This is a genomic window from Pseudomonas sp. KH_046_1 (assembly GCF_057839025.1).
In genome coordinates, this window is the sequence record NZ_CM174481.1 from 2,085,671 (window position 1) to 2,140,904 (window position 55,234).

56 protein-coding genes, 1 tRNA gene and 2 pseudogenes (1 of these 59 only partly in view) are annotated in these 55,234 nt (G+C 58.4%); 14 read left to right on the plus strand and 45 right to left on the minus strand.

Annotated features, from left to right (window positions below; all coding sequences use genetic code 11):
* Window positions 1-189: 189 nt before the first annotated feature.
* The 4 genes from AC3IT9_RS09525 to AC3IT9_RS09540 form a co-directional block, all read right to left on the minus strand.
* A complete protein-coding gene (locus AC3IT9_RS09525) occupies window positions 190-1,584 on the minus strand; it encodes an undecaprenyl-phosphate glucose phosphotransferase (RefSeq protein WP_458371245.1) in 1,395 nt (464 codons plus the stop codon).
* Between the two features lie 352 nt (window positions 1,585-1,936).
* Window positions 1,937-2,623 carry a winged helix-turn-helix domain-containing protein gene (locus AC3IT9_RS09530; protein WP_489272774.1) on the minus strand — a complete coding sequence of 229 codons (687 nt, stop codon included), beginning with the start codon at window positions 2,621-2,623 and terminating at the stop codon, window positions 1,937-1,939.
* Between the two features lie 34 nt (window positions 2,624-2,657).
* Window positions 2,658-3,401: an EAL domain-containing protein gene (locus AC3IT9_RS09535; protein ID WP_489272775.1), complete on the minus strand. Its 744-nt coding sequence runs from the start codon at window positions 3,399-3,401 to the stop codon at window positions 2,658-2,660.
* A 29-nt stretch (window positions 3,402-3,430) separates the two neighbouring features.
* The gene (locus AC3IT9_RS09540; protein WP_489272777.1) at window positions 3,431-4,171 is read right to left on the minus strand and encodes a winged helix-turn-helix domain-containing protein; all 741 of its coding nucleotides are present in this window, start codon (window positions 4,169-4,171) and stop codon (window positions 3,431-3,433) included.
* A gap of 524 nt (window positions 4,172-4,695) precedes the next feature.
* Between AC3IT9_RS09540 and AC3IT9_RS09545 the strand changes: the two genes are divergently transcribed.
* Window positions 4,696-5,529 carry an undecaprenyl-diphosphate phosphatase gene (locus AC3IT9_RS09545; protein ID WP_353743033.1) on the plus strand — a complete coding sequence of 278 codons (834 nt, stop codon included), beginning with the start codon at window positions 4,696-4,698 and terminating at the stop codon, window positions 5,527-5,529.
* Window positions 5,530-5,583: 54 nt separating this feature from the next.
* Here AC3IT9_RS09545 and dusA read toward each other — a convergent pair whose 3' ends face one another.
* Window positions 5,584-6,588: a tRNA dihydrouridine(20/20a) synthase DusA gene (gene dusA / locus AC3IT9_RS09550; RefSeq protein ID WP_489273496.1), complete on the minus strand. Its 1,005-nt coding sequence runs from the start codon at window positions 6,586-6,588 to the stop codon at window positions 5,584-5,586.
* 106 nt (window positions 6,589-6,694) lie between these two features.
* Here dusA and AC3IT9_RS09555 point away from each other — a divergent pair.
* Window positions 6,695-6,916, plus strand: a pseudogene (locus tag AC3IT9_RS09555) (site-specific integrase); the annotation flags it as partial.
* A 55-nt stretch (window positions 6,917-6,971) separates the two neighbouring features.
* Here the strand turns inward: AC3IT9_RS09555 and AC3IT9_RS09560 are convergent.
* From AC3IT9_RS09560 to AC3IT9_RS09595, 8 genes are all read right to left on the minus strand, one after another.
* Window positions 6,972-8,615 (minus strand): hypothetical protein, encoded by a 1,644-nt coding sequence (locus AC3IT9_RS09560; protein WP_489272779.1) that lies wholly within the window; start codon window positions 8,613-8,615, stop codon window positions 6,972-6,974.
* A 266-nt stretch (window positions 8,616-8,881) separates the two neighbouring features.
* Complete coding sequence (gene rffA, locus AC3IT9_RS09565) at window positions 8,882-10,021, minus strand: dTDP-4-amino-4,6-dideoxygalactose transaminase (RefSeq protein ID WP_489272780.1); 1,140 nt, start codon at window positions 10,019-10,021, stop codon at window positions 8,882-8,884.
* Between the two features lie 14 nt (window positions 10,022-10,035).
* Window positions 10,036-10,788 carry a class I SAM-dependent methyltransferase gene (locus AC3IT9_RS09570; RefSeq protein ID WP_489272782.1) on the minus strand — a complete coding sequence of 251 codons (753 nt, stop codon included), beginning with the start codon at window positions 10,786-10,788 and terminating at the stop codon, window positions 10,036-10,038.
* Between the two features lie 17 nt (window positions 10,789-10,805).
* On the minus strand, window positions 10,806-11,768 hold the full coding sequence (locus tag AC3IT9_RS09575) for a lysylphosphatidylglycerol synthase transmembrane domain-containing protein (protein WP_489272784.1): 963 nt from the start codon (window positions 11,766-11,768) through the stop codon (window positions 10,806-10,808).
* Between the two features lie 133 nt (window positions 11,769-11,901).
* Window positions 11,902-12,138, minus strand: a complete 237-nt coding sequence (locus tag AC3IT9_RS09580) for an acyl carrier protein (RefSeq protein ID WP_489272786.1) — start codon at window positions 12,136-12,138, stop codon at window positions 11,902-11,904.
* 223 nt (window positions 12,139-12,361) lie between these two features.
* Window positions 12,362-12,988: a hypothetical protein gene (locus AC3IT9_RS09585; protein ID WP_489272788.1), complete on the minus strand. Its 627-nt coding sequence runs from the start codon at window positions 12,986-12,988 to the stop codon at window positions 12,362-12,364.
* On the minus strand, window positions 12,988-13,884 hold the full coding sequence (locus tag AC3IT9_RS09590) for a DapH/DapD/GlmU-related protein (RefSeq protein ID WP_489272790.1): 897 nt from the start codon (window positions 13,882-13,884) through the stop codon (window positions 12,988-12,990). Before AC3IT9_RS09590 ends, AC3IT9_RS09585 begins: the two co-directional genes overlap by 1 nt.
* Window positions 13,885-13,886: 2 nt before the next feature.
* Window positions 13,887-14,837: a glycosyltransferase family 2 protein gene (locus AC3IT9_RS09595; protein WP_489272792.1), complete on the minus strand. Its 951-nt coding sequence runs from the start codon at window positions 14,835-14,837 to the stop codon at window positions 13,887-13,889.
* A gap of 285 nt (window positions 14,838-15,122) precedes the next feature.
* Here AC3IT9_RS09595 and AC3IT9_RS09600 point away from each other — a divergent pair.
* From AC3IT9_RS09600 to AC3IT9_RS09610, 3 genes and pseudogenes are all read left to right on the plus strand, one after another.
* Window positions 15,123-15,224 (plus strand): annotated as a pseudogene (locus AC3IT9_RS09600) (DUF6124 family protein); the annotation flags it as partial.
* A gap of 387 nt (window positions 15,225-15,611) precedes the next feature.
* On the plus strand, window positions 15,612-15,992 hold the full coding sequence (locus AC3IT9_RS09605; RefSeq protein WP_489272794.1) for a DUF6124 family protein: 381 nt from the start codon (window positions 15,612-15,614) through the stop codon (window positions 15,990-15,992).
* A gap of 105 nt (window positions 15,993-16,097) precedes the next feature.
* Window positions 16,098-16,319 (plus strand): hypothetical protein, encoded by a 222-nt coding sequence (locus AC3IT9_RS09610; protein WP_150759122.1) that lies wholly within the window; start codon window positions 16,098-16,100, stop codon window positions 16,317-16,319.
* A 67-nt stretch (window positions 16,320-16,386) separates the two neighbouring features.
* Here the strand turns inward: AC3IT9_RS09610 and AC3IT9_RS09615 are convergent, their stop codons facing one another.
* From AC3IT9_RS09615 to AC3IT9_RS09650, 8 genes are all read right to left on the minus strand, one after another.
* Complete coding sequence (locus AC3IT9_RS09615; RefSeq protein WP_439958451.1) at window positions 16,387-17,148, minus strand: transporter substrate-binding domain-containing protein; 762 nt, start codon at window positions 17,146-17,148, stop codon at window positions 16,387-16,389.
* Between the two features lie 130 nt (window positions 17,149-17,278).
* Window positions 17,279-17,566, minus strand: a complete 288-nt coding sequence (locus AC3IT9_RS09620) for a type II toxin-antitoxin system RelE family toxin (RefSeq protein ID WP_150672807.1) — start codon at window positions 17,564-17,566, stop codon at window positions 17,279-17,281.
* On the minus strand, window positions 17,556-17,795 hold the full coding sequence (locus AC3IT9_RS09625) for a type II toxin-antitoxin system RelB/DinJ family antitoxin (protein WP_150672806.1): 240 nt from the start codon (window positions 17,793-17,795) through the stop codon (window positions 17,556-17,558). The genes AC3IT9_RS09620 and AC3IT9_RS09625 overlap by 11 nt, the downstream gene beginning before the upstream one ends.
* Before the next feature lie 219 nt (window positions 17,796-18,014).
* On the minus strand, window positions 18,015-18,938 hold the full coding sequence (gene copD, locus AC3IT9_RS09630; RefSeq protein WP_489272796.1) for a copper homeostasis membrane protein CopD: 924 nt from the start codon (window positions 18,936-18,938) through the stop codon (window positions 18,015-18,017).
* 3 nt (window positions 18,939-18,941) lie between these two features.
* Window positions 18,942-19,325 carry a copper homeostasis periplasmic binding protein CopC gene (gene copC, locus AC3IT9_RS09635; RefSeq protein ID WP_489272797.1) on the minus strand — a complete coding sequence of 128 codons (384 nt, stop codon included), beginning with the start codon at window positions 19,323-19,325 and terminating at the stop codon, window positions 18,942-18,944.
* Between the two features lie 52 nt (window positions 19,326-19,377).
* The gene (locus AC3IT9_RS09640; RefSeq protein ID WP_150728338.1) at window positions 19,378-20,280 is read right to left on the minus strand and encodes a copper resistance protein B; all 903 of its coding nucleotides are present in this window, start codon (window positions 20,278-20,280) and stop codon (window positions 19,378-19,380) included.
* A 10-nt stretch (window positions 20,281-20,290) separates the two neighbouring features.
* Window positions 20,291-21,997 carry a copper resistance system multicopper oxidase gene (locus AC3IT9_RS09645; protein ID WP_489272799.1) on the minus strand — a complete coding sequence of 569 codons (1,707 nt, stop codon included), beginning with the start codon at window positions 21,995-21,997 and terminating at the stop codon, window positions 20,291-20,293.
* A 79-nt stretch (window positions 21,998-22,076) separates the two neighbouring features.
* Window positions 22,077-22,805: a murein L,D-transpeptidase catalytic domain family protein gene (locus tag AC3IT9_RS09650; protein ID WP_489272801.1), complete on the minus strand. Its 729-nt coding sequence runs from the start codon at window positions 22,803-22,805 to the stop codon at window positions 22,077-22,079.
* 85 nt (window positions 22,806-22,890) lie between these two features.
* Between AC3IT9_RS09650 and AC3IT9_RS09655 the strand changes: the two genes are divergently transcribed.
* Window positions 22,891-24,648: a L,D-transpeptidase family protein gene (locus AC3IT9_RS09655; RefSeq protein ID WP_489272802.1), complete on the plus strand. Its 1,758-nt coding sequence runs from the start codon at window positions 22,891-22,893 to the stop codon at window positions 24,646-24,648.
* 187 nt (window positions 24,649-24,835) lie between these two features.
* Here AC3IT9_RS09655 and AC3IT9_RS09660 read toward each other — a convergent pair whose 3' ends face one another.
* A complete protein-coding gene (locus tag AC3IT9_RS09660; protein WP_489272803.1) occupies window positions 24,836-25,303 on the minus strand; it encodes a hypothetical protein in 468 nt (155 codons plus the stop codon).
* Window positions 25,304-25,546: 243 nt separating this feature from the next.
* Here AC3IT9_RS09660 and AC3IT9_RS09665 point away from each other — a divergent pair, with 243 nt between their 5' ends.
* The gene (locus AC3IT9_RS09665) at window positions 25,547-27,118 is read left to right on the plus strand and encodes a sensor domain-containing diguanylate cyclase (protein WP_489272804.1); all 1,572 of its coding nucleotides are present in this window, start codon (window positions 25,547-25,549) and stop codon (window positions 27,116-27,118) included.
* Between the two features lie 161 nt (window positions 27,119-27,279).
* On the opposite strand, the gene AC3IT9_RS09670 is transcribed toward AC3IT9_RS09665, so the two are convergent.
* The gene (locus tag AC3IT9_RS09670) at window positions 27,280-27,606 is read right to left on the minus strand and encodes a hypothetical protein (RefSeq protein ID WP_489272805.1); all 327 of its coding nucleotides are present in this window, start codon (window positions 27,604-27,606) and stop codon (window positions 27,280-27,282) included.
* Between the two features lie 307 nt (window positions 27,607-27,913).
* Between AC3IT9_RS09670 and AC3IT9_RS09675 the strand changes: the two genes are divergently transcribed.
* Complete coding sequence (locus AC3IT9_RS09675) at window positions 27,914-28,744, plus strand: arylamine N-acetyltransferase family protein (protein ID WP_150728332.1); 831 nt, start codon at window positions 27,914-27,916, stop codon at window positions 28,742-28,744.
* 55 nt (window positions 28,745-28,799) lie between these two features.
* Here AC3IT9_RS09675 and AC3IT9_RS09680 read toward each other — a convergent pair whose 3' ends face one another.
* Together AC3IT9_RS09680 and AC3IT9_RS09685 are read right to left on the minus strand one after the other, a co-directional pair.
* Entirely contained in the window at window positions 28,800-29,105 is a 306-nt protein-coding gene (locus AC3IT9_RS09680; RefSeq protein ID WP_223457037.1) for a BrnA antitoxin family protein, read from the minus strand.
* Between the two features lie 3 nt (window positions 29,106-29,108).
* Window positions 29,109-29,390 carry a BrnT family toxin gene (locus AC3IT9_RS09685; RefSeq protein WP_489273497.1) on the minus strand — a complete coding sequence of 94 codons (282 nt, stop codon included), beginning with the start codon at window positions 29,388-29,390 and terminating at the stop codon, window positions 29,109-29,111.
* A 255-nt stretch (window positions 29,391-29,645) separates the two neighbouring features.
* Between AC3IT9_RS09685 and AC3IT9_RS09690 the strand changes: the two genes are divergently transcribed.
* Entirely contained in the window at window positions 29,646-31,163 is a 1,518-nt protein-coding gene (locus AC3IT9_RS09690) for a nucleobase:cation symporter-2 family protein (RefSeq protein WP_489272806.1), read from the plus strand.
* A 68-nt stretch (window positions 31,164-31,231) separates the two neighbouring features.
* On the opposite strand, the gene AC3IT9_RS09695 is transcribed toward AC3IT9_RS09690, so the two are convergent.
* The 16 genes from AC3IT9_RS09695 to AC3IT9_RS09770 form a co-directional block, all read right to left on the minus strand.
* Window positions 31,232-32,464, minus strand: a complete 1,233-nt coding sequence (locus AC3IT9_RS09695; RefSeq protein WP_489272807.1) for a dienelactone hydrolase family protein — start codon at window positions 32,462-32,464, stop codon at window positions 31,232-31,234.
* Window positions 32,465-32,491: 27 nt separating this feature from the next.
* On the minus strand, window positions 32,492-33,280 hold the full coding sequence (locus tag AC3IT9_RS09700; RefSeq protein ID WP_150755161.1) for an SDR family oxidoreductase: 789 nt from the start codon (window positions 33,278-33,280) through the stop codon (window positions 32,492-32,494).
* On the minus strand, window positions 33,277-33,870 hold the full coding sequence (locus AC3IT9_RS09705; RefSeq protein WP_489272808.1) for a cysteine hydrolase family protein: 594 nt from the start codon (window positions 33,868-33,870) through the stop codon (window positions 33,277-33,279). Before AC3IT9_RS09705 ends, AC3IT9_RS09700 begins: the two co-directional genes overlap by 4 nt.
* The gene (locus AC3IT9_RS09710; RefSeq protein ID WP_150759137.1) at window positions 33,870-34,403 is read right to left on the minus strand and encodes an aromatic-ring-hydroxylating dioxygenase subunit beta; all 534 of its coding nucleotides are present in this window, start codon (window positions 34,401-34,403) and stop codon (window positions 33,870-33,872) included. Before AC3IT9_RS09710 ends, AC3IT9_RS09705 begins: the two co-directional genes overlap by 1 nt.
* The gene (locus AC3IT9_RS09715) at window positions 34,393-35,724 is read right to left on the minus strand and encodes an aromatic ring-hydroxylating dioxygenase subunit alpha (protein ID WP_150728326.1); all 1,332 of its coding nucleotides are present in this window, start codon (window positions 35,722-35,724) and stop codon (window positions 34,393-34,395) included. Before AC3IT9_RS09715 ends, AC3IT9_RS09710 begins: the two co-directional genes overlap by 11 nt.
* A gap of 17 nt (window positions 35,725-35,741) precedes the next feature.
* Window positions 35,742-36,686: a PDR/VanB family oxidoreductase gene (locus AC3IT9_RS09720; protein ID WP_150755158.1), complete on the minus strand. Its 945-nt coding sequence runs from the start codon at window positions 36,684-36,686 to the stop codon at window positions 35,742-35,744.
* 236 nt (window positions 36,687-36,922) lie between these two features.
* Window positions 36,923-37,726 carry an alpha/beta hydrolase gene (locus tag AC3IT9_RS09725; RefSeq protein ID WP_489272810.1) on the minus strand — a complete coding sequence of 268 codons (804 nt, stop codon included), beginning with the start codon at window positions 37,724-37,726 and terminating at the stop codon, window positions 36,923-36,925.
* A 6-nt stretch (window positions 37,727-37,732) separates the two neighbouring features.
* A complete protein-coding gene (locus AC3IT9_RS09730) occupies window positions 37,733-38,419 on the minus strand; it encodes an ABC transporter ATP-binding protein (protein WP_150728323.1) in 687 nt (228 codons plus the stop codon).
* Entirely contained in the window at window positions 38,412-39,161 is a 750-nt protein-coding gene (locus AC3IT9_RS09735; protein WP_150728322.1) for an ABC transporter ATP-binding protein, read from the minus strand. The genes AC3IT9_RS09730 and AC3IT9_RS09735 overlap by 8 nt, the downstream gene beginning before the upstream one ends.
* Window positions 39,158-40,174 carry a branched-chain amino acid ABC transporter permease gene (locus tag AC3IT9_RS09740; protein WP_489272811.1) on the minus strand — a complete coding sequence of 339 codons (1,017 nt, stop codon included), beginning with the start codon at window positions 40,172-40,174 and terminating at the stop codon, window positions 39,158-39,160. Before AC3IT9_RS09740 ends, AC3IT9_RS09735 begins: the two co-directional genes overlap by 4 nt.
* Window positions 40,175-40,184: 10 nt before the next feature.
* Window positions 40,185-41,096 (minus strand): branched-chain amino acid ABC transporter permease, encoded by a 912-nt coding sequence (locus AC3IT9_RS09745; RefSeq protein WP_489272812.1) that lies wholly within the window; start codon window positions 41,094-41,096, stop codon window positions 40,185-40,187.
* Between the two features lie 66 nt (window positions 41,097-41,162).
* On the minus strand, window positions 41,163-42,323 hold the full coding sequence (locus tag AC3IT9_RS09750) for an ABC transporter substrate-binding protein (RefSeq protein WP_489272814.1): 1,161 nt from the start codon (window positions 42,321-42,323) through the stop codon (window positions 41,163-41,165).
* A 104-nt stretch (window positions 42,324-42,427) separates the two neighbouring features.
* Window positions 42,428-43,450 (minus strand): anthranilate 1,2-dioxygenase electron transfer component AntC, encoded by a 1,023-nt coding sequence (gene antC, locus AC3IT9_RS09755; RefSeq protein WP_150728393.1) that lies wholly within the window; start codon window positions 43,448-43,450, stop codon window positions 42,428-42,430.
* A gap of 19 nt (window positions 43,451-43,469) precedes the next feature.
* Window positions 43,470-43,961: an anthranilate 1,2-dioxygenase small subunit gene (gene antB / locus AC3IT9_RS09760; protein WP_150728392.1), complete on the minus strand. Its 492-nt coding sequence runs from the start codon at window positions 43,959-43,961 to the stop codon at window positions 43,470-43,472.
* Between the two features lie 2 nt (window positions 43,962-43,963).
* On the minus strand, window positions 43,964-45,367 hold the full coding sequence (gene antA / locus AC3IT9_RS09765) for an anthranilate 1,2-dioxygenase large subunit (RefSeq protein WP_489272816.1): 1,404 nt from the start codon (window positions 45,365-45,367) through the stop codon (window positions 43,964-43,966).
* 75 nt (window positions 45,368-45,442) lie between these two features.
* Complete coding sequence (locus tag AC3IT9_RS09770; RefSeq protein WP_489272818.1) at window positions 45,443-45,649, minus strand: hypothetical protein; 207 nt, start codon at window positions 45,647-45,649, stop codon at window positions 45,443-45,445.
* A gap of 79 nt (window positions 45,650-45,728) precedes the next feature.
* Here AC3IT9_RS09770 and AC3IT9_RS09775 point away from each other — a divergent pair, with 79 nt between their 5' ends.
* The 3 genes from AC3IT9_RS09775 (at window position 45,729) to AC3IT9_RS09785 (ending at window position 49,249) form a co-directional block, all read left to right on the plus strand.
* A complete protein-coding gene (locus tag AC3IT9_RS09775; protein WP_489272819.1) occupies window positions 45,729-46,979 on the plus strand; it encodes an OprD family porin in 1,251 nt (416 codons plus the stop codon).
* Between the two features lie 259 nt (window positions 46,980-47,238).
* Window positions 47,239-48,252, plus strand: a complete 1,014-nt coding sequence (locus AC3IT9_RS09780) for an AraC family transcriptional regulator (protein ID WP_489272820.1) — start codon at window positions 47,239-47,241, stop codon at window positions 48,250-48,252.
* 1 nt (window position 48,253) lies between these two features.
* A complete protein-coding gene (locus AC3IT9_RS09785) occupies window positions 48,254-49,249 on the plus strand; it encodes an AraC family transcriptional regulator (protein WP_489272821.1) in 996 nt (331 codons plus the stop codon).
* Window positions 49,250-49,327: 78 nt separating this feature from the next.
* Here AC3IT9_RS09785 and AC3IT9_RS09790 read toward each other — a convergent pair.
* A tRNA-Asn gene (locus AC3IT9_RS09790) sits at window positions 49,328-49,403 on the minus strand.
* Window positions 49,404-49,630: 227 nt separating this feature from the next.
* On the opposite strand from AC3IT9_RS09790, the gene AC3IT9_RS09795 reads away from it, so the two are divergent.
* Window positions 49,631-49,861: a hypothetical protein gene (locus tag AC3IT9_RS09795; protein WP_489272822.1), complete on the plus strand. Its 231-nt coding sequence runs from the start codon at window positions 49,631-49,633 to the stop codon at window positions 49,859-49,861.
* On the opposite strand, the gene AC3IT9_RS09800 is transcribed toward AC3IT9_RS09795, so the two are convergent.
* Window positions 49,858-50,067, minus strand: coding sequence for a hypothetical protein (locus AC3IT9_RS09800; protein WP_150672795.1), 210 nt, complete (start codon window positions 50,065-50,067; stop codon window positions 49,858-49,860). The genes AC3IT9_RS09795 and AC3IT9_RS09800 overlap by 4 nt on opposite strands.
* A 250-nt stretch (window positions 50,068-50,317) precedes the next feature.
* Window positions 50,318-51,514 (minus strand): amino acid aminotransferase, encoded by a 1,197-nt coding sequence (locus tag AC3IT9_RS09805; RefSeq protein ID WP_008050829.1) that lies wholly within the window; start codon window positions 51,512-51,514, stop codon window positions 50,318-50,320.
* 335 nt (window positions 51,515-51,849) lie between these two features.
* On the opposite strand from AC3IT9_RS09805, the gene uvrB reads away from it, so the two are divergent.
* Window positions 51,850-53,865 carry an excinuclease ABC subunit UvrB gene (gene uvrB, locus AC3IT9_RS09810; RefSeq protein ID WP_489272824.1) on the plus strand — a complete coding sequence of 672 codons (2,016 nt, stop codon included), beginning with the start codon at window positions 51,850-51,852 and terminating at the stop codon, window positions 53,863-53,865.
* 143 nt (window positions 53,866-54,008) lie between these two features.
* On the opposite strand, the gene AC3IT9_RS09815 is transcribed toward uvrB, so the two are convergent.
* Window positions 54,009-55,234 carry the 3' portion of an MDR family MFS transporter gene (locus AC3IT9_RS09815; RefSeq protein WP_489272825.1) on the minus strand. 325 nt of this gene lie beyond the right edge of the window, so the window shows 1,226 of its 1,551 coding nt (coding positions 326-1,551); the start codon falls outside the window, past its right edge; it ends in the stop codon at window positions 54,009-54,011.

Genomic DNA, 55,234 nt, shown 5'->3' on the forward strand with positions numbered 1-55,234 from the left:
AAGCTGTGCGGTATCGAGCGGAGATTTAAGAGAAGTCGGCGATGAACATCGCCACGAAAGTCGGCAGCAGAACAACTTGCCGGTGTTGGTGCGGTTGCAGGCGTGGCTGGTGAAGATCCAGCCACGGGTGACGAGGCTAACGCACTGGGAAAATGGCTTGCTTTCCCTGGTTAGCCTGCAGGCGCACCATCAATAAATGTCTTTTGACAGCAAGGTGAACGGCGTCTTCACCAGGATTTTCACATCCAGCCACAACGACCAGTTATTGATGTACTTGAGGTCGATCTCGACGCGCTTCTGCATCTTGTCGATGGTGTCGGTCTCGCCGCGGCAACCATTGATTTGAGCTAGCCCGGTGATCCCCGGTTTGATTCGGTGGCGGGCCATGTAGGCGAGAATCTTGCCGGAGTAGTAGTTATTGTGTGCAACGGCATGAGGGCGTGGCCCGACCAGCGCCATATGGCCCTGCAAGACGTTGAACAATTGCGGTAGCTCATCGATGGAAGTGCGACGGATAAAGCGCCCGATCGGGGTGATCCGCGAGTCGTTACGACTGGCTTGTTTTACCTCGTGATCGTCATGCACGCGCATCGAGCGAAACTTCCAGACCTTGATGACCTTCCCGTTCCACCCGTGACGGTCCTGTTTGAAAAATACCGGACCATGGGAGGTGAATTTGACGGCCAGGCCAATGATCAACAGCAACGGGCTCAGAGCGACAATGGCCATCAGCGCCACGCTTTTATCGAGCAGGCTTTTACTCAGTGCGGCAGTGGGTTGGCTGGACAGCGGGCATTCAATCAAATGGATTGCCGGCATGCCATCCACATCACTGACCGAGTGATTGAGCAGCGTCAGGCTGTTCAAGTCCGGGACCCAGACAACATCTACGTTGGCATCCAACAAGTCGACATACATTTCTTCGATTTGTACCGCTTCGCTCAGGGGCAGCGTGATGTACAGGCGTCGGATGTCATGAGTCTTGATCAGTTCGAGCAGTTCCTCTTGCGGGCCTACGACAGGTGGCGCACCTGTCTCCAGCAAAGGAGTGGTGTCGGAGCTTACCAGGCCGACCAATGGGAAGTGCTCGAGGGCGCGAAGCTTGTTAGCCAATCCCAGTGCCAGCTCGCCAGTACCAACAATCAGCGTTCTACGCTCAATTTGAAGTGCCCGTTGGTAGTACTTCGAAAAACCATGCAGTGGGACGTACAGCAGCGCCTGCCCGATGTAGCTGCAGAAAGCCCATGTCAGAATGATTTGACGGGAAAACAGTTCGTTGGCCTTGCAGAGGAAGGCGACAATAGCCAGCGCTGCCAGTGTCATTGACCAACCCATCAGGAGTCTTACCAGGCCCTCCAGGTAATTGTCCTTCTTTGCATAGACACCGCACCATGTATAGGCCGGAACCGATGCAAGCACAGTAAGCGTTGCGCAGACTCGATAATAGAACTCTACCGTACCCGTCTGGTAGTAAACCAATATTAATAACAGGGCAACAACAAAGCCTTGGCCAAGTGCCCACTGTCCCCAGAAGGTCAGTCCTTTGAGGGTGGTATTTCGATTGATACGAAGATTGTTAACCATACGGTATCCCCAAAATACGTCCATTCGCGTTTCGACAGACAAGAGCCAAAATACGTGCAGCAAGAGTTATTGTTCATATCAGATGGCGAAGCATTGACGACCGAAACGCCACATGCGCGGCGCTGTCATCAGTGCATAGGTTAAATTATTAGTGCGGGGACTGTCTGACGACTTTTAACGAGGGGGTGGTGTATCTGGTTGATATGTCTGGACAAGAAGCGCGTTATAAATAGTCTGGATTCAACGTTTTTAACGTGGCTTTATAGAGGGGGTGGTGAGGGGGGTGCGGGGGGTAAAATGGCGTGCTTTATTATTGTTGTATAGCACTGCCGGGGCGAACAATTTGAATTGTTCAGGCCAGATTTTTTACGCGTACGATTTTTTGTATCACGCAGTACCCACGATTCCTCACGGCACGAAAAAGGCGTTCGCCGTTACTGGCGTTTTTAAACTTTTCCTGTAACCGGCTCAGGCACATTTCGAGACCCCGATAATGCTCAGGTTCTCTGCCGATGCTACGGATAAGGTCGTCCTTGCTGACCACGCGATCATCATGGTGCAGCATTTTTTTAAGCAGCGTGGCCTCCAGGCCAGTCAAGGCGATCTCCACGTCATCTTTGACCAACGCGCCGCTGACATCGCTCAGTCGCCAGGTTTCAGTCGGCGCAACGTGCGGTTTGGCCGGCTGGGAGACACATTCCCTGGTGTCATCCCTGGAGTCGTTTGCAGTTGATGTGAAATGAGTAAATTTCGTTATGGCTTGCGCAGCTTGCCATTCGGACTTGAAGGTCGAAAGTATGCGCTGCGTATCATGCTTGATAACCGGAGGAGCCATTTTGGCCACATGCGGGGAAATAAATTCCATAAGCTTGGGGGCAGAAGTGGGTGGGGCGACGCCCTCAAAAAACATCTTTGCCTGTGACGTACCGTAAGCGTTATATCGCTTGCTGGACAGCAATGCCTCAAGCTCTAGTTGTAGTGCGGGGTTATGTGTAACCACGACAAAGTATTTTCTGGGGAGGTTTGTGCTGCTATCCATGGCTCTCTCCTGAGTTGCACGTCTGGGTCTTGGTTTAAAGGTTGTCGGCAGGGGAGTAATGACTCCCTTGGAAGTAATCGAAGGGCAGTGCGCGTGCCAGTATATGGCTGGCAGCATGCTCGACTCTGTCCGCTATAAAGGAGACTTTTGTGTTGTGAGTGAGCGTGGTCATGCGTTCGTGGAGACGATTGAATAACTCTGGGTTGCCACTGAGCTTGAGGCTCAAGTCTAGAGAGGAAGTGGAAATCTTTATATAGTCGAATAGATTCAGGGTTGTAAAGATTTCGATACTTTCATCGTCGATGTTGTAGTCGTCGAGCGCGATTTCTATGCCGTGATCTTTCAACAGATATACGTTGTGAAGGATTTTCTTTTTTTCTGCGAAGCTGACTGCCGAGAGGGGGAGCTCATTAAGCACGATAACCAGCGTCTGGCCAAATTCGCGCAGAGCGGCGCCGGACTGAATCAGCTCTTCGGTGAGCGCAGAGTTGGCGAGATCCGACTGTCCTACGCAAACAAATCTACGGCTTAGGTATTTATTTCCGTTGGTGGAGTTGTGATCTTTCAGCGAAAATGCAATCAGCCTGGTTTGCATCAGTACTTCACTGTAGATCCCACTCATCTGATGCGCCTCTGGCGCGTAGGAGGCGGAAGCGGAGTCGTCAAAATGTATTCTGATCTCGCTACCAAACGGGCAGTCGTCCCGAGTGAGGATCAATTGTCGAGACAGGTAATGCTCTGCGTGACCGTAGAGTCGCACGCTCCCTGTTGCGTTCATAAAACAGAAACTCCCTTTTGCATTAAGAATCAGGTTGTCGAGATCAGACCCCTGATTAAACGATATCCATGCCCACGGATACTTTGAATGGCGTTGCTGCCATACATGCCTTTTATTTTGCCGCGAAGGCGACTGATCGACTTTTCCAAGGCTCTTGGGTCATAAAAATTTATATTCAGCCCCATGATCCTGGCGATTTCATCATGGCTCAATATCTGGTTTTTTGTTTGAGAAAAAGCCTCAAGAATTTTCATTTCGGCAAACGATACATCCAGTTTTTTATAGTCGCCAGTCAGGCACATGCGAGTGGGGTCCAAAAGCAGATTATGCTTTTTTTGCCATTCCTGGCTGTCAAAAAACTCGGACATTGCGGCAGTATTTTCGTCTGCGGCAGTGTCGCAATTAATACAGTAGTCGGCCCCGGCCAGATAATATTTCATCTTGTTGTAGGTGCCTCTGCCGGTGATGGCTACAACCATTATTGACGCCAAATTATCGGCGCGAATATTTTCTACCAGGGCAAGGCTTTCAACAAACGCTTGAGGGTTGTCGATAACGATAAAAATGGCACGGTATGAATTGGTACTATTGTTCCTGTTGAATGAGTTGCTATAGCACATCGCATCAACGGCAATATCCTTGCCTACGTGGCTTGCGACTAATTCCCTAAAGCCCTCAGCTAGCGTATGGGTTCGCCCAATGGTGAGAATACCTGTCTCCTCCTTCACGTCGCTGTGGCCTGTAGTCGTTAATTTCCCTGTAAGCATCATGCTTTGACTCGGATGGGTGCGGGCATTTGAATGTTAAAGCAGCAATTCTCGTTTGTGACTGACAATTGGTAACATTTCACTGTTTTTTCTAGCGGTCGTCTCGTTTTTTTAACATCGTCGGTGATTCTGGTGTGATCGTCTGCCCGCCTGTGGTTCGAGGTGCCTAATCATCGATGACAATCTCGCGGGCTGACCAGGCATAGCATTGTGCCATCTATTGCCCCAATGTCCCGTATTTTCGCATCCATATGACCGTGCATCTCGCTAAAGTTTCAGCTGCCTGATTTTTTTTGATTGGGTGCCATGAGACGGCGGGTTTTTGTTGTTTTAAGTGCTAGTTATCGCTCTTGTCTGGCCCGGTACTCTCCAATATTAACTGTTATCTAACGTTCATGTTGGTGAAGACGGTCATGGACATTTCATAACATCGAGTTTTATTAATCGGCCTGATGCGCTTTACTATTGTGTTGGCGTTGAGTTAGAGCGTAGTCGACGCATTGGTATTTGTCGTTGAGGGGGGATTAATGGATCTTTGGACAACCATAACAGTGTTGATTTTGGGGATGGTCGAAGGTCTGACGGAGTTTTTGCCTATATCCAGTACAGGGCACCAGATTGTTGTCGCGGACTTGCTCAGCTTCGGCGGCGAGCGAGCCATGGCCTTTAACATCATCATTCAATTGGGCGCGATCCTGGCGGTTGTCTGGGAGTTCCGTCGCAAGATTCTCGAGATCGTCACGGGCTTACCGACCCAACGCAATGCGCAACGTTTCACCTTGAATCTATTGATCGGTTTTTTTCCGGCAGTGGTCTTGGGAGTGTTGTTCGCCGATAAGATCCATGAGTATCTGTTTAACCCGATCACTGTAGCGGTGGCATTAGTGGCGGGTGGCATCATCATGTTGTGGGCCGAGCAGCGGGAACATGTGGTGTATGTCGAGCATGTTGACGATATGCGCTGGAACGACGCACTCAAGGTCGGTTTCGCGCAATGCCTGGCGATGATTCCGGGTACTTCGCGCTCTGGGTCGACCATTATCGGTGGGTTGCTGTTTGGTCTGTCGCGTAAGGCTGCCACGGAGTTTTCGTTTTTTCTGGCGATGCCGACCATGGTCGGTGCCGCCGTGTATTCAGGCTATAAGTATCGGGATCTGTTCCAGGCCGGTGACCTGCCAGTGTTTGCGCTGGGTTTCGTGACGGCGTTCTTTTTTGCCATGATTGCCGTGCGTGGTTTGCTCAAGTTTATCGCCGCCCACAGTTATGCCGTGTTCGCCTGGTACCGGATCGGATTCGGTTTGCTGATTCTGGCAACGTGGGTATTCGGTTGGGTTGACTGGACCGGGGCTGCAGCGCACTGACACTCGCACCAGGCTGCAGGATATGCAGCCTGGTAGCAGGGAGGCGGCTAACCGTTAACGCCCCTCAAGCAGCTCCGCGGCTTGATCCAGCAACACCAAAGGTTCTTTGGCCTTGTGAATATCCACCGACAGTAACTGCCGAAACTTGCGTGCTCCCGGAAACCCGGTGCCCAGCCCGAGCACATGCCGGGTGATGTGGTGCATCGAACCACCTGCAGCGATGTGCGCCGCTATATAAGGACGCAACTGCGCCAGCGCCTCAGCCCGGCTGATCACCGGCGCCGTGCTGCCGAACAGCTGCTGATCCACCTCGGCCATCACATAGGGGTTGTGATACGCCTCGCGGCCCAACATCACGCCGTCGAACGTCTGCAAATGTTCGTGGCAGGCCTCGAGCGTCTTGATCCCGCCGTTGAGAATAATCTCCAGCTCAGGAAAGTCCGCCTTCAACCGCGCCGCCACGTCATAACGCAGGGGCGGGATGTCACGGTTCTCCTTCGGCGACAACCCCTCCAGAATCGCAATCCGCGCGTGCACGGTAAAGCTGGTGCAGCCGGCATCCCGCACCGTGCCGACGAAATCACACAGTTCTTCGTAACTGTCGCGCCCATTAATGCCGATACGGTGCTTGACCGTCACCGGAATCGACACCGCATCCCGCATCGCCTTCACACAATCGGCCACCAACTGCGGGTGCCCCATCAGGCATGCGCCGATCATATTGTTCTGCACCCGATCACTCGGGCAGCCGACATTCAGGTTCACCTCGTCGTAACCATGCTCCTGAGCCATGCGCGCGCAGGCAGCCAGGTCCAGTGGAACACTGCCGCCGAGTTGCAGGGCGAGCGGGTGTTCGGCTTCGTTGTGACGCAGGAAGCGTTCGTGGTCGCCGTTGAGCAGCGCGCCAGTGGTGACCATTTCGGTGTAGAGCAGGGCGTTTTTCGACAATAGGCGCAGGAAAAAACGGCAGTGTCTATCGGTCCAATCCATCATGGGTGCAACAGAAAACCTCCTGGATACCGAATCTGCTGGATAGGCCAGGTTTTCTGTGGGTTTCATCGGCATTTAGCTACTTCTCATTTGCTACGGTTTACTACGGTTTTGCTTAATATTGAGAGAGCCTTGCTGCTATGTAGCAACGCAAACCACTCGTGTAGCAAAATCCATGGGGTCGATCACCGTTCGCAAGCGCAAGGATGGCTCTGCAGCGTACACCGCACAGATCCGCATCATGCAAAAGGATGTGACAGTTTATCAGGAAAGCCGGACCTTCGATCGCAAGACCACGGCCCAAGCCTGGCTCAAGCGGCACGAAGCTGAGCTGGCCGAACCTGGTGCAATTGCCAAGGCCCATCGCAAGGGCGTGACGGTCAAGGAAATGATCGAGCCCCCTCGGCCTCCCGTTTCCGGGGTGCCGAGGGCACTAATGCCGGTAACGCTAGTCAGATCTTGCCGAAATTGACACAGCAGTAGCCCATATCGTCCTTCTCTTGCGCCTGCCGGAATTCAGACGGCACCCATTCGCAACGCGTGATCAGGCCTGGGCTATTCAGCCCTTTGAGAAATGGCAGCAGCTTGCCGTTGCTCAAGTCGCCACCGTAGCCGAATTCAGACACATAGAGCACGTGGATCGGTTTCTTGTCGCGCAAAAAGGCAAAATATGTCATGTGGTCCACTACGACATTTTCTGCCGACTCCGCGGGAATACCGCATGACGCCCCCAGCTTGCTGATTGAATCCAAGTGAAGCTGAGTCCCCAGCACCGGAATCGAAAGCGGCTGCCCGGGCAAGCTCGATTGAGCGAAGGAGGAGTTGCCTGTGATGCCAGGGGTCACGAGGGCTAACAGTGCCACCATCGACGCCATAGATAGCAGCAACAACAGTGAATAGGCTGCTAGCGTGGGTATGTTGCTTGGCTTCACTGCGCGTCGGGAATGCATCAACAGGGCTGTGATGATGATCGACACAGGCATGAATTGAATGCCTGCATAAAAATTCTGGATGTTGTAAAAAAACGCATTGATCAAATCTGCGCCGACCAACAACAGCGCCAGCACGACAGATGCAGACACTTCGCGGCGAACCACTTGGAACAGAAATACCGGGATGCTTACAACGTGGATTCCGATAATAAACGTGTACAGAAAATAATAAATGGCAAGGTTGAGGTTCGGCAACTCTTCAAAGCTACCGACGATAGGAGGCAGCCAGCCTGATTGAAAAGTGGCATTGAAGGTCAGGTGTATCAACACCCGGTCAGGGAAACTTATTAAATTATTGTATGCGGCGCTGACAAACTCAGCTGGTGCAGAGAACAGCATGCCCGGTAACAATGTGTTGGCCGCCAGCAATTTTTGAATGTTCGGCGCATCCTGACAGCCCGCCAGCGCGCTGAAATCGTGAAAGATCTGAAAGCACAGAACCACGACGAACAGCCACAAGCCATAGCGAATCGCTTTGTGGTACGTTGCCGTCGCCAACCACACGGCCGCTAGCGCGAATGGCGCATAGAACATGCTCTTCGGGTGAGCATAGAAAAATAATGTCAGCAGCAATGCAAGCCCGACAGTCATCGCCACCTGCGCGCGCGCAGACTTCTGCTCCTTGAAGAAGAGTGCCAACAAACAAAGCACCAGGATCAGCAGCATCAGAAGTTGTTCAGGACGCGACAAGACCCACAGATAGGGTAGGACACCCAGTGAAGCCACCGCCACCAATCCAGCGAAACGCTGAAGAGCCCCTCTAACATCACGCGCCTGCTTCAAGCACCAATAAGCGAGCAAGGCAAACCAGATCAGCGATAAAGAAATACCGCTCACTCTCAAGCCTAAAGGACCCAGGTGGGCATAGATCGCCGACAGTAATATACCGGCCGGATAAAATACCCATGAAACTGTCCGCCCTGCAGTTGTTGTGCATTGTGGAAAAAGGGTAACCGCATTTCCGTCCTCCAGAAAGAGCCGCGCAACCCTGAACTTTGTCATGACTTCATCGGAATAAACCGGAAGAAATACCCCGCTCAGTAATACAGCAAAGAACAATGCCAGAACAATTATTGGAATTTTATTTGTTAAAACATCTCTCATTCTTTGGTATCCAGTCGATTTAAAAATCGATTATTCCATATTCGTCAGTAAAGGCTTATTAATCGGCGCCAATGATAGCCCAATCCCGGCATTGAACCTGCATTGTATCCATCGAACCTGAAGGCTCTCCGGAAACTCCGGGTAAGCCCTCAGATGTGCTGAGCGGTTAGTTCATTTATCTACTGGCAACGATATACCGTGCGTCCAATGTCATGGGTGCAGCTACGCAGTGCGAAGATCAGCAATTGCACGCTACGTGTTCCCCTTCAGGAAACGGCGCGCTGTAGCGAGTCGACGACACCTGCCTGTTGTTCCTCTGTCAGCCCCACCCATAGTGGCAAGCGGATCAAGCGGTCCGACAGGCTGTCTGTATTTGTCATCGCGCCATGTTTTCGGCCGTAGCGCAGTCCTGCCGGTGAGGAATGCAGCGGTACGTAATGGAATACCGGGTGGATATTGTCGTGTTTAAGCTTCTCTAGCGTGCGTTGGCGATCGATGCCGGGAGCAAGCAAGACATAGTACATGTGTGCATTGTGTGTGCATTCTGCCGGAATGATCGGGCGGCGTACTGCGCCTGTCGATTCAAGCCCTTCGAGCGCTTGGTGATAGTGGTTCCAGCTATCCAGGCGATTTTGTGTAATCGACTGTGCCTCTTCCAGCTGCGCCCAAAGAAAAGCGGCGGTCAATTCACCTGGCAGGTAGGAAGAGCCGACTTCCTGCCAAGTGTACTTGTCCACTTCACCTCTGAAGAAACGGCTGCGGTCCGTACCTTTCTCCCGAATGACCTCGGCGCGTAATGACAGTGCCGGGTCGTTAACCAATAGCGCGCCGCCTTCGCCGGATATCACGTTCTTGGTTTCATGGAAGCTATATGCGCCCAGATCACCAATACTGCCCAAGGCTCTTCCTTTATAGGAGGCCATGACCCCCTGCGCAGCATCCTCAACCACGCGGAGACCGTGCCGGCGGGCGATCTCCATAATCGTGTCCATTTCGCATGCGACGCCAGCGTAGTGAACCGGAACGATTGCCTTGGTGCGAGGTGTAATCGCAGCCTCAATCAGGCGTTCGTCCAGGTTCAGTGTGTCTTCTCTGATATCGACAAACACCGGTATTCCACCGCGCAATACAAAAGCGTTAGCAGTGGAGACGAAGGTGTAAGAGGGCATGATGATCTCATCCCCAGGTTCAATATTGAGCAATAGGGCTGACATTTCCAGAGCAGCAGTACAAGAGTGCGTCAGCAGTGCCTTTTCGCTGGCGGTGTACTGTTCAAGCCACTGATGGCAACGTCGAGTGAAGGGGCCGTCACCAGCAAGCTTATTAAGGAACTTTGCTTCTGCAATATAGTAAAGTTCCTTTCCCGTCATGAAAGGGCGATTGAAGGGAATTTTAAAGTCGCTCACTGTAGGTCTCCAGATTATGGTTTTTTGGCTAACAGCAAGAGTGAGCCGCCGAGAGGAAAGGTGATGCCTGCCTTCAAAAGGCCAAGCTCTATCTTCATAACGAACTCAAGGAGCCGATTGGTCCGGTCAGAAATATCGAATTCGCTGTTTACTTGCGCATTTTTTTGACCGGGGCGCTGTCGTGCCAGCCACATCAAGGAGACGAGCAGGGTGACAAAGGATGTGACGTATTGAACCTCAAGGCCGGCGCGGCCTACCTTGTCGACAAGCTCTCGGCGCGTGTAGCGGCGCACATGACAGGCGCGTTCATCCGCGGCGGACCACAGCCAGCGGTGCTGGGGAACGGTCAGCAATAGATGACCATCCTTATGCAGTGCGCGGGAAAGATTCGCCAGTACCTGTTCATCTTCATCGATATGTTCGATGACATCAAAAGCGCCAATTACATCAAATCGCTCTGCATCGCTCATGGCGCGCGCGTCCAGCTTTTCAAAGCTTGCGCTGGGCACGCGTCGACGTGCATGCATCAGGCCTTCTTCGAAAAACTCGGTGCCGGAGAGTGTCGTTTCGGGAAATTCCTGGTGAATCCCTTCCAGCACAAAGCCGGTACCGCAACCAATCTCCAGGAAATTCCGGATTTTGCCGATGCGAGATTTCAGCACCCAAATGATCACGCGGTTACGGGCGCGAAACCACCAGTGGCGTGCCTCTGCCTGGGCAAGCGCCTCAAAGGCGGATTTGGGGAACGGGGTGCGATCTGGGGACATCAATCTGGCTCTCTGTTTTAGTTTTTATCTTTCAGGCGATTTTCCTGAATAGTATCCCACAAGTAAATAAAGCCACCGCAAGCGGCAGGAATCAGGACCATTAGAATGTAATTTGCCAGGGAGGCGCCTACGGCTATATTGGCCGGGACGTCAAGTAGACCATAAAAATAAACAAAAAAACCTTCGCGTACCCCAAGCCCACCCACTGTTATTGGAACCATGGTCAGGATGGCGATGACCGGATAGAGAGCAAAGTGCTGAATGAAGGGGATGTCATAGCCATAGGCACGAAATACCAAATACACTACCGATATCAGGGATATTTGATAGCAGCAGATAAAAAGCAGGGATGACGTGAGCGCCTGCCGGTAGGGGAAGTTAATCGTGCTGGCATGAAGTTTCTGAATATACCCCAGCAATAGGGAAAGTAACGGGTTATTGACGGTGCGGCCGCTATAAAGTGTATGGATTTTTTTGCTGGTCAATATTATTTGGGCCACTACGGCTATGCTGCTGACGGCGCCGACGGTCATGATGAGCAGCGCGTAGTTGTCTGATGCCGGCAAGAAGGGCAGGGCAAAAAGGGTAAAGGTACATAACACCAATAGTCCAATCATGCGCTCAATGATTACCGTACTGCCTGCGGTACCCCGCTTTTTCGGGTGGCGTCGTTCGATGTGAAACATACGAAAGGCATCCGCTCCCTGTGACGAGGGCAAAATCAAACCTTGAAATTGAGAAACCAGATTTATTTTCCAGAGGCTTGCTAACGCTTCGTCAATCGAATTGAGCCGCAGGAACACTTGCCAGCGGTTGACAGAAAAAAAAGAACTCAAAGTGATTGGGATAACAGCCGCCAGCGCAAGGTAGTGCCATGCTGTAATGTCGCTGATTAATGCCGTTAGTTTAAGGTCAAATGTGTGTATGAGAAATGCACAGATAAAAAACGCGATCAACAATTTCAAAAACGTCAAAGGCATGCAGGGTGCTCAACGTAGGAGGGTGAGGCTAACGCTGTGTAGATAATAGGTAGGCGAACCCTGTCACGGTCGAGAACGGCATGAGGGAGAGTGGACATGCTGTCTGCCTCCCCTACATGACAAGGGATGTCGGTTATTGCAGTTTTGATTTTATGTAATCGGCCAGGTCATTGATGGTTTTAAGGCCTTCAATATCCTCGTCAGGTATCTCGATGGCGTAGTGATCCTGGATAGACAGAATGATATTGAACATGCCGAGAGAGTCAACACCCTGGTCGCTGAGGCTAATATTGTCGCGTAGCGTTGAGGCATCTGCTACAACATCAGCCTGGGAAATGATGTTGATAAGTTGTTCTTTTGTCTGGGGCATGGTTAGTAATTCATCATAGAGGTGTTGAAGTTACCCCGGCCGGTACGTTTGTACTGCGGAAGGGAGGCTTTGTGGCATTGCTGGCAGTTGACGAGGTTGCCTGCTTCAAAAGATGTCGCACATTAGCAGCTGTCGAGAGAGGCGTGTAGTGTTGATCGTCGAGCCATAAGCTTCGCTGAACTGACACCTCGCCTTGCTGCAAGGTTCGTATGCCAGCGGTAGGCTACTCGACCTTGAGGGCGCTGAAGTAGAGCGTACCGATATGTTCTGCATTGAGCTCAATGCGACTACGGGTCAATCGAGTGCCCAGCGTCTGCTCAAGTGTCAGCCCTACCCCGCTCAAGTCAGAACATGGCGGCCACTTCGGGCTTTCCCAGCGACAGAAAACCCACTGGCTGCCACTGGGTATGCTCAATTCCTTGAGAAGCAGTGCCTTGTTCATGGATATCAGCACTTCGATCGGAGAGAAGTCATCTGGCATGGTCGTCAGGCTCACTGACCGATGGGCGGGTGTGAAAACACATTGTTTTTCAACCAGCGACTCGTCGTAAGCACGTCGTGTATCGGCGCAACCTTCGACTTGAATCAATTTGCCTTCATGATCAATGCCATCGAGTTGAAAGGTGAAGGTAGCGACAGCCTCACCTGGCAATGATCGAGGGGTTGCTCTCGGCCACCAGTGACAGGTGAGTAGGTGGTTGGTCATTCTACTGATTCTGAAGTCCAGCTTTTCGATCCGTGCGTGCGGCGCATGGCGAGTGATGGCCTGCATCGTGGCATTGAGCATGTCGGACCCGTGTATGTAGGTTCGTTCGCCTTTGAATCCCAGTGATAGCTCGGTGAAGTGCATCACTTTTGTTTCCTGAGGTGGGCTGTCATGTTAGCCCTGTGGTTGATTGCGAAGTTTCCAGAAACGACGCTGTTTGGCGCGATGTCGCTGATGACAACCGAGCCCATTTTTATTTGTACCGCGTCGCCAATCACAAGGCCCTGTGCGATGGAGCAAGAGGCGCCAACCCATGCGCCGGTCCCCAGGCGTGTGCGTCCTGCAATAACGGTATTGCCAGAAATCACAGAGTTCTTGCCAATCACGGCGCCATGACCAATGTTGGTCATGATGCCGATCTGGCAATTTTCGCTGATGGTTGTCGGCTGCTGGAACAAGGACCTAGCGATCACTGCGCCAGCAAGTATCTGGCAACCCGATTCAATACGTACACCGCCCTGATGTTTGACCACCATCAGCGTGCCGTTGTCGTTGCGTAGCGTGATCAAGCCCTCGGCGCCTATAACGGCATTTGAACCGATGTAGACATTGTCTCCGATCTCGACAGGGCCTTCGATCACCACATTTGCTGAAATTTCGACATTGTTACCCAGTGTGGCCAGTGGCGAGATAACGGCGCTGGGGTGCAGCGTGCAATTGTCGCCGATGCTCGGTGCTTGCGCAGTTGCGCACTTTGTCTCTTCACTCAAACGGTTGTAGAGGCGGAAAAAAGAGGTACGTGGGTCGGCACAGAATACAATTGATTTTTCAGTCGCTAATTCTTCATTTTTTAAACTTTCGGGGCACAGGACACACGCGACGTTGGGCGTAGCCAAAGCCTTTTGCAAATAGTGCAAGTTCTGACAGTACACCAGTGCGCCTGGTGTTTGCGCATCGATTTCGTCGAGGTGTGCAAAGACCCCATTGTTTAAAATGTGTTCAGCAGGGAAATAATCCACGACGCGGTAAGCGGATGTCATCATTACTCCACATGCTCTTCAATAATGGGGAATTGACTAAGGTGGGTTGCATTTTCGACCAGTCTTCCGAGGTACTCGCCTTGCACGCCTAGTGCCAGAAGGATGTTACCGGCGAGGAATGACAGCAAGATCGCCAGCGACGCCCAGCCGGGCACTATTTGATCGGTCAGGAGGGTGCGCAACAGAACATACATAGCGAATAAAATGCTCGACGCGCTGACCAAAAAGCCCCAGATCGACACGTAGCGAAGTGGCAACAGGGAGTAATTGACGATAAGGAACGAAAGCGTTTTGAACATCTTGCCAAGGGTGTAAGTGCTCGGGCCGCCATCGGCGCGCGGTGCGTGGCGAATGCTCACGTTCGCCATCATGCTGACGGGCACCGAATTAAAAAGCATCGCGGCGATATGTGGGTGTGAACCCTGGTATCTGGCGAGCTGTTTTGCCACCTGTTGACTCATGGCCCTGTAGCTCGAGAGGCTGAAACCGGTCGGTTTGCCCATGACCTTGCTAACCAGTTTCTGGTTGATGCGCGAAGCCATGTTGCGCCAGGCGCTGTGCTGTTTTTCAGCCTTCGGGATCTTTCCGATGACGACATGCTTGCCGGCTTGAAGTTGATCAATAAACAGGGGGAGGTCTTCGGGGAAGCACTGCAGGTCATCGTCGATTGTCACGACATAGCGTTTGCAGGCATAGCCGATGCCGCACAACGTAGCATGTTGTTGCCCCTTGTTCTTCGCGAAGCGAACGACTTTGACTCTGCGGTCTTGTTCGTGCAGTGCCAGAGCGGCAAGCCACGTCTGGTCCGGGCTCGCGTCATCGACAAGAATAATCTCCCAGTCGTCGCAAATCTGATCAAGAGTCGCGCGCGCACGCTCGTAAAATTGCGGGAGCGTACTTGCGCTTTTATAAACGGGTACCACCAAGCTTACTGAGACGGTTTTATCAATCACCTTGAGCCTCATCCTGATCATTCGATTGTGCGATGACGCATGCTGCTAACGCGTCCTGTCTGGATTTTACAGGCTTGTAGAGTTGTTGTTTGCTACTTGGCATCACGTGCAGCGGGGTGGCATGCCATATGCCAACCGATTGGCAGTCCTCAGGGAACCGGCCACCGAACGAAGCAGGTTGATAGGTCGGTTAAAGGCGCGGATTTTAAGCTAAGGGGGGAAAGGTGTCACGGTGCTGGAAACTTTACCTCTCGTTTTCAATCTGGTCGGGGTGTAGTGGTCTTCAGTCTGGCGTTGTCGATTCAGCAAGTGGCTGTGGTGGGGGAGTTGTTGGTGAATCGAGCATTGGACAATGTCGATCCGCAAGGCAAAGGGAGTTTGGGCTAATGGGGCTTGGGCATGCCTCAGGACGATTGGGCAGGTGCTGGGTATTGCGTTGATAACATCACGAAAAAGTAGGAGATTTCCCTCAAGTCGTGTCCCCATTGCCCATATTGCCCTCCCACTGATCACCCGGCTAACCTCCCCTGTCGCTGCAAATTCAGCGACAAGGGTGTGGAAGCCCTTCACAAGATCTGGGCGCACAGGGCGCCACCTAAATTTAAGCAGGCGCTTTTTTCATGTCTGCTGTTAAATTATGGCGGCTGTGCGCGGGGCACTTTCGAGTGCGTCGGGTTCCTAGATCCCCGGTCTTCCACACCCGTGCACAGCTGCCACCCCATCATGTGGAAGTGATGCTGGCAGTTCCTTTGGTTAATTCTAGGAACGAAAACGATGAAAAAGATAACGCCTGACCCTCCGGGAACCGCAATGGCTTCCGATTCTCTCGATCTTGCTCAACTATCCGCTGACTCTCAGCGGGTGGTCAGTAAACGTCTGCGAAACCCGAATCACGCTGATCCCGTCTGCCATGTGTTCACCATTCTTCCCAACGTCGATATTGAAACGCTCCTGTGTCATGCCTGCGAAACCCTTGCATCATTGAACGTCTTGACCACTGACCTGGCTTGCAAGCTCGAAGGTTCAACCCGCAGTCTGGCTCTGTCGATTCAGCAACTGGCGGTGGTGGGGGAGTTGTTGGTGAATCGAGCATTGGACAATGTCGATCCGCAAGGCAGTGGGGGTGAGGTATCGCCAGGTGCGCACGGTTCCTGAACCAACGCTGACTTGGCGAAAAGTTTCATGATGTGTCGTTGAAGTGAGGCATAGGCTGACCGCCAAAGGTCACGTCCCCGCGCCTCAACCCACAGGAATAAAAGAATGATCGCAAACCTCGTCAAAGTCTCGTTGATGGCCGGTGCTTTGTTGCTGAGTGCCTGTTCCGGTGTGAGCTCCCATAGTGATTATTCGACCGACTCGGTGCAGCCGGCCGGCTTTGGCCCGGGGCCGACCAACAGCAACCCCGACAAGATGAGTTTCCATGGCAGTGCGCTCGGCAATAGCTTCGGCGAATACGGTTCAGGTTTGCTGCACGACGACTGATACGCGGTCCGCAATGAAAAAGGGCGCTCCTTTGGGAGCGCCCTTTTTTGTGAGCAAAAACGATCCGTTACTTGGCGTCAGGCACCGCCAGCCACTGGCGCAGAATCTTCTGGTAGTTGCCCGTCGCCTTGGCCAAATGCAGCCACTGATCGACGTACAGCTTCCAGGTGATGTCGTCGCGGGGCAGCAGGTAGGCTTTTTCGCCGTATTGCAGGTAGTGCGTGGGGTTGACCGCGCACAGGCCCGGCTTGAGCTTCTGCTGGTACAGCGCCTCCGATGCGTCGGTGATCATCACGTCGGCTTTTTTATCCAGCAGTTCCTGAAAGATGCTCACGTTGTCGCGCAACTGCAATTGCGCCTTGGGCAGGTGGGCGTGGACGAACGCTTCGTTGGTGCCGCCGGCGGGTTCGACCAGGCGAACCGAGGGTTGGTTGATCTGTTCGACGGTCTGGTACAGCGCCTGGTCTTCGCAACGCACCAACGGGATTTTGCCGTCGACGTCCAGGATGCTGCTGAAGAAGGCTTTTTTCTGCCGTTCCAGGGTGACCGAGATGCCGCCCATGGCGATGTCGCACTTGCCGGCGAGCATGTCGGGCATCAGGGTTTTCCAGGTGGTGGGCACCCACTCGACCTTGACGCCAAGGCTGTCGGCCAAGGCGCGGGCCATGGCGATGTCGATACCGGAATGCTCGCCATCCTCGGCTTTGAGGGTGTAGGGCTTGTAGTCGCCGGTGGTGCAAACGCGCAGTTGTCCCTGTTGCATGACGCTGTCCAGATGCGACGGTTCTGCCTGGGCGCCAAGGGAGAGTGCGAGCAAGCCGCCGAGCATCATTGCTCTTTTGATTTTCTTCATTGTTATCGGGCTTTTGTGCTGGAGTGGTTTTGAAGGGGAGAGTGTAGTGAAACTTTCACCGGTGTGAAAAATCAACGCCCCCATAGATGGCTACCACCTTGCGTCATTACTTCAAACGTTCAGCCGCTTTGCGATAAACCTGCTCACGTTCCCGTTTATCCACGGCTACCACAAACACAGTAATTTCCTGGTCAATCACTTGATAGACCAAGCGGTAACCGCTGCTACGTAGTTTGACTTTGTAGCAGTCGGGAAAACCATGCAGGCGGTTAGCTTCAATACGTGGATTGTTCAGGATCTCCACCAGCTTCTTTTTGAGCTGCTGTCGGACCGTGTCGCCAAGTTTTTGCCATTCCTTCAATGCACGGGCATCAAACTCAAGGCTATAGGTCATCTATGGAAACCTTTACTCGTTGAGGAGATGCAAGCCGTTCCCGCACGGTGGCCAATAAAGCCTCATCGTCTTCAGTCATCAAGACAGGCTTGAAAGGCAACTGACCACGCTCCGCCACATATTGCAGGGCCTGGCGCATCAATTCGGAGGGCGTGACGCCGAGTTTTTCCAGTTCGAGATAGGCGCGAGCTTTGAGGTCGTCATCGATACGGATGTTGATAGATGCCATGGGATAGATTCTCATGTAATGACATTGGTCATTACATTGAATCAAGAGTTCCTCATTGGCAAGTCCGCCGAGACGTACGGCTAATTTAGAGAAAATTCGTACTCGGGAGGATGAAAATGCCAGCCAGCAAAGATCCCACCGCCTGGGCCATTGCCCTGGCCAGGCTGGCCCAAGTTTAAATCAGTACGTAAGTGTCAGAGATTTGCCCCTGAAGATGGCTCATTCCACTTCCGGGCTCAACGTCCCCAACCACGCCACCAACCCCACAATCAATACCGCCGCGGCCATTTCCACCACCACACTGCGCCGAAGTGCATGGGCTGCCGCGCGATACTGGCCCTTTCGCAACGACCGCTCCAGCAAGGGGCCAAGATGAAAGCGGTTCAGCGCCGCCAACATCAGCATCCCGGCAAACAGCAGCACTTTGATCGCCAGCAGAATTCCGTAATAGCCGAGTAAAACCTCATCGAGTTTCGGCCCGACGATGAACAGGTAGTTCACCACGCCCGTCACGGTGATGATCACGACGACCAGCGCACCGACAAGCTCAAATCGCCTAACTGCGCGAGCCAGCAACCGTATCTGTGCTTCGGTTTGCAGGACCCGGGTTTGCGCCATCAAGGCAAACGCCAGCAACGCGCCGAGCCAGGCACCCGCCGTCAACAGGTGCAGGATGTCCGCAGTAAAGTGCCAGAAACGGCGACTGCCTTCGTCCATGGCGCCATGCCCGCTCCAGGCCAGGCTGGCGAGGGCGATGCCACCGGCCGTGGCGGCGATCACCAGGCTGATGCCGGGTGCGCGTGGGTTGAGCATCAACGCCACACCCGCGACCGCTAATGCAATCATCCGTACAGCACAGGCCAATCCGACGTCTGTCTCGAACAGCATCATTTCGAGGTGAGGGCGCAACTCGGCAACGTCTGATTCGCCGCTCATGGCGCGGACCATCAGCACCATGCCCGCGATGGACAGCAGTGCGCCGAGCCCGGCTGTTGCCGTCAACAATCGGCGCAAGGGCAGCACCGTCCCGGATAGCCGTTCCTGTCCTTTGAAGCTGTAAAGCCCGAACAGCGCCACGCCAAACAACAGCATCAAATCCACATACAACACAAACCGCAGCACGACGTTGGCCGAGTCGCTCATCGATCATTTCACTTTGAAGGTGACGTTGCCGGTGATCGGATGGGTGTCCGACGACACCGCCCGCCATTCGACCTTGTAAGTGCCGGCAGTCAAGGGTGTTGTCGGGATAATGAGCATGGTTTTCGGATCACTGCCGCCGCTGACTTTGGCCTTGACCGGCATCGGGGCGTGGGCCATGCCGGACATTTCGGTCATCAGCAGTTTTGCGCCGGAAAACTGGGTGACGAGGTTTTCGGAAAAGTGCAGTTCGATCTTCTCGGGCGGCGCACCTTCTGCGCCTTCCGCTGGGGTGGAGGCGAGCAGTTTGGGGTGCGCTTGAGCGAGGGTGCTCATGAGCAGGCCGCTGAGCAATGCGATTGCGACGGCGGTGGGTTTGATGATGCGCATGCAAGGTCCTTTACCGCTCGAAGCGGTTGTTGTTGGTTTGAGGTGAATCTGTTCAGAACCACAGCCGAACACCGAGCACCAGGCGGGTTTCGCTGCGGTCCTCGCCTTCGTCGTTGGCGTAGTCGGCGGTGTTGCCGTAGGTGCGGTTCCAGGTCACGCCGAGGTAGGGCGCAAATTCCCGGCGGATTTCGTAGCGCAGGCGCAAACCAGCCTCGGTGTTGGACAGGCCCGCACCGATGCCCCGTTGCGGGTCGTTTTTGCCGTAGGCGTTGAGCTCGACGGTCGGCTGCAGGATCAGCCGATTGGTCAGCAGGATGTCGTAGTCGCCCTCCAGCCGCACGGCGCTCTGGCCGCCTTCGCCGATGAAGGCCGTGGCTTCGGCTTCGAAGTTGTACAGCGCCATGCCCTGCACGCCGAACGCGGCCCAGGTTTGCGGGGCGCCGGGTTTGAAGTCCTGGCGCACGCCGCTGACGACGTCCCACCACGGGGAAATGGCGTGGCCCCACAGGGCCTGGATTTCTGCGTCTTCGGTCACGCCGTTGGTGCGTTCACCTTCGGAGCGCAGCCACAGGCGATCAATGTCACCGCCGACCCAACCGGACAAATCCCAGGCCAGGGTGCTGCCGTCATCGGCGTCCTGCCACTCGAGTTTGTCGGCGAGGAAAAATGAATTGAGCGTGCTGTCATGTACGTGGTGACCGGCGGGATCGGCATACACCGCCGCGCGATCGGCATCGGTCAGCACCGGAATCGGCGTACGGCTTTCGCTGGGTGCGGCGGGCTGCATCTGGCCGTCGTCCATGCCTTGCATTTGGCCTTGGTCCATCTGGCTATGATCCATGCCTTGCATCTGGCCGTGGTCCATCTGGCTGTGATCCATGCCTTGCATGTCATCGCTGGCGGCCATCGCCGTTGAGGTCGCGAGTGCTAAAAAAAACGGGGTGAATCGAATCATGGGGTGCGCCTCATTCTTCCACGCGAACTTCACGGAACATGCCCATTTCCATGTGGTACAGGAGATGGCAGTGATAGGCCCAGCGGCCGAGCGCGTCGGCTGTGACCCGATAGCTGCGCCGGAAGCCCGGTGGCATGTCGATGGTGTGTTTGCGCACCATGAACTGGCCGTTCTCGTCTTCAAGGTCGCTCCACATTCCATGCAGGTGGATGGGGTGCATCATCATCGTGTCGTTGACCAGCACGATCCGCAGCCGCTCGCCGTACTTGAGGCGCAGGGGCTCTGCATCAGAGAACTTCACGCCGTTGAACGACCAGGCGAATTTTTCCATGTGGCCGGTCAGGTGCAGCTCGATGGTGCGGCCAGGCTCGCGGCCGTCCGGGTCTTCGAAGGTGCTGCGCAGGTCGGAATAGGTGAGCACGCGGCGCCCGTTATTACGCAGGCCCATGCCGGGATCGTCGAGTTTCGGTGAGGTGGACATGGCTTGCATGTCCACCAGCGGGTTGTCGGTTTCCGAGGCCGGGTGGGACTGCATTCCGGGCATGTCGCCCATGGCCATGTTGCTGTGATCCATGCCCGCCATGCTGCCGTGGTCCATGCCGCCCATGCCCATGTCATCCATGGTCACCAGGGGGCGCGGGTCCAGTGGCGGCAGCGGCGCAACCAGTCCCGCTTTCATCGCCAGGGTGCCGCGTGCGTATCCGGTGCGATCCATCGCCTGGGCGAACAGAGTGTAGGCCGCTTCGGTCGGTTCGACGATAACGTCGAAGGTTTCCGCCACGGCGATGCGAAACTCGTCGACGCTCACCGGTTTGACGTGCAGGCCATCGGCGGCGACCACGGTCATTTTCAGGCCGGGGATACGCACGTCGAAGTAGCTCATGGCCGAGCCGTTGATGAAGCGCAGCCGCAGCTTTTCCCCCGGGCGGAACACCCCGGTCCAGTTCATGTCCGGCGCCTGGCCGTTCAACAGGTAGGTGTAAGTGGCGCCGCCGACGTCCGCCAGGTCGGTGGGATTCATCTTCATCTCGGCCCACATTTTGCGGTCGGCGACGGCCGGCCCCCAGCCCTTTTCGCTGACGTCGTGGATGAAGTCGCCCACGGTGCGTTTGTTGAAGTTGTAGTAATCGGACTGTTTTTTCAGGGTCTTCATCAGGCCGACCGGGTCTTCGTCGGTCCAGTCGCTGAGCATCACCACGTAATCCCGGTCGTACTGGAACGGCTCCGGGTCTTTGGCGTCGATCACCAGCGGGCCGTAGACGCCGGATTGTTCCTGGAACCCCGAATGGCTGTGATACCAGTAGGTACCGTTCTGGCGCACGGTGAACTGGTAGACGTACATGCCGCCCGGCTCGATGCCCTTGAAGCTCAGCCCCGGCACGCCGTCCATGTTGGCCGGCAGCAAGATGCCGTGCCAGTGAATGGACGTGCTGTCCTTGAGTCTGTTGCGCACCCGCAGCGTTACCGTGTCGCCTTCACGCCAGCGCAGCAGCGGGCCGGGGATGCCGCCGTTGATGGTCATCGCGGTGCGCGGATTGCCGCTGAAGTTGACCGCAGATTCGCCAATGAACAGCTCGAAATCATTACCGGTCAACACCTGGGGTTCGCCGGGGCTGCTGATCGCCCAGACCGGCGTGCGCCATAACCCGAGGCCGCCGAAGAGCCCGCCGATGGCCAGGCTTTTGACGAAGGTGCGTCTTGAAGTGTGGGAGTGCATGCCGTGTGTTCCGCCCGTCAGCCTGTTGAACTTGTCGACTAGTCTAGCGGGCGGTGCTTTCAGCAGGCTGAGGCGAAGATTACAGTTTTGACAGGTTGGGCGTCGTTTTCTGGCTTGAAGTGGACTTTTCCCTTGAGGCCACGGTGTCGCCGCCGCAGTTGATGTAGGCAGAGGACTTCAGCCAGCGTTGGTCCGGGTAGTAGGAAAACAACAACTGCCCGTCCTTCATCGAATCAATCAGCCGATGGGCAATCGCCAGTCTGACGGCGGGGCAACCCAGGCTGCGGCCGATACGGCCATTGGCGCGGGCCAGCACCGGGCTGACATAGGGCGCGCCGTGAATGACGATGGCCCGGTCAAAGGCATTATCGTTGAAGCCGGGCTCCAGGCCTTCCATGCGCAGCGAGTAACCGTTCTGGCCGCGGTAGCTTTGCTGGGTGCGGAACAGGCCGAGGCTGGTGGCGTGGCTTTCGTTGCGGTTGGAGAACAGCGTGGCCATGTTTTCACCGCTGTTGCGGCCATGGGCGACCAGTTCGTGAAACAGCAACTTGCGCCGTTTAAGATCGAAGACCCACAGGCGTTGTTCGGTCGAGGGCAGGGAGTAATCGATCACCGCCAGTCTTTGGGCGGGGGCGACACCTTGGGCGCGGCTGCATTGGGTGGCACGAACGGCCAGGGCAATCACTTTGGCGTCGGCGCCGGGTGCTGCTTTGACCAGCGCGTTTTCAAGCGAATCGGCGTAGGCTGACGTTACTGAAAGGCACGTCAGTAAAATGGCAAATAAAAGGCCAAAGCGGTTTAGCGCCATAGTCGGGTCTCATCATGATAATTTCGAGTCTAGCTAGCCGCGAGCGGAAAGCTAGCCGTTTGAAACGGGGGATTAAGGATTATCCATGGTGAAGTTAACAAGGTCATTCGTCATAAGCCGCATTTTTTTTATGGGCTTTCTGATCAGCGGTGCAGCGATTGGGCAAATTTCGCCGATTGAGCCGGTATCTGTGGCGAGCAGCACAATCGATGCCGCAACGCCCGGCGATGCGGTCGGCCATGCGATTCAGGCGACGCTGGAGCCGCTGCGATCGGCCTTTCCGCCGTTGCTCACCTCCAGGCGCCATCAGCGTGTGGATGTCAGCCGGGTGGTGCTGGATTTCTATATGCATCGCAACTATCGCGCCGCGTGGACGGATGATCGTGACGTGGCGCAATTACTCAAAAGCCTGGAAGACACTCGGATCGATGGCCTGAATCCGGCGGATTTCCGCATCACCGAACTGGCGCAAGCCCATGAATCGCTGCTGGCCGCCGTGCCTTCCACGGCGCAACGGGCGATGTTCGACATGGCGGCGACCCGCACGTTCATCACCGCGCTGCTGCAACTGCGACAGGGTAAAGTCGATCCGTCGCGGCTGGACATTCACTGGAATTTCGATCCTGCCGGCGGCGATGCCCACGAGGCCATGAACAATCTGTTTGCCGCCCTCGATGCCCACGACGTGGCGCGTGCATTCGCCGATGCACCGCCTCAGGAAGAGATTTACCGCAATTTGCGTGAAGGCCTGGCCCGGTTGCGCCAAGTGCACGCTGCGGGCGGCTGGCCGAAAGTGACCGAAGGGCAATCGCTCAAGCCCGGCATGGATGGGGTGGCGGTCGCACAATTGCGTGCGCGTCTGGTGGCGGGCGGTTACCTGGATGCGCACCTGTCGAAAAAAGCCGGTTACGACGACAAGGTCATTGCCGCGGTGAAGAAGTATCAGACCGAGCAATACCTGGGGGTCGATGGTGTGGCGGGGGCGGCAACGCTGGCGGCGCTGAACGTGCCGGTCGGGGCGCGGATCGATCAGGTGCGGGTCAACATGGAGCGCGCCCGGTGGCTGTTGTACAAGCTTCAGGGCACGTTCGTGATCGTCGATATCGCCGGCTACAAGGTGGCGATGTACCGCGACGGTCTGCCGATCTGGCGTTCGCGGGTGCAAGTCGGTAAACCGGTGCGCAGTACGCCGGTGTTCCAGGCCGAAATCACCTACATCACGTTCAACCCGACCTGGACCGTGCCGCCGACCATCCTCAAGCAGGACGTGATTCCAAAAGTCCAGAACGATCCGGGCTATCTGGCGGCCAACCGGATTCGCGTGCTTGATCGCGAAGGCAATGTGCTCGATCCGTCGGACGTTGACTGGAGCAATCCACGCGGCATCCACCTGCGTCAGGATGCCGGGCCCGACAGTTCGCTGGGGCAGGTGGTGATCCGTTTCCCCAACGACTATGCGATTTACCTGCATGACACGCCGCACCGCGAACTGTTTGCCAAAACGGTTCGAGCCACCAGTTCAGGCTGCATCCGCGTGGAAAACCCCTTGCAACTGGTCGAGCTGTTGTTCAACGACCCGGTGCGCTGGAACAGCGCCGGCATCCAGAAGCAGTTGGCCAATGGCAGGACCGAGAACGTCCTGCTGCCGGTGAAAGTGCCGGTGTTGTTGGCTTACTGGACCGTGGACCTGAGCAATGACGGGCGGGTGACGTTCAAGCCCGACATTTATGATTACGATGCCAGGGTGTTGCAGGGCTTGAGTCAGCCTACGAAGTTGCCGGCTCTGGACTTGCGTCTCGCAGAGGTACCGCTGGTGGTGACGGGGCAGAACCAACAGCAATGAAATAGCTGAAGTAGGGCGCTCCAGGGGCGTAATGCCTGTCGGTTAAATGTTTGAACACCACAAACCTTGTGGGAGCGAGCTTGCTCGCGATGAGGGAGGCACATTCAAAATCAATGTGTCTGACAGTCCGCCATCGCGAGCAAGCTCGCTCCCACAGGTTTCGTGTGTTAACTGATCGGCTAATCCCCTAAAGCTCCAACCCTTGTTGCACCACTGCCAGCAGATCGCTTTCCGTCAGCGCTATCGCATCCAGCTGCGCGGTGGCCTGCTCGATCGTTTGTAGCCACCAGTGTGTTTCACCGTGCTCGTCCACAGTACGCAACAGGGCGAGTTCGTTGCCTGTGGTGTGGACCTCGACCCGCCCCTCGCCATCGGCGGTGAAGCGTGCAACCGGGTCAAAGGTAATGCTGCGCTCGTTGCCGGTGATCACCAACTGGTCGATGGCGTAGTCGTAAGCGTCACCATCGGGGTGACTCTCGAACACGTGGGTGGGGTTGCGCCGCAGGACCAGGCCCGCTTCGGTCAAGGGCAGCAGCCAAGCCTCTATCCGTTGATACAGTTCGTAGACCTGGCCCGGCCAGCCATCGATCGCCTGATCCGCGCTGGTCAGCCGTGTCTGTTTCAATTTTGCGGCGAGTTCGTCTGCCTTGCTCATGTCGATTCCCTGTATTGAGGTCAGTCTAATCGTAGCTCGTTGACGCGCAGGTAGCACTTGCCCTGGGTCATGATTGCAGCACAGGCAGGGTGTGGACGTTGTGCTCGGCCAGCACCGCCGGGCCAGCGCGACCACTGGGCAAGTGGTCGCCCATTTATCACGGATAACCCCGTAAACTACGGCCCACAAAGACTGAGGGCTTTAGCTCGTTGCCCATGCCTTGCCCCCCGACAGGATGAACTTTTGCCCACTCGCTTTAACGACCCGGACCACGCCCCTGGCGTCGCATTGAAACGCATACCGCTGCGCAAGGCCGCGGTATTGTTCATTGCCACGGTGTGTCTGTGCCTGTGCGGTTTGCTCTACCTGCAACTGGAACAGTCCCGTCGCCACGACCTGAGCCTGGCGCAAGTGGCGTCTTCGAACCTGACGCGCGCCATGGCGCAGCAAGCCGAAGACACCTTCATGAAGGCCGACCTGGTGCTGACCAGTCTGGTGGACTGGATTCAGGTCGACGGTTTCGGCCCGGTCCAACGGCCACGCTTGCAGCAGACTTTCGCCCGGCGGGTGCTGGCGCTGGATCAGTTGCACGGCATCCTGCTGTTCGACCAGAAGGGGCAGTGGGTGGTGACCTCGTTTGAAAACCTGCCCCGGGGTGCCGGGGTCGCGGATCGTGAGTACTTCAAGTATCACCAGCAGAACGTATCGTCGGTGGCACATATCGGCCCGGCCATCCGCAGTCGGGAAAACGGCGAGTGGATCATTCCGATTTCCAAACGGGTCAACGACAGGAACGGGCATTTCCAGGGCGTGTTGCTGGCCGGCATCAAGATGTCGTACTTCGACCAGTTCTTCAAAAGTTTCAGCCTCGACGACAACGGCTCGATGTTTCTCGGCTTGACCGATGGCACGCTGTTGGCGCGTCGACCTTTTGTAGAGGCGCAGATCGGCGTGTCGCTGGCCCAGGGCGAGATTTTCCAGAAGTTCCTGCCACTGGCCACCTCCGGCAATGCGCTGTTCACCTCCACCATCGATGGTGTGACTCGCATGTACGGCTACCGACAGCTGGAGGCGTATCCGCTGGTGGTCGCCGCTGCGTCGTCCACTGATGCCATTCTTGCAGGCTGGTACGACACGGCGTTTCGCTCCAGTCTCATCGTTGCCCTGGTGTTGCTGGGCGTGGGGTTGTTCGGGTGGGGGTTCCTTCATCAAGTACGTGTTGGCGAGCGGGTCGAGTCGGATTTGCGCAGGGCCCAGCAAGCGCTGGAGCTGATCGCCACTCACGACAGCCTGACCGGGCTGGCCAACCGCCGATTGTTCGAGCGGGCACTGGGCATCGAGTTCGGGCGCGGCGCCCGGCAGGCCAGCCCTTTGAGCCTGATCATGCTCGATATCGATTACTTCAAGCGCTACAACGACACCTACGGCCACGTGGTGGGGGATCATTGCCTGGCCGAAGTGGCACGCGCGCTGAAGAGTTGCTGTCAACGCAAGACCGATCTGGCGGTGCGTTACGGCGGTGAGGAGTTTGCGGTGCTGCTGCCGGACACCGACATCCATGGCGCCATGACGATTGCCGAGCAGATCCGCCGCAGCGTCATCGACAAGCACATCAATCACACCGGCTCGCCCAACGGTTACGTGACGGTCAGTCTGGGTTGCTATTCGTTTGTGCCGTCGGGGCGTGACAGCATGGACGTGTTTGTCGAGCGGGCGGATGCGGCGTTGTATCAGGCCAAGCATTCGGGGCGAAACCGCGTGGCAACGTTGTCGATGGCTGGCGGTGTCGAGGCGTTGATGCGTTCCGACCGTTGAAGTTTTTTCCGCCGGTGGTTCGTCTCCCGGGCCTGGCGGCCGTTCAACCTGACCATGCGTCTGTACAGCCCGAAAACCGAGGCGTTGGATGGCAAATGGAACCCGCCGGCGGTCAAGCCGATGTAAGCCTCAGGCGACAAAAAGCGGCCAATGACTGCAGGTCATTGGCGGCTTTTGCCTGTCCAGCTACCCGTTCCGCCGCCAGCTCCGCCGGTTCCGCCACCGGGCGCACCGGTGCCACCGCCCGCGCCACTGCCCGGACCATTGACGCCGGTGCTGCCGCTTGACGTGCTGGGGCCGCGACTGCCGCGGTTGTTGCCCGAGGGATCGCTGGGTCGGTTGTTGTCTGGCAGCAGGGTTGAGTTGCGGGTTGCGCCGGGTGCCGTACCGGGCGCGCCAGGGCTATCGCCGGACGCCGCAAAGGTGGCCAGGGGTGTCGCCGACAACCATCCGGCCAAGAGCAGCGAAGTCATTCTGATGTTCATCATGGTCGTCTCCTGAGATGAGTCGTTACCTGATGTTGGTGTGAAGGGGCACGCGGTGGGTGCCGACCGGATGACGAGTGGCGCGGACTTGACCGTAACCGGCACTGGGCCGCAGTGGGGGAGGCACCTCATCCTTAGGAGTGCCCGTTCAGGAAGAAGTTGCGGATCGCTTCGTTCAACGTCAATAGCCTGCGCGCATTATCCGCACAAGGCGATTGGCTAAATCAATTGTCGGCGACAGTGCTTGATCCCGTATACATAGCGGCCACTGGCGGATTAATCCGCCGCTTGCGTGCAAAAGGATTGAACGATGAGCGAGCCACGCCTGACTGACCGTGCTTTGTATCTGCGACGCCTGGGCTTCGATGCACCTGCGGCACCGACCCTGGAAACCTTGCGCCAACTGCAACTGCGCCATACCGGCGTTTTCCCGTTTGAAAACCTCACCACGTTATCCGGCGAGCCGGTGCTGATCGACTTGCCGTCCATCGAGCAGAAGGTCTTGCACGATGGTCGTGGCGGTTACTGTTACGAACTCAACAACCTGTTCCTGGCCTTGCTTCAGGATTTGGGTTTCGACGCCCGTGCCATCAGCGGCCGGGTGGTGATGGGCCAGCCGGAGGGCGCCTGGACTGCCCGGACCCATCGCCTGAGCCTGGTCATCATCGATGACGTGCGCTACATCACCGACGTCGGCTTCGGCGGCATGGTGCCGACCGCGCCCCTGTTGCTCGATACCCGCGCCGAACAACCCACCCCGCACGAGCCTTATCGCATCGACCTGCACGTCGACGGCTTTACCCTGCGCGCCAATGTTGCGGGCGAATGGCGAGCGATGTACATCTTCGACCTGCAACGCCAGGAAGATATCGATTTTGCGGTGGGCAACTGGTACGTCTCGACCCACCCCGAATCGTCTTTCGTCAAGCAGTTGATGGTGGCGCGCACCGGGGAGGGCTGGCGGCGTACGCTCAACAATGGCAGCTTCGCGATTCACCGGATTGGCCACGACAGCGAGCGGCGGGAGGTGACGGACGTGCAGGAACTGATTGGCCTGCTGGGCAGCGAGTTCGGCATTCGCGTACCGGAACAGGCGCAATTGGCGCGAACTCTGCAACGATTGATCGCAGCGCCGCAGTAGCTGGCTGATCCTGGACATCGCATGGGGCTGATCCGATTGATCGGCCCTTGGTGTTTCAGGGCCGGACACCCGGCTCCATCACCCGTTGGATTTCGCGCAAGGCCTCTGCCAGTTTCTGCTCCAGGCCCTTGAGTTCGGCAGGGGTGAGGGTTTTTTTCAGGTGTGTGGTCTTGCCTTCGTTGAGCAGGGCTCGGCGCAAGGTATTGTTGATCGCCGTCTGGTAGCCGTACCCCTCGTTTTCTGCAAGGGCGCGGGCGGCTTCGATGACGGCGTCATCAAGCATGATGGTAATGCGGGTCTTGCCTTTGGCGGGCACCACGGCCCCGCGCCTGGCGTTGCTGAAATCGTATTCGTCTTTCATCGGTCATGCCTCCAGATACTGACGGCGCTCGCTTTTGGTGGCGATGCGCGCGGAAATGATTCGAACGAAATTCGGATCGCGATGGGTGTACGCGACGACCAGCAATCGGCCTTTGGCATCCAGCCCCAGGGTGATCCAGCGTTGTTCATCATGGTGGTTGTCCTCGATGGTCAGCGCTCGTTCGCCATGGAATACCGGTTCAGTCTCTGCGAGGCTGATGCCTTGGTGCTTGAGTTTGTTGGCTGCGTTCTTGGCCTTGTGGAACTGAATTTCGAATGGCTTTATTATGCATACTTTATATGTATATAGAAGGGGCGGGCCTTACCGATGGTCGCCAGGAATTCAAAAGACTAGCCAGCACCCGGGGGCGGGCAGCGAGGGATGTATTTCAAGGTTTTTTGGCGGGGCCAGGAGAGTGGGTGTCAGGCGGAAATGGCCAGGTATCCATTTTGTGACTGATAAGTTGTATACAACTCTATAGACATTTGTCCTGACTATTGCATACAGTGTGCGCATAACAAAAACCAGGGAACCCCCTCCATGAAAACGCCCCATGTTTCACACCAACGGCCCGAGGACGAAAATCTTGGGATCGGCGCGAATATGGCTTATGGCCTGCAACATGTTCTGACCATGTATGGCGGTATCGTCGCGGTGCCATTGATCATCGGCCAGGCGGCCGGGCTCTCGCCGGCGGACATCGGTTTGTTGATTGCTGCTTCATTGTTTGCGGGGGGGCTGGCAACGTTGCTGCAAACCCTGGGTTTACCGTTTTTTGGTTGTCAATTGCCGCTGGTACAGGGCGTGTCCTTCTCCGGCGTCGCGACCATGGTGGCGATTGTCAGCAGTGGCGGGGAGGGCGGGTTCCAGTCGATTCTGGGGGCGGTGATTGCGGCGTCCCTGATTGGTTTGCTGATTACGCCAGTGTTCTCGCGGATCACAAAATTCTTCCCGCCGCTGGTCACCGGCATCGTAATTACCACGATTGGCCTGACGCTGATGCCGGTGGCAGCACGCTGGGCCATGGGTGGCAACAGTCATGCTCCGGACTTTGGCAGCATGGCAAACATCGGTCTGGCGGCAGTCACGCTGGTGCTGGTTCTGCTGCTGAGCAAGGTCGGCAGTGCGACCATCTCCCGCCTGTCGATTCTGCTGGCCATGGTCGTCGGTACGATCATCGCGGTGTTCCTCGGCATGGCAGATTTCTCGTCCGTCACCCAGGGCCCGATGTTCGGCTTCCCGACGCCGTTCCACTTCGGCATGCCGACCTTCCACTTCGCTGCGATCCTGTCGATGTGCATCGTGGTGATGGTGACGCTGGTGGAGACCTCGGCGGACATTCTGGCCGTCGGCGAGATCATCGGCACCAAGGTTGACTCCAAACGCCTGGGCAACGGCCTGCGCGCCGACATGCTGTCGAGCATGTTCGCGCCGATCTTCGGATCCTTCACCCAAAGCGCCTTCGCCCAGAACGTCGGTCTGGTGGCGGTCACCGGCATCAAGAGCCGCTACGTGGTGGCCACTGGCGGTCTGTTCCTGGTGATCCTCGGCCTGCTGCCATTCATGGGCCGGGTCATCGCCGCCGTACCGACCTCAGTATTGGGTGGCGCCGGCATCGTGCTGTTCGGTACCGTCGCGGCCAGCGGCATTCGGACCTTGTCCAAGGTCGATTACCGCAACAACGTCAACCTGATCATCGTCGCTACCTCGATTGGCTTTGGCATGATCCCGATCGCGGCACCAAGCTTCTACGATCACTTCCCTAGCTGGTTCGCGACCATTTTCCATTCGGGCATCAGTTCTTCGGCGATCATGGCCATCGTGCTGAACCTGACCTTCAACCACCTCACCGCCGGTAACTCCGACCAGCAATCAGTGTTTGCGGCCGGTACCGAGCGAGTGCTGCGTTATCAGGATCTGGCGGCGTTGCGCGAAGGGGATTACTTCAGCGACGGAAAGCTTCACGACTGCGAGGGCAAGGAAATTCCGGTGGTTGAGGTGGACCACGGACATGGCGAGCCACATGCGGTGCATGCGAAAAGCAGTGAGCATGTCTGACGTTTAGACGGATGAAAAAAAGGCCGATCTGTTGAGTGACAGATCGGCCTTTTGCATTCATGCGGTCTCTATTGCTCGCTTTGCGTCCAGCGCCCCATCAACGTATTGGACGGCAGTTGTTCATCCAACAGCTTTCTCGCTGTTTCCACCCCGGCCACCGGGAGCCCTTCAGGGTTCAACAAGCCAATCTGCACCAGCACACTGGCCTGGTCCCAGTAGATATGCTCGTGGTACAGCTTGTCCCCTCGGAACTTGATCACCCCCAGCATCGGAATCTCGACGTACTTCCCGGTCGGTGCCACGTTGGGCAGCATCCAGTCGATTTCGGTGCTGTGGGTGAAGCACATGATGAATTCGTCGACGATCTGCAAGGCGCCGATGGTGCGGGAGATAGGGATGAGCTTCATGTCCGGCGGATTGCCGTGGACAAAATGGTGTTGGTAGAAGCGGCTGAGTTCCCTGGCGCCGACGCCGCCGGTCATGGTGGGAATATGGTTGACGTAGGGCTCGGCGACCATGGTCGCCATGGTGGCAGGTACGTCGCGGGTCTCGAACTCGTGGCGGATGTGGTCTTCCCACAGGGCTGACAGGTTGAAGTGGGGGCCGATCTCGCGCTTGAGGGCGGCGATGCTGCGTTCATGGGCCATCAACGAAGCCGGTTTGTCGTAGTGTGAACTCCCGGCCCGGGCGAAGGCGTGGTCGACGCCTGGGTACACGTAGATTTCGGCTTTGTCGTTGCCGGCCAGGTGTTGGCTGATTCGGGCTCGGGCACTGGCGTCGCAGTAGCCATCGTTTTCGGCAAAATGCAGGACCAAACGGCCCTTGAGGTTTTCCGATTCGTGCAGCAGGTGTTCGATGCCCATGCCGTAGTAGCCGACGGCGCAGGCCACATCGGTGCGCGTGGCGGTCAGCCAGGCCAGCTTGCCACCCATGCAGAAGCCGACATAACCCAGGCCCGCGCCTTCGACTTCAGGCCGTGCACGCAGGGCGCTGAGGCTGGCGTCGATGTCAGTGACGGCCTTGTCCACATCCAGGCGCTGGAACAGGTCGATGGCCAGTGCAAAATCGGCTTCGGTATAGCCCAGGTCAATGCCCGGTTGCAGGCGCCAGAACAGGTCAGGCACCAGCGCCACATAGCCTTCCTCGGCATAGAAATCGGCCACGGCGCGCATGTTGGCGTTGATCCCGAAAATCTCCTGGCCGATCACCACCCCGGGGCCCTTGCCGCTGGCCGGCAGGGCCAGGTAACCGCTGAACGTGGCGCTGCTGTCCGTTGCCTGGATCTCAATCATCTTGCCCATGTCATCTACCTCATTCGGTTATCAGATTTATTGGCTGTCACGGTGTTGTTGGAACCACACGCGCGGCGACACGCCGCGGTCTGGCCCGAGAATCGAAAAGCCGCCGTCCACTGGCACATCGACGCCGGTCATCCAGCCGGCACCGGCACTGCACAGAAAAGCCACGACACTGCCGATCTCATGACCACGGCCGATGCGCCCGAGTGGATGAAAGGGCGCCCCGACCCGATCGGCCAGCTGCGGATCGTTGTCGCTGAACTCGGCGACGCTGGGCGACCAGGTCCAGGCCGGGGATACACTCAGCACTCGGATTTGCTCCGGGGCCAGGGTCATGGCCAGGTTTTTCGTCAGTTGCAGGATGCCGGCCTTGGAGGCGGGGTAGAGCGCGCGCCCGGCCGCACCGAATTTGCCGCCGGTACTGCCGATGTTGATCACCACGCCACCGCTGGGCAGATGCACGGCGGCCTTCTGGGTAAAGATCGCCGCCGACACCAGATTGACGTTCAGGGTTTTCAGCCACTGTGCGCGGTCCGAGGCCAGCCCCTGATCGGCGTACAGGCAAGCGTTGTTGACCAGTATGTCGAGCCTGCCGAAGCGGGCCAGCGTGGCAGCGATGCAGGCGTCGATGTCTTCGTCGCGCTCCACATCGCAGGCGCAAAACCCGCAATCCAACGCTTGCGCCAATGCCTGACCACTGTCGGCGTTGCGCCCCACCAGCATCACCCGAGCCCCCTCAGCCAACAGCTGCCGAGCGATGTCCAGCCCCAGCCCCTGGGTGCTGCCGGTCACAATCGCCACTTTGCCTTCGAGCATCATGACCAGTCCTCCAGAGCTTCGTTGACGTGACTGATACGGGCGATCAGCGCCATGCTCGCCAGTGAGGCCGTGTGTGCGCCACTGTCCGCGCTGGCGCAGGCATCCGCTGCGACCGTCACCTCGAAACCGCAATCCACCGCATGGCGCACGGTGCTTTCCACCACCGAGTGGGTCGCCACGCCGGCGATCAACAAGTGCGAGGGATTGAACCGGCGCACCACGGTTTCCAGCGGTGAGCCATAAAACGCATTGATCCGGTTATGGGTGACGACGAACTCGTGGCGGCTGTTCAGCGGGGCCAGAGCGCTGAGGAACTCCGCGCCCCAACTGCCTTCCCGGACTGCGCCAAGGGCGGCGACCGTGCGCAGGATCGGCGCGTTCTGGATCAGGTCGGCGTAGTCCGGTCGGAACGCCACACGCACGTGGACGATCGGCCAGCCCTTGGCGCGTGCGCCGGCGAGCAATCGGCCGGCCGCATCGAGCAGCGCGGCACGCACGCTGTCATCGGCCCCCAGTCCGACCCGAATCTTGCCCTCGGGGTGCAACACGTCGTTCTGATAGTGCAGGGCGATCACCAGCGGCGCGTTCATCACACGAACACCTCGAGGTTGGCGAACACATCGTTGCAGTTGATGAGATCCACGCGCTTGAGCTGGATCTGCCAGCCCCCCTCGTCCAGGGCGGCCAACTTATAGGTGTAGCGACCGGCGAGCTGGCGTTGTTCCAGGCGCCATTCGCTGTACTGGAAGCTGGCGCTGACCACCAGCAGGCCCTGGGCGTCGAGACCTTCGACCATCACGTTGCCGACCAGGTGCGCGGTTTGGGTCTGCGGTTGCTGGGACCAGTTGCGGGCATTTTCCACTCGCCGGATCCGCACTTCGCGCAGCATGCGGTTTTCCCAGAACAGCGAGATATGGTCGAACGGGTTGGCTTGCTCGTGTTTGTGCGGCACCCAATACATGCCGGTGTCGGTGAACAGCTTGTCCCACTCCCAGAAACGCCGCTCATCCAGCAGGCGCGCCTCCTGATAAAGAAACTGTTCGATCTGGCGCAGGGTCTCGGCAGGGACCTGGGCAGGGGTCAATTGGCGGGTGTCGACGTCGATTCGGCGGTCAAGCAGCATGGGTGCTTTCCTTGGCAATCAGGGTGGCGGTCATGAACTGTTTCCAGGCGGCGAACTGGTTGCGCATCGGCAGTTCGCTGGTGCCGTTGGTGGAAACTGCACCGTCCTCCAGCGGCTTATCGGTGCCCGCGTAGCGGTGCATGCTGATCCACTCGCCACCGCGGGTCATGTTGCCTTCCTGACAGCGGGCATAGACTTCGACGTCGTCGGGCATCACGTTGGAGGAGGGCGAGTTGATGACGTTGGCGTAAGTCAGCGCGCGGTCGAACACGGCATCCGGAGCACCCTTGCAGCGGAAGGTCTGGATCTCGACCATGGTCTGGTCCACGGCGATGGGGCGGATGACCCGGAATTGCATGAACACCGTGTGCGGCGATCCGCTGCCGTAAATCACCGTGTTGTGGCGATTCATGCCCAGGATCTCCTTGGCACGCTGCTCGCCGTAGGCCTGGCTCAGGCATTCGAAGTGGGCGCGGGAGACTTCGTCGCGCTCGGCGGCGGCCGGGTCGAAGATCGCTTCCATGTAGCCGTGGCCGTTGTGGTAGGCGCGCAGTTCGAGCTTTTCCCAGAAGTCGTAGGGTTCGCCGTTACCATCCATGATCAGCAGTTCGAAGGGCATTTCACCGATGGCTTCGGCTTCGCCACGCGCAGCGTCTACCGACGATTCGTGGGTCACGCGGGCGTGCATGGTGTCATGCAGGTTCTCGTAGAACACTTTCCAGTTCGAGCGCTGCTGAACACGGAAGATGCCGCCGGCCACCTCGACTTCACCGACCGGTGAGCGGTCGCACAGGTTGTCGATGGAGGTGATGACGCCGCCCAGAAACGCTTTCAGGTCCGGTCCGAACGCCGCCTGGCTGGCGAACACGAAGCCGCGATAGGTCTCGACACGGGCGACGCTGACCATGGAAAAATCCGGATGCCTGGGGTCGTAGCAGGTGCCTTCGAAACCGCTCTTGAGCGGCGCCGACAGATGCTGGCCGTCGAGTTTGAAGGTCCAGGCGTGATACGGGCAGCGGAAAAATTTGCCGACACTGCCGTCACCGTCGGCCACCAGTTTGGCGCCCTTGTGCGGGCAGCGGTTGTACAGCACGCTGACCTGCTGGTTGGCGCCGCGCACCATGATCACGTCCTGGTCGCCGATGCGCGTGGTGTGATAGTCGCCGGGGTTCTTGACCTGGCTTTCATGGCCGACGTAGATCCAGGCATTGCCGTAGATGCGCTCCATCTCCAGCTTGAACAGGGTCGGGTCGGTGTAGACGCTCTTGTGTACGCTGTCCTCGCGGATCAAGGCAGCGATTTGCTCGTTGGTCGGTATCACGGGATGTCCTCGGCTTGTCACAGATCGAGCACCAGCAGCGCGCTGCTGGCACGGGAGACACAGGTGCAGAAACTGCCGCTGGCGCGGTCGCGCTCCGACAGGCAGATGTCGCGGTGATCGGGCTGACCGTCGATGACTTGGGCGACGCACACCCCGCAGTCACCCCGTCGGCAGTCGAACATCGGGTCCAGGCCGGCCTGGAGCATGGCCTCCAGCACGCTTTGCCCGGCGGCCACTTGCAGGTTCACGCCGCTTTCGCGCAGGTGCACCTCAAAGCCTTTATCGCCGGCCACTTCCAGGGCACCGCTGAACAGTTCGTAATGCAGATGATCTTCTGCCCAACCCTGTTCGCGAGCGCAGGCCAGCACGCTGTTGAGCATGGCGCTCGGGCCGCAGATGTAGAGGTGCAGGCCAGGTCTTGGCGCGGCCAGGATTGCGGCGGCAGGAAAGCGCTTTTGCGGGTCGCCGCCGCTGATCCAGCAATGGTTGTCCAGGCAGGCGCGGGTCTCTGGCAGATAGGCCATCTGTGCTTCATCGCGACCGGCGTAGTGCAGGGTGAAGGGCTTGCCCGCCGCTTGCAGCGACCTGGCCATGCCAAGCATGGGCGTGATGCCGATGCCACCGGCGATCAGCAGGGCATGTTCGGAGTTTTCACACAGTGGGAAGTGGTTGCGTGGCGCATCGGCCAGCAGTTCATCGCCGACCTTGAGCGAGTGCACCCAACGCGATCCACCTGTACTCGCCTCTTCGAGCTGAACGGCTATTTCGTAGTGTTCGCCGTCGGGCAGGTTGACCAGCGAATAGGCACGGCGTTGAGCGCGACTGCCTGGGACATGCAACTCAAGGTGCGCCCCGGCGGTGAAACCCGGCAGTGGCTGGACGTTGCTGGACACCAGCAGCACGCGGCGGATTCTGGGGGTCAGAGGCTCGATCTGTTGGACCCTGAGCGAGAGGCTGGACATACGCAATTCCTGTCTGAATTCGTAGTCACTTTATGAAGCTTGAGGGGGTCAAAAAAGCCGCAAACGGCAAACCGGTATCCACATCTGGCGAGAGTGATCCACTTCCTGAAAACACCGCGCGCAATCTGGATACTGCACCCCTGTAGGAGCGAGCTTGCTCGCGATGGTTGTCAACGATGACGCGGGGAAGCTGATTCCCCGCGGTGTTCTCTGGTTCATCGCGAGCAAGCTCGCTCCTACAGGGAATGGGGGTTCAGGTGTTTCAACAGTGCACGCAACTGTTCGCCATCGGCCCTGGCCAGATCGTCCAGCACCGCAAAGTGATGACACCCTGCAAGTTCGACAAGGCTCACGGCGTGCTCAGCCTCGCGACAGGCACTGGCGTACTCGCGCGAGTGGCGGATCAACTCCGGCAACTCATCCCCGCCCACGGTCACCAACAACGGTGCGCCATCGCCGATCAGCCTTTGCGGGCTATAGCGCTCGATGTCCTCTTCGCTCAGTTGCAGCTTGTCGTTCAGCCAGCAGCGGCTGATGGGTTCCAGCTCCATCAGGCCGCTGATCGGCATGGCCAGGGTCACCAGCGGATGCCGGGCATACAGCGCGGTCAGATGGCCACCCGCCGAGTGCCCGCACAGCACCACCTGCTGACCGATGTTCAAGGCTTCGCGATGCGCCAGCAGGTGGTCCAGTGCCTTGCCGATCTGTCCGACGATGGTGCCCATGCTCGCCTCGGGCGCCAGGGTGTACTCCAGCAACCCGACATTGAAACCCGCTTCGATCAGGCCCTCGGCCACAAAGGCGTAGTCGTCCTTGTCCGAGGCCTGCCAGTAACCGCCATGAATGAACAGCAGCGTCGGCGCCCCGGCGTTCGCCTGGGCATACCAGTCGAAACGCTCGCGCATGGCATTGCCATACGCCACGTCACGCTGCCAGGCGTGGCTCGCATAGGTCTGGGCACTGCGCTGGCGAAAACGCTGCATGATCTGTGGAAAATTACCCACGGCTGCGACGTTGTTGTAGGCCTGATTGAGGTCCATGGTTGCTCACACTCCCAGGTAGCGTTGCGACAGTTCGGGTTGAGCGGCCAGCTCCAGCGGTGTGCCATCCCATACCTGTCGTCCTTTCTCGATGATGTGATGACGGTCGACCACTCGCGCCATTTCCTTGAGGTTCTTGTCGATCACCAGAATCGTCTCACCCTCGGCCTTGAGGGTGGCCAGGCAACTCCAGATCTGCTCGCGAATGATTGGAGCCAGGCCTTCAGTGGCTTCGTCGAGAATCAGCAGGCTGGGGTTGGTCAGCAACGCGCGGCCGACCACTAGCATTTGCTGCTCGCCGCCCGACAGGGTGCGTGACAGTTGGTCCTGACGCTCCAGCAGGCGCGGGAACAGTTCATAGACCCGCGCCAAATCCCACTTGCCCCGCGTGGCGGTGGCCAGCAGATTTTCCCGCACGCTCAAGGTGCCGAAGGCGCGTCGGCCCTCCGGCACCAGCCCCAGGCCGGCCTTGGCGATGCGATAGGGCGCTGCACCGCGCATTTCCGTGCCGTTGATGCGGATGCTGCCGGCGCTGGGCTTGAGCAATCCCATGATCGATTTGACCGTGGTGGTCTTGCCCATGCCGTTGCGGCCGATCAGCGACACCACCTGGCCCTGCTCGATGCTCAGGTGCATGTCGAACAACACCTGGCTCAAGCCATAGCCCGCTTTCAAGCCTTGAACGTCAAGCATGCTCTTCTCCCAGGTAAGCGGCCCGCACTTGCGGGTCGTTGCGCACTTGTTCGACGCTGCCAGTCAGCACCGTCTGGCCGTACACCAGCACCGTGATGCGGTCGGCGAGAGCGAATACCGCGTCCATGTCGTGTTCGACCAACAGGATCGCGTAGCGGCCCTTGAGGCTGTGCAGCAGTTCGGTCATGCGCGCGGATTCGTCGGCCCCCATCCCGGCCATCGGCTCATCGAGCAATAGCACCGAAGCTTCCTGAGCCAGTGCCAGGGCGATCTCCAGTTGCCGCCGTTCTCCATGGGAAAGTTCGTGGACCGGGTCTTGCGCGCGAAGGCCCAGGCCCACCTGCTGCAAGTAGCCCAGCGCCGGTTCCAGCAGGCGGGTGTCGCGGCTCAGCGGACGCCACATGCCGAACGCCTTGCCGTCGCGGGCGGCGATGGCCAGGGCGACGTTCTCCAGCAGGGTGAACTCGGTGTAAAGCTGGCTGACCTGGAAAGCCCGCGCCAGCCCCAGGCGCGGACGCTGCCAGGCTGGCACGCGGGTGATGTCCTGGCCGTTGAGGTGAATCTGGCCGTGGTCGGGGAAAATTTCCCCGGCGATCTGCGCGATCAGCGTGGATTTACCGGCGCCGTTGGGGCCAATGATGGCGTGCAACTCGCCCTTGGCCAGTTCAAGGCTGGCGCCGTTGGTGGCTTTTACTGCACCGAAGGCTTTGTGTAGATCACGAATCGACAGTTGTGCGCTCATGGGCGTGCCTCCACGGCGGCGTTCGGTTTGACGGCAACCACCTTCGGCTTGCGCTGCAACAGGCTCAGCAGCAAACCGTAAACGCCTTTCTTGCCGAACAGCACCACCAGCAACAGCAATGGCCCGAAGATCAGCATCCAGTGCTCGGTCCACTGGCTCAGTACCTGTTCAAGGCCCAGGTAAGTGGCCGCGCCCAGCAGTGGGCCGAGCAGGGTGCCGACGCCGCCGAGGATCACCATCGCCATCAGCTCGCCGGACTTGTGCCAGGCGCCCATGTCGGGGCTGACGAACAGCGCGTAGTTGGCCCACAGAATCCCGGCCAGGCCACCGCCGGTGCCGGCGATCACAAACGCCGTCAGGCGATAGCGCAAGGGTTTGAGGCCCAGGCTGACACTGCGCCGCTCGCTCTGCTTGAGCCCGCGCAGGACAAAACCAAATCGCGAATTGACCAGTCGCCGGCACAGCAGCAACCAGCCGGTCAACAAGCCTACGCACAGGTAGTAGAAGTGGTTGGCGTCAGCCAGATCCAGTGCGCCGAGGGTGTTGCGCTCGTTGAGCAAAATGCCGTCGTCGCCGCCGTACAGCGACAACGAGCCAAGCACGAAATAAAGCATCTGGCCGAACGCCAGGGTGATCATGATGAACTGCACGCCGCTGGTGCGCAGCGACAGGTAACCCACCAGCAGCGAGAGCAGCGCGCACACCAGCAGGGCCAGCGGCCACACCACCAGCGCGCTGTTGCTGCCTTCCCAGCCCCACAGCGGCAGGCCTTGGGAAGTGTGAAAGGCAATGATGCCGACGATGTAACCGCCCAGGCCGAAGAACGCGGCGTGACCGAAGCTGACCATGGCGCCGTAGCCGATCAGCAAGTCCAGACTGATGGCCGCCATGCCGTAGATCGCAAGGCGGGTGAAGAAGCTGACCAGGTAGGGTTCGTGCAACCAGTGGGCCAGCAACGGCATGCAGGCGAAGGTCGCCAGGCACGCAACGTCAATGATGAGGCGTGGTGACATAGCGTTCTCCTCAGGCACGGGCCGGCAGCAGGCCGCGCGGACGCACCAGCAGCACCAGGGCCATGACGATGTAGGCGCTGGCGGAAATCAGCCCGGCGCTCAGGGTGCCGCTGGTTTCGCTGGGCAGCAGTTGGTCCAGCAGCGGCGGAATGTAGGCACGGCCCAGGCTATCGACCATGCCGATCAGCAAGGCTCCCACCAACGCGCCGCGCACCGAGCCGACACCGCCGACGACGATGACCACGAAGGTGGTGATCAAGATCTTTTCACCCATGCCGATTTCCACCGACAGCAGCGGTGCGGCCATGAAACCGGCCAGGCCGCACAGCACGCAGCCGAATACGAACACCAAGGTGTACAGCCGGGCGATGTTGACGCCCAGCGCGCCGACCATTTCATGATCGTCGGCACCGGCGCGAATCAGCATGCCCAGGCGCGTGTGGTTGATCAGCAGCCACATGCCGACCGCGACGATCAGCCCGGCGGCGATGAACAGCAGCCGGCTGACCGGGTACATCAGCCCCGGCAGCACTTCGACAAAACTTGAATACCATTGGGGCGTGGGCATCGCCGGTGGGCTGCGGCCGAAGATCAGGGTCAGCAGTTCGTTGCTGAAAAACACCACGGCCAAAGTCGCCAGCACCTGATCCAGGTGATCGCGATTGTAGAGGCGGCGCATGATCGAGGTTTCGATCAGCGCGCCGTAACAGGCTGAGCCGATCAGCGCGGCCAGGCCACCCAGCCAGAACGAACCGGTGGCCATGGCGGTGTAGGCAGCACAGAAAGCGCCGACCATGTAGAAGGCACCGTGGGCCAGGTTGATCACGCCCATGATGCCGAAAATCAGGGTCAGGCCTGAGGCCAGCAGAAACAGCAAGGCGCTGTATTGCAGGCCGTTGAGAATCTGTTCGAGCAATAACATGACTGCGTTCCTCATGAAAACGCCCCGCAGTTGTGCTGCAGGGCGAGGACGGGATTCAGGTGCCGGTCAGATCGAGCATTGAGCGGCGTAGCTGTCGACGTGGCGGGTCGCCAGGGTCTTGATCGGCACTTCGATCAGCTTGCCGTCGGCGCCGGCCTGCACTTGCAGCAGGTACCAGTCGATCACCGGGTGCTGGTTTTGGGCGAAGCTGAAGTCACCGCGAATGGAATCGAATTTGACGTTCTTCATGGCCGCGCGGAAGGCCGCCTGGTCCTTGAGGTTGCCCTGGGAGGTTTTCAGGGCGGCGCCAATCAGCCGTGCCGTGTCGTAAGTCTGGGCGGCATACACCGTCGGAACGCGTTTGTATTTCTCGGTGAAAGCCTTGACGAAGGCCTGGTTGGCCGGGTTGTCCGATTGCGGGTTCCACAGGGTGACGATGTTGGTGCCCTTGGCCACTTCGCCGGTGGCGGCGAGCATGCGTTCATCCATGGAGAACACCGGTACCACCATCGGGATTTGCGCCGACAGGCCCGAGCCGCCGTATTGCTTGGCAAAGTTGATGCCGCCGCCGCCCGGGTGAAACTGGAAGATCGCATCCGGCGCCAGCGCACGCACGCGTGCCAGCTCCACCGAGAAATCCAGCTGGTTGAGCTTGGTGTAGATCTCGGTCACTTCGCCTTTGAAGGTGTGCTTGAAGCCGGCCAGGGCGTCACGGCCGCCCTGATAGTTGGGCGCCAGGATCACCATTTTCTTGTAACCCAGTTCATTGGCGGCGACACCGGCCATTTCGTGCGGGGTGTCGTTCTGGTAGGAGCCGACGAAGTAGTTGGCCATGCACTTTTCACCGGCCAGGGTCGAGGGCGCGGTGTTGTTGCTGACGTAGAAAGCGTCCTTGGTGGTGGTGTTGATCACGGCCGCCAGCACGTTGGAAAAAATCACCCCGGTGTACAGCGAGATACCGTCCAGGCTCATGCGGTCGGCGATCTGCTTGGCCTTGGCCGGTTGCAGGCCATCATCTTCCACGATGAGTTGCACCGGCACGCCGCCGAGCTTGCCGTCTTCCTGATCGATCGCCAGCTGAAAGCCATCTCGCGAGTCTTCGCCCAGGTAGCCGGCGGGGGTGGAGAGGGTGGTGATGAAGCCGATTCGGACAGGCTCCACGGCCTGGGCAGCCGTCGCTGCGCAGAGGGAGGTTGCCAGACATGCACGCAATACCAGGTTTTTCATGAGGCGGCCTATGAGGTAGGTCGTGCCAACGCACGGTAGATGTCGATGAGGGCAGTGATTCAGTGTTCGGTCGGGCCGATTGATTGTTGTTATGGGTCGCTGTGTCAGCTGTTGCTCTCGGTGAACTTCTCCAGGTAAAGGCGGCTTTGATCCAGGCCGTGCTGCTGGCGCCAGTCCTTGATCGACTCGACCATCGGCGGCGGGCCGCACAGGTACAGGTCGAACGGCTGATCACGCAGCTCGGCCAACTCCAGGTGTTCGGCGATATAGCCGGTCTTGCCCGGCCAGTCGGGGTCGGTGTTGCTGACCACGGGTGTGAAACGGAACCCCGGGATCCTTGCGGCATAGGCCTCGATGCGCGAGACCTCGCACAGGTCCGCGGCCTCGCGCACGCCGTAGTAGAGGTGTACCGGGTGACCGCAGCCACGCTGGTCGGCGATTTGGTCGAGCATGCCCAGGAACGCCGACAGCCCGGTGCCGCCGGCCACCATCACCAGCGGGCGGTCGATATGGCGCAAGTAAAAGGCACCCAGCGGTGCTTCCATGTGAATCACGTCACCGACCTGGCAGCGATCGCGCACATAGTCGGTCATCACGCCGCTGGGCAGCAGGCGAATGAGGAATTGCAGGTTGCTGCTGCCCGGCGCGCAGGCAAAGGAATACGAGCGCCGATGCTCGGTGCCCGGTACTTGCAGACGCGCATACTGGCCCGGCAGATAGTCCAGCGCCGCGCCTGCTGCGCCGACTTCCACGTGCACGATCGCGGTGGTTGGGGAGACCTGCCGCACCTCGCTCACAGTGCCTTGCAGGCTGCTCGGGCCGCTGCTGCCGCAGAGGCTCGAGTCGAAGTCGAAGTAGAAGGCGGCATCCGACTGCACGCGTGTCTGGCAGCTCAGCACCTTGCGCTCGGCCAGGTCGCTGGCCGACAAGGCTTCATCGTCCACGTAGTCCTGGGTGTACTGCCCGGATTCACAGCGGCCCTGGCAGGTCGCGCAAACCCCTTCGCGGCAGTCCAGCGGAATCTTGATCCCGCTGCGCAGGGCCGCGTCGAGCAGGATTTCATTGTTCTGCACGTTGCAGAAGAGTGTTTTGCCGTCGGCGAAACTGAAGGCGACCTTGTACGTCATGGGCGTTAATCCGCAGGGTTCAGAGGTGGTAGAAATCGAGTACGGAGTTGATCGTGTCGTTGAGCAGCACCACGTGTTTGCGGGCGATCTTCCAGCTCTCGCCGTCGGGGCGCAGGCGGTAGGTGGCGCGGCCGAAGAACTGTTCGGCGGTTTGCATGCGGTAATACAGGGTGCTCCAGTTGACGCGCACCTCCAGCTCATCATCCTGCAGCGGCGAGATGCGCACGTTGCTGATCAGGTGCAGGGTGCGCGGCATCGGAATGGTCGACGCCGCCTTGCCGGTGCGAATGCGAAACACCCGGTCTTCCAGGCCACCCCGGTTGGGGTAATAGATCAGCGACATGCCTTTTTTCGGGTCGGTGGTGTAGACGTGCTCCGAATCCCATTGCGGCAGGTGGAACTCGCTGTCGTCACTGAACATGGCCAGGTAGGTGTCCCAGTCCTGGGCATCGCAAGCCTCGGCGTTGCGGTAGAGAAATTGCTCGATGCGGTATTGCAGTTGCGAATTCATGTTCACACCTCACGCAGTTTCAACGGTTGTTGTTCGGCCGCCTTGCGCGCCAGGCCTTCGAGCAAAAAGCGCTGCCAGTTGGCGTGCTGGTTGACGTACAGGCCTTCATGGGTGAACTCGGTGCCGGTCAGTGCCGGCGCGATGCCAATGGCTTCGCTGTTGCGGGTGGCGCCTTTGACCCACTTGCCTTCGCCACGGGAAATGTCGCTCCAGCGTTCCAGGCGGGCCTGGAAGCCGCGCTGGGCTTCACGAAACTCCACCAGGTCATCGGGGGTGCCCATGCCGGACACGTTGAAGAAGTCTTCGAACTGGCGAATGCGGTTTTCCCGATCGGCATCCGACTCGCCGACCACGCCCAGGCAGAAGCTGTTGATCTCGGTTTTGTTCCAGGCCAGCGGGCGGATGATCCGCAGTTGCGAGCTGATCTGGTCGAGGAAGAACATGCTCGGGTAGACGTTCAAGTTGCGCAGGCGATGCATCATCCACTCGGCCTTGCCCTGGCCATGTTCCTTGACCAGGCGCGGCATGATGCTGGCGTAGCCCGGGCGCACGGCCGGGTTGGGCATGTCGCTGAACAGCACGCTGTGGCCGTTGTGGAAGGCGAACCAGCCGTCGTCGGTTTCCTTGTCGCCGGCACCCAGCTTGCTGTAGTCCAGGGTGTCGCCGGCGCTCAGGCCTTTTTCGGCGTTGACCTGCTGGCGGTGCTGCACGGTGGCCACGTAGTTGTAGTGGACAGTGCTCACGTGATAGCCGTCCAGGCCGTTCTCGTTCTGCAGTTTCCAGTTGCCGTCGTAGGTGTAGGCCGACTTGCCCGGCAGCACTTCGAGCTGACCGGTAGGCGACTGCGCCACCATCATGTCGAAGAACACCTTGGCGTCACCAAGGAACTCTTCCAGGGTGTCGGCCCCCTCCACGTCGAGGCTGACGAACACGAAGCCGTTGTAGCTTTCGATACGGGCCTTTTTCAGGCCGCGGGTGGCCTTGTCGAAGCCCTCGGGGTATTCGCCCGGCGCCTTGACCTTCACCAGTCGGCCGTCGCTTTTGTAGCACCAGGCGTGGAAGGGGCAGGTGAAGGTTGACTGGTTGCCCTTGCCGACGCGGGTGAGGGTGGTGCCGCGGTGCTGGCAGGCGTTGATCAGGGCGTTGAGACGACCTTCACCGTCGCGGGTGATGATCAGCGGCTGGCGCCCGGCACGCATCGTCATGAAGTCGTGATTATTGGCGATCTCGCTTTCGTGGCAGGCGTAGATCCAGTTCTTCTCGAAAATCAGTTCCATTTCCAGGTCGAACAATTCCGGGTCGGTAAACATATCGCGGGCAATACGATAAACACCGTCTTCCGGGCGGAAGTCCAGGCAACTTTCTATATAACTTTTCCACTGTTCGACACTTCGTGCAGTTGTCATATCCCAGTCCTCGGCCAATGGGCTAATTCATGGGTTCATTTAATGCCGTGGTGGCTGGCAGGGTCTATCCGCTTATTAGTGGAAACCCATCCGGAAAATAAGCCCTGATCCTCGGTTGTTGGCGGTGTATCCCCGTAAATACTGGCCTTTGTCGCGCTTGTCAGCTGAGCAAATGGCTATTTGTCGTTCAGTAACGGGATAGCCGCTGACGAACTTGTTGCGGCTTAATTTCAATCGAAGCACCACCAGAGTGTCTCGCTGCAGGTCGCTGGAAACTGCCATTTCTCATGGCCTTGGGTTCCGTACCAGAAGTGCCTTCTATTCATGTGTCGCTATATAAGCGGCAGGGGGAAGAAATAATATGTTGCATAAAACGTGGTTAGTTCGGGGGGTTCAAACAGTTGGCTTGTTGACGCCATTGTTGGCACAGGCGGATGTGGTCAACGACAGCAAGCTGACGCTGGGTACCCGCAACTTTTACATTGATCGGGATTACAAGGAGAACAACCCGCCCCATTCGCGAGTGGGCAGTTGGACCCAGGGTTTCGACCTGCGTTTCGCCTCCGGCTATACCGAAGGCCCGGTGCAGTTCGGCGTCGATGCAGAGGCGCAGTATGCCTATCGTCTGGACGGTGGTGGCGGGCGCGGCGATGACACCATCATCCCTTACAGCCAGAGCCGTCAGGAGCAGGCCGATGAATACGGCCGCGGCGGTGTGACGCTGAAAATGCGCTATTCGAAAACCGAGCTGAAAGTCGGTGAGTTGCGGCCGCTCCTGCCCGTGGTGATCATTGACGATTCGCGCCAACTGGTCACGACCTATCGCGGTGCCTTGCTCGAGTCCAAGGAAGTCGACCGTCTGACATTGACCGCCGGACGGCTGACGGAGATCGGGGCGCGTAACTCCTCCAACTACGAAAAGCTGTACCTGCAGACCGGCTCCGGCGTGCGCCACGGCAGTGACGGCCTTAACCTCGCCGGCGCCAGTTATGCCTTCACCCCTTCGCTGACCGGCACCTACTTCTACGCGCAACTGGAAGACATCTATCAGCAGCACTACCTGGGTATCACCCATCTGGCGGATCTGGGCGACGGTTATGGGCTAAAGACCGACCTGCGTTACTTCAACAACAGCGAAGACGGCGATGCCCTCTACGGCGACATCGACAACCGCTCCTACGGTGCCATGACCTCGCTGAAAAAGGGCGGGCACCGCTTTGGCGTGGGATATCAGCGCATGCTCGGTGACAGCAACTTTCCAACCCTGGGCGGTTTTGTCCCGCAGCCGTTTCTGGTGAACTGGTCGCGGGTGGGGTTCATCAAGCCCAACGAAAAATCCTGGCAGGCCCGTTATGACTACGATTTCGCCGCCCTCGGCGTGCCCGGCCTGAATTTCATGACCCGCTACTTCAAGGGTACGTCGGTGGACCGTGGCGACAACCTCAGCCAGGCGGCGGAGCAGGAGCGTGACCTGGTGCTGTCTTATGTGGTGCAAAGTGGCCCGCTCAAAGGCGTGGGGGTGGAGGCCGGCAACGTCGTTGCCAAATTCAGCCACGGCAATGACTGGGTGGAGAACCGCCTGATCACCACTTACACCTGGAAATTTTGGTAACGTCCTGCCCTCAAATCGAACGCGGTTGTGCGCTGAAGTGACGCCTTGGGTAGCGCATTACCCATGGCGTTGACCCTTGCCGGCACCGTTGCTGTGCGCATCAACGCCGCACAGCGCGTTCGATATCCAGATAGTTTCCGATTACTAGCCAAAAAATGCGGATATCGCCTGTTCGCACCGGCTGGGCATAGCCCTTGCAAACCCAATGAAAATACGCGCCGAAGAGCGTGTCGATGTCCATTGCCGTGGGTGTACTGAGATGACCGAACCAAATGTTGCCCAGTTTCGAGATATCCGCATAGATCGCTACGACCTGGCCGGTGCCCGCGCGTGGATGGCCGGTATTTGCGGGCCGCACGAACTGCAGACCAGCCAGCCAAACCGGATTCAGTTTCACCACAAGGCCAATGTGTTCAAATCCATGTCCACGACCTTGGGCCGGATGGAATACGGCACCGACGTGACCATCGGCGTCGAGGATGCCGAACACCTCAATTGCTACAGCCTCAGCCTGCCGATTCGCGGCGAACAGGAGCTGCTCAAGGACGGTCGCCGGTTGTACTCCAGCCAGGACCAGGGCCTGATCGTAACCCCGCACGAAACCCAGGCACTGACCATGGCCGGTGACTGCCACAAGATTTCCGTGGTGATCACCCGCATGGCCATGCGCCAAACCCTGGAAGGCATGCTCCAGCGCCCGTTGGAAATGCCGGTGAAGTTCGAGCCGGTGATGGACGCGGTCAATGGTGCCTCTGCCTCCTGGTGGCGGCTGGCCCGTTACTACATCGATGAGCTGGAGCGCGGCCAGGATCTGTTCAATCAAGTGTTCTTCACCCGCGATATCGAAAGCGCGCTGATCAAGGGCCTGATCCTTTCCCAGCCCAACAACTACAGTGCCGAACTGCGTGACCAACTGGGCGTCAAGTTGCCGTACTACCTGGTACGCGCCAAGGACTTCATCGAAAGCAACGCCCGCGAAGACATGCACCTGGAAGACATCGAGGCGGCTGCAGGGGTGTCCCGCTTCAAACTGTTCGAAGGCTTTCGCAAGCACTTCGGTGTCTCGCCCATGGCTTACCTGAAAAAGTATCGCCTCGGCGCCGTGCGCCAGGAAATCCTCGAAGACGCCTCGGTGCGTAACATCTCGGTGATCGCGATGTGCTGGGGGTTCTCGCATCTGGGCCGGTTCGCCAGCGAGTACCGCAAGCTGTTCAACGAAACGCCCAGTGCCACCCTGCAACGTAGCGAAGCCCGTCGCAATCGGTCGCTTTGAGATGACGACCTTACAAGCCGCCACCGCCAACAGCGTGGGCCTGAACTTGTCGCAGATGTGCCGCGAGCCGGTTTTCACCAGCCGCTCGGCGCAGGAAACCCAGCGTTTGATGGGGCAAGCGCTGGTGGAGCATGAGCTGGATTGGCCGCGGGGCGGTGTCGATACGGCGTTCTATCGCGGCCAGGTCGCCAGCTGCGAACTGTATGCGCTGCGCTACGGCGGCCAGGTAGAAATCCGGCCGCAGCCTTTCGAAGATTTCGTGCTGGTACAGATGCCGCTGCGCGGCAGTGCCACCCTTGAGTCCGACGGCATGGGCTATGGCGTCAGCCCCGGAGAAGTGGCGATTCTGTCCCCGCGTGAACACGCGCGAGTGGTGTGGGAGGAGGGCTGTGAGCAACTGATCCTCAAGCTGCCCCGGGCATTGCTCGATGCCAGCCAGAGGGCACTGGCCGATGACTTGCCGTCGGGCTTCACGTTGGCGCCGGTCAGCCGCCTGCAACGCCCACTGGCGATGCGCTGGTTTCGTCTGGTCAGCGAGTTGCTGGAGCACTTGCCCGAGGGGGAGGCGAGCGCAACGCCTTCGCGCTGGCTACAGCATTTGGAGCAAAGCCTGCCGCTGTTTCTACTCAGCCATTGTGGCGTTGCGCAACAAGAGTCGCCTTCGCCGCGGCAGCCCACCCGCCAACTGCAAAAAATCGACGTTTGTATGCGCGAACACCTTGCCCAGGGCATCAGCCTGGCTGAACTGGCGGTTGCCGCCGGGGTGAGCATTCGCAGCTTGAACACGTTATGCCAGCGCGAATACGGTCAAAGCCCGATGGACCGTTTGCGCGGATTACGGCTTGAAGCCGCCCGGGAGTACTTGCTGGCGCGGCCGCACTGCAGTGTGACTGAGGTGGCGCTGGAGTTCGGGTTCGGGCATGTGGGGCGGTTTGCCAATTACTATCGGCAGCGGTTTGGAGAGTTACCGAGGCAGACGATGAAGTCTCAGGCATGAGCAAGAAACGCCAAAACGAAAAAACCCGCCATAAGGCGGGTTTTTTGTGGTCAGAGATTTTGATCTCCGAACCTTGTCTGGCTCCACGACCTGGACTCGAACCAGGGACCCAGTGATTAACAGTCACTTGCTCTACCAACTGAGCTATCGCGGAATGGTGCCTATGTTACTGATTCAAAAAGAGAAGTCAAGCGCCTGATCACAACTCGGCGGATTCATCGGGACGGACGGTGGTTTATCGGTGATTGGCGGTTACCAGGATCGCCCCAGAGGTCTACCATGACCGCCCGGAAGTGGTGACACGCGCTGCCGGCCATTCGCCGAAAAGGTACGCGCCATGAATCATTTGACCCTCACGCCTCGACATCACGGGGTGCGCCCATGAGCATCTCTCAGATCAGCCTGCCCAAAGGTGTCGGCCCGCATGCCGAAAAACTCTTCGACGCGATCACTCAGGCCAGCACCGCTGATGAGTTGAATCGCGCCGGTGGCAAGGCCGAAGGGTTTGTCCTGGGCCTGGAAAGCACTAAAGCGATCAAGAGCCAGGTCGCGGAATCGCTGTATGTCGCCTACGACGACGCTGCCAGCCAGCGTGCGACCGAACTGGCTTAACCGCCGAAGGTAATCGTGGCAAGCATCAGTTTGGCGTAGAGCGCCGTGGCCCCCAATTGCACCAGCCACAGGGCCAGGCCGCCGAGGAATACACCAGCAGCGACTTGCATTACCAGGTTGTTGCCGCGTTTTGTCGGGGCGCGGGGGGTGAAGTGATCCAGGTCATCCAGGTCATCGCGGTCGGCGCGCAGGTCATCGTTTTTCATGTGGGTTCTCATCGGAATTACAGAGTGTACGCATAACCTGTGGGAGCGGGCTTGCTCGCGAAAGCGGTGGGCCAGGTTGTACAAGTGTTGAATGTACTGGCGTCTTCGTCGGAACGCCGCCCGGAGCAAGCCCGCTCCCACATTTTGACTTGTGTGGAGTTTAGAGGGCTGCGTCGTTGCGTTGAGAATTATCTGAAGCAAATAAAAAACGGGAAGCCACATGGCTTCCCGTTTTCAGGTCAAGGCGTAATCAGATGACTTGGACGATAGCGTCCGTCACAACCTTGATGTTGCTCTGGTTCAGCGCAGCCACGCAGATGCGGCCGGTGTCCAGGGCGTAGATGCCGAACTCATTGCGCAGACGGTGAACTTGCTCAACCGTCAGGCCGGAGTAGGAGAACATGCCGCACTGACGACCGACGAAGCTGAAATCGCGCTGAGGCGCTTTTTGTGCCAGCAGGTCGACCATCTGGGTACGCATGCCACGGATGCGCAAGCGCATTTCGGCCAGTTCGGCTTCCCACTGGGCGCGCAGTTCCGGGCTGTTCAGCACCGCAGCGACAACGCTGGCACCGTGGGTTGGCGGGTTGGAGTAGTTGGTGCGGATCACGCGTTTGACTTGCGACAACACGCGCGCGCTTTCTTCTTTCGATTCGCTGACGATCGACAGGGCGCCAACGCGCTCGCCGTACAGCGAGAACGACTTGGAGAACGAGCTGGAAGCGAAGAAAGTCAGGCCCGATTCAGCAAACAGGCGTACGGCAGCGGCATCTTCGTCGATGCCATCGCCAAAGCCCTGGTAGGCCATGTCGAGGAACGGCACGTGGCCTTTGGCTTTAACGACTTCCAGGACGTTTTTCCAGTCCGCCGGGCTCAGGTCCACGCCGGTCGGGTTGTGGCAGCAGGCGTGCAGCACAATGATTGAGCCGTTTGGCAGCGCGTTCAGGTCTTCCAGCATGCCGGTACGGTTAACGTCGTGGGTCGCGGCGTCGTAGTAACGGTAGTTCTGCACCGGGAAACCGGCGGTTTCGAACAGGGCGCGGTGGTTTTCCCAGCTCGGGTCGCTGATCGCCACGACGGCGTTCGGCAACAGTTGCTTGAGGAAGTCGGCACCGATTTTCAGTGCGCCGGTACCGCCAACGGCCTGGGTGGTGATGACGCGGCCGGCAGCGATCAGCGGCGAATCATTGCCGAACAGCAATTTCTGCACAGCCTGGTCGTAGGCGGCGATACCGTCGATTGGCAGGTAGCCACGGGAAACGTGTTGAGCGGCGCGAATGGTTTCGGCTTCGACAACGGCGCGCAGGAGTGGAATTCGCCCCTCCTCGTTGCAGTAAACACCGACTCCCAGGTTGACTTTGTTGGTCCGGGTATCGGCGTTGAATGCTTCGTTGAGGCCCAGGATTGGATCGCGTGGTGCCATTTCGACAGCGGAGAACAGGCTCATTATTGCGGCGGCTCTGAATGGAGTGTGGAGGGACGTGTAGCGCTCCAGCCGAATGCACTAGAGCGGTGCACAAACGGGGAGCTAGTATAGAGGCCATCGGCGATGGCTGGCGACAGGCGAATCAGCATTTCGGGTAAGTTTTTCCGATTATTTATCGACCGTTAGTCGAATGGCGTCGGCAAAGGTTTAGCGCGATGTAGGACGTTTGCCTTGAAAGCGCTGGCAATCGGCTCCACATTGAGCACAATCCAGTTTTTTCCTCGGGCGACATCGGTCGTTTGCGGTCTTTCTCGTTCGTGCCGTTTTTACCGGCAAGAGTGATCCAGAGGTATTTCATGTCTGAATTCCAGCTAGTCACCCGTTTCGAGCCCGCCGGCGATCAGCCGGAAGCCATCCGCCTGATGGTCGAGGGCATCGAAGCCGGGCTGGCGCACCAGACGCTGCTCGGTGTGACCGGCTCGGGCAAGACCTTCAGCATCGCCAACGTGATCGCCCAGGTGCAGCGCCCGACCCTGGTGCTGGCGCCGAACAAGACCCTGGCGGCGCAGTTGTACGGTGAGTTCAAGGCGTTCTTCCCTAACAACGCGGTGGAATATTTCGTTTCCTACTACGACTACTACCAGCCGGAAGCCTACGTGCCGTCCTCGGACACCTTCATCGAGAAAGACGCCTCGATCAACGACCACATTGAGCAGATGCGTCTGTCGGCGACCAAGGCCTTGCTTGAGCGCAAGGACGCGATCATCGTCACCACGGTGTCCTGTATCTACGGCCTGGGCAGCCCGGAAACCTATTTGAAGATGGTGTTGCACGTGGATCGCGGCGACCGGCTCGATCAGCGCGAATTGCTGCGACGCCTGGCCGACCTGCAATACACCCGCAACGACATGGATTTTGCCCGTGCGACCTTCCGCGTGCGTGGCGATGTGATCGATATCCACCCGGCGGAATCCGATTTCGAGGCGATCCGCATCGAGCTGTTCGACGATGAAGTGGAAAGCCTGTCGGCATTCGATCCGCTGACCGGCGAAGTCATTCGCAAACTGCCGCGCTTCACCTTCTACCCGAAGAGCCACTACGTGACGCCACGGGAAACCCTGATGGGCGCGGTCGAAGGCATCAAGGTCGAATTGCAGGAGCGCCTGGAATACCTGCGCTCCAACAACAAACTGGTGGAAGCCCAGCGCCTGGAGCAACGCACCCGTTTCGATCTGGAGATGATCCTCGAACTGGGTTACTGCAACGGCATCGAAAACTACTCGCGCTATCTGTCCGGCCGCGAAGCCGGCGCGGCGCCACCGACGCTTTACGATTACCTGCCGGCCGATGCCTTGTTGGTGATCGACGAGTCCCACGTCAGCGTTCCGCAGGTTGGCGCCATGTACAAGGGCGACCGCTCGCGTAAAGAGACGCTGGTCGAATACGGTTTCCGCCTGCCTTCGGCCCTGGACAACCGGCCGATGCGTTTCGATGAGTGGGAAAGCATCAGCCCGCAGACGATTTTCGTCTCGGCGACCCCGGGCAACTACGAAGCCGAACACGCCGGGCGCGTCATTGATATGGTGGTGCGCCCGACCGGGCTGGTGGACCCACAAATCGAGATTCGCCCGGCACTGACCCAGGTCGACGACTTGCTGTCGGAAATCAGCAAGCGCGTCGCTCTGGAAGAGCGGGTGCTCGTCACCACGCTGACCAAGCGCATGGCCGAGGATTTGACCGATTACCTGGCCGACCACGGTGTGCGTGTGCGTTACCTGCACTCGGACATCGACACCGTGGAGCGGGTCGAGATCATCCGCGATTTGCGTCTGGGCACCTTCGATGTGTTGGTGGGGATCAACCTGCTGCGCGAAGGCCTGGACATGCCGGAAGTCTCGCTGGTGGCGATCCTCGATGCCGACAAGGAAGGTTTCCTGCGTTCCGAGCGCTCGCTGATCCAGACTATCGGCCGGGCGGCGCGTAACCTCAACGGTCGGGCGATTCTGTATGCCGATCGGATCACCGGTTCCATGGAGCGCGCGATCGGCGAAACCGAGCGCCGTCGCGACAAGCAGATTGCCTTCAACCTGGCCAACGGCATCATCCCCAAAGGTGTGTTCAAGGACGTCGCCGACATCATGGAAGGTGCCACCGTGCCCGGTTCGCGCAGCAAGAAGCGCAAGGGCATGGCCAAGGCCGCCGAGGAAAACGCCAGGTACGAAGCGGAATTGCGCTCGCCGGGCGAGATCGCCAAGCGCATTAAAGCCCTGGAAGAGAAGATGTACCAGCTCGCTCGCGACCTGGAGTTCGAAGCGGCGGCGCAGATGCGCGATGAGATTACCAAGTTGCGCGAGCGGTTGATTGCTGTTTGATTTGTAGTGTCTGAACTGGCCTCATAGCGAGCAAGCTCGCTCCCACAATGATTGAGGGTGCTCACACATTATGTGTACGCCCACGTACCCTGTGGGAGCGAGCTTGCTCGCGATTAGGCCAGTCAGGGCGCAGTAAATATCAACTAGTGCGCCTCACCAGCCTTCAACCCCTCCGGCAACTTCTTGGTCAACAACACCGCCAGCATGCTGATCCCCAGCGCAATCCCGACAAAATGAAACGCATCGTTGTAGGCCATGATCGACGCCTGTTGGTGGGCGATCTCGCTGAGTTTGCCCAGTGCTGCCGTTTCATTGCCCAGCCGATCAGCCAGCGAGGCGATCCGTTCGGCCACCTGCGGATTGCTCGGCACGATGGCTTCACGCAGGTAGTCAAAGTAAACCTTGGTCCGCGCATCCAGCAGCGTGGCGAGCAGGGCGATGCCGATGGCGCCGCCGAGGTTGCGCAGGATGTTGAACAGGCTCGAGGCCGATCCCGCATCCTGGGGCAGGATGTAGGCGGTAGCGATCAGCGAGATGGTCACCATGATCAGCGGCTGCCCCAGGGCGCGGATGATCTGGATCTGATTGAACTGCGGCCCGGCAAAGTCCGGGTTCAGCACGCCCGAAGAGAAACTCGCCAACCCGAACAGCCCGAAGCCCAGGGTGCACAGCCATTTCGGCGAGACGAACTTCATCAGCTTGGGCACCAGCGGGATCAGGAACAGCTGCGGCACGCCCATCCACATGATCACTTCGCCAATCTGCAGGGCGTTGTAGTTCTGGATTTGCGCCAGGTACAGCGGCAGCAGGTAGATCGAGCCGTACAGCCCGACCCCCATCCCGACGCTGGAAATACTGGATAACCCGAAGTTGCGGTTGCCGAGGATGCCGAGATTGATCAGTGGATTGGGTTTGGAGGTCTGCACGATCACAAAGCTGATCAGGCTGACCAGCGCGATGCTGCCCAGGGTCACGATCAGGCTCGATTCCAGCCAGTCCTTGCGATGGCCTTCCTCCAGAAACACCTGCAAGCAACCGAGCCCGACGCCGAGGGTGAGAATGCCGGCGTAGTCGGTGCTTTTCAGCAATTCCCAGTGGGCTTCTTTTTTCTCCAGGCCGTACATCAGGCCGGCGATCATGATCAGGCCGGGCGGGATGTTGATGTAGAAAATGTACTCCCAGCCCCAGTTCTCCGTCAGCCAACCGCCGAGGGTCGGGCCGATAGAGGGTGCGAAGGTGGCGGTCATGGCGAACATGGCCATGCCTTTAGCGCGGTGGTGCTCCGGGAGCTTGATCAGGGTCAGGGTGAACGCCAGCGGAATCAGTGCGCCACCGGTAAACCCCTGCAGGGCGCGGAACACGATCATGC

Excerpts from the sequence above, each read along its gene's own strand:
- AC3IT9_RS09655 (WP_489272802.1), top strand. The coding sequence starts at position 22,891 with ATGGTGAAGTTAACAAGGTCATTCGTCATAAGCCGCATTTTTTTTATG.
- AC3IT9_RS09705 (WP_489272808.1), bottom strand. The coding sequence starts at position 33,870 with ATGAACGCGCCGCTGGTGATCGCCCTGCACTATCAGAACGACGTGTTG.
- AC3IT9_RS09650 (WP_489272801.1), bottom strand. The coding sequence starts at position 22,805 with ATGGCGCTAAACCGCTTTGGCCTTTTATTTGCCATTTTACTGACGTGC.
- AC3IT9_RS09590 (WP_489272790.1), bottom strand. The coding sequence starts at position 13,884 with ATGACATCCGCTTACCGCGTCGTGGATTATTTCCCTGCTGAACACATT.
- AC3IT9_RS09725 (WP_489272810.1), bottom strand. The coding sequence starts at position 37,726 with ATGGACCTCAATCAGGCCTACAACAACGTCGCAGCCGTGGGTAATTTT.
- AC3IT9_RS09615 (WP_439958451.1), bottom strand. The coding sequence starts at position 17,148 with ATGCTCGGCGGCTTGCTCGCACTCTCCCTTGGCGCCCAGGCAGAACCG.
- AC3IT9_RS09730 (WP_150728323.1), bottom strand. The coding sequence starts at position 38,419 with ATGCTTGACGTTCAAGGCTTGAAAGCGGGCTATGGCTTGAGCCAGGTG.
- AC3IT9_RS09700 (WP_150755161.1), bottom strand. The coding sequence starts at position 33,280 with ATGATGCTCGAAGGCAAAGTGGCGATTGTGACCGGCAGCACCCAGGGG.
- AC3IT9_RS09720 (WP_150755158.1), bottom strand. The coding sequence starts at position 36,686 with ATGTCCAGCCTCTCGCTCAGGGTCCAACAGATCGAGCCTCTGACCCCC.
- AC3IT9_RS09780 (WP_489272820.1), top strand. The coding sequence starts at position 47,239 with ATGACCGAACCAAATGTTGCCCAGTTTCGAGATATCCGCATAGATCGC.
- antC (WP_150728393.1), bottom strand. The coding sequence starts at position 43,450 with ATGACGTACAAGGTCGCCTTCAGTTTCGCCGACGGCAAAACACTCTTC.
- AC3IT9_RS09675 (WP_150728332.1), top strand. The coding sequence starts at position 27,914 with ATGAGCGAGCCACGCCTGACTGACCGTGCTTTGTATCTGCGACGCCTG.
- AC3IT9_RS09710 (WP_150759137.1), bottom strand. The coding sequence starts at position 34,403 with ATGCTGCTTGACCGCCGAATCGACGTCGACACCCGCCAATTGACCCCT.
- AC3IT9_RS09785 (WP_489272821.1), top strand. The coding sequence starts at position 48,254 with ATGACGACCTTACAAGCCGCCACCGCCAACAGCGTGGGCCTGAACTTG.
- AC3IT9_RS09525 (WP_458371245.1), bottom strand. The coding sequence starts at position 1,584 with ATGGTTAACAATCTTCGTATCAATCGAAATACCACCCTCAAAGGACTG.
- AC3IT9_RS09620 (WP_150672807.1), bottom strand. The coding sequence starts at position 17,566 with ATGACCTATAGCCTTGAGTTTGATGCCCGTGCATTGAAGGAATGGCAA.
- AC3IT9_RS09575 (WP_489272784.1), bottom strand. The coding sequence starts at position 11,768 with ATGCCTTTGACGTTTTTGAAATTGTTGATCGCGTTTTTTATCTGTGCA.
- AC3IT9_RS09560 (WP_489272779.1), bottom strand. The coding sequence starts at position 8,615 with ATGAGAGATGTTTTAACAAATAAAATTCCAATAATTGTTCTGGCATTG.
- antA (WP_489272816.1), bottom strand. The coding sequence starts at position 45,367 with ATGACAACTGCACGAAGTGTCGAACAGTGGAAAAGTTATATAGAAAGT.
- AC3IT9_RS09805 (WP_008050829.1), bottom strand. The coding sequence starts at position 51,514 with ATGAGCCTGTTCTCCGCTGTCGAAATGGCACCACGCGATCCAATCCTG.
- AC3IT9_RS09745 (WP_489272812.1), bottom strand. The coding sequence starts at position 41,096 with ATGTTATTGCTCGAACAGATTCTCAACGGCCTGCAATACAGCGCCTTG.
- AC3IT9_RS09570 (WP_489272782.1), bottom strand. The coding sequence starts at position 10,788 with ATGTCCCCAGATCGCACCCCGTTCCCCAAATCCGCCTTTGAGGCGCTT.
- AC3IT9_RS09585 (WP_489272788.1), bottom strand. The coding sequence starts at position 12,988 with ATGCACTTCACCGAGCTATCACTGGGATTCAAAGGCGAACGAACCTAC.
- copD (WP_489272796.1), bottom strand. The coding sequence starts at position 18,938 with ATGAGCGACTCGGCCAACGTCGTGCTGCGGTTTGTGTTGTATGTGGAT.
- AC3IT9_RS09540 (WP_489272777.1), bottom strand. The coding sequence starts at position 4,171 with ATGATGCTTACAGGGAAATTAACGACTACAGGCCACAGCGACGTGAAG.
- AC3IT9_RS09775 (WP_489272819.1), top strand. The coding sequence starts at position 45,729 with ATGTTGCATAAAACGTGGTTAGTTCGGGGGGTTCAAACAGTTGGCTTG.
- AC3IT9_RS09695 (WP_489272807.1), bottom strand. The coding sequence starts at position 32,464 with ATGGGCAAGATGATTGAGATCCAGGCAACGGACAGCAGCGCCACGTTC.
- AC3IT9_RS09795 (WP_489272822.1), top strand. The coding sequence starts at position 49,631 with ATGAGCATCTCTCAGATCAGCCTGCCCAAAGGTGTCGGCCCGCATGCC.
- dusA (WP_489273496.1), bottom strand. The coding sequence starts at position 6,588 with ATGAAACCCACAGAAAACCTGGCCTATCCAGCAGATTCGGTATCCAGG.
- AC3IT9_RS09660 (WP_489272803.1), bottom strand. The coding sequence starts at position 25,303 with ATGAGCAAGGCAGACGAACTCGCCGCAAAATTGAAACAGACACGGCTG.
- AC3IT9_RS09750 (WP_489272814.1), bottom strand. The coding sequence starts at position 42,323 with ATGAAAAACCTGGTATTGCGTGCATGTCTGGCAACCTCCCTCTGCGCA.
- AC3IT9_RS09735 (WP_150728322.1), bottom strand. The coding sequence starts at position 39,161 with ATGAGCGCACAACTGTCGATTCGTGATCTACACAAAGCCTTCGGTGCA.
- AC3IT9_RS09645 (WP_489272799.1), bottom strand. The coding sequence starts at position 21,997 with ATGCACTCCCACACTTCAAGACGCACCTTCGTCAAAAGCCTGGCCATC.
- AC3IT9_RS09680 (WP_223457037.1), bottom strand. The coding sequence starts at position 29,105 with ATGAAAGACGAATACGATTTCAGCAACGCCAGGCGCGGGGCCGTGGTG.
- AC3IT9_RS09580 (WP_489272786.1), bottom strand. The coding sequence starts at position 12,138 with ATGCCCCAGACAAAAGAACAACTTATCAACATCATTTCCCAGGCTGAT.
- AC3IT9_RS09545 (WP_353743033.1), top strand. The coding sequence starts at position 4,696 with ATGGATCTTTGGACAACCATAACAGTGTTGATTTTGGGGATGGTCGAA.
- AC3IT9_RS09670 (WP_489272805.1), bottom strand. The coding sequence starts at position 27,606 with ATGATGAACATCAGAATGACTTCGCTGCTCTTGGCCGGATGGTTGTCG.
- copC (WP_489272797.1), bottom strand. The coding sequence starts at position 19,325 with ATGCGCATCATCAAACCCACCGCCGTCGCAATCGCATTGCTCAGCGGC.
- AC3IT9_RS09690 (WP_489272806.1), top strand. The coding sequence starts at position 29,646 with ATGAAAACGCCCCATGTTTCACACCAACGGCCCGAGGACGAAAATCTT.
- AC3IT9_RS09640 (WP_150728338.1), bottom strand. The coding sequence starts at position 20,280 with ATGATTCGATTCACCCCGTTTTTTTTAGCACTCGCGACCTCAACGGCG.
- AC3IT9_RS09610 (WP_150759122.1), top strand. The coding sequence starts at position 16,098 with ATGATCGCAAACCTCGTCAAAGTCTCGTTGATGGCCGGTGCTTTGTTG.
- antB (WP_150728392.1), bottom strand. The coding sequence starts at position 43,961 with ATGAATTCGCAACTGCAATACCGCATCGAGCAATTTCTCTACCGCAAC.
- AC3IT9_RS09770 (WP_489272818.1), bottom strand. The coding sequence starts at position 45,649 with ATGGCAGTTTCCAGCGACCTGCAGCGAGACACTCTGGTGGTGCTTCGA.
- AC3IT9_RS09625 (WP_150672806.1), bottom strand. The coding sequence starts at position 17,795 with ATGGCATCTATCAACATCCGTATCGATGACGACCTCAAAGCTCGCGCC.
- AC3IT9_RS09800 (WP_150672795.1), bottom strand. The coding sequence starts at position 50,067 with ATGAAAAACGATGACCTGCGCGCCGACCGCGATGACCTGGATGACCTG.
- AC3IT9_RS09535 (WP_489272775.1), bottom strand. The coding sequence starts at position 3,401 with ATGAACGCAACAGGGAGCGTGCGACTCTACGGTCACGCAGAGCATTAC.
- uvrB (WP_489272824.1), top strand. The coding sequence starts at position 51,850 with ATGTCTGAATTCCAGCTAGTCACCCGTTTCGAGCCCGCCGGCGATCAG.
- AC3IT9_RS09530 (WP_489272774.1), bottom strand. The coding sequence starts at position 2,623 with ATGGATAGCAGCACAAACCTCCCCAGAAAATACTTTGTCGTGGTTACA.
- AC3IT9_RS09740 (WP_489272811.1), bottom strand. The coding sequence starts at position 40,174 with ATGTCACCACGCCTCATCATTGACGTTGCGTGCCTGGCGACCTTCGCC.
- AC3IT9_RS09605 (WP_489272794.1), top strand. The coding sequence starts at position 15,612 with ATGAAAAAGATAACGCCTGACCCTCCGGGAACCGCAATGGCTTCCGAT.